The sequence below is a fragment of the Cellulomonas sp. PS-H5 genome, from assembly GCF_019265565.1.
Classification (GTDB): domain Bacteria; phylum Actinomycetota; class Actinomycetes; order Actinomycetales; family Cellulomonadaceae; genus Cellulomonas.
This window is the reverse complement of the sequence record NZ_JAHVCI010000032.1, coordinates 1-49535: the sequence shown is the minus strand read 5'-3', so window position 1 is coordinate 49535 and position 49535 is coordinate 1. Positions and strand designations below refer to the sequence as shown.

50 protein-coding genes and 1 other RNA gene are annotated in these 49535 nt (G+C 75.4%); 25 read left to right on the top strand and 26 right to left on the bottom strand.

All coding sequences use genetic code 11. The features are described 5' to 3' along the window. The first annotated feature begins 150 nt into the window (after positions 1-150). The gene (gene solA, locus J5O08_RS13085) at positions 151-1329 is read left to right on the top strand and encodes an N-methyl-L-tryptophan oxidase (protein WP_218707323.1); all 1179 of its coding nucleotides are present in this window, start codon (positions 151-153) and stop codon (positions 1327-1329) included. A gap of 45 nt (positions 1330-1374) precedes the next feature. On the opposite strand, the gene J5O08_RS13080 is transcribed toward solA, so the two are convergent. From J5O08_RS13080 to J5O08_RS13070, 3 genes are all read right to left on the bottom strand, one after another. Then, positions 1375-1572 (bottom strand): hypothetical protein, encoded by a 198-nt coding sequence (locus tag J5O08_RS13080; RefSeq protein WP_147796370.1) that lies wholly within the window; start codon positions 1570-1572, stop codon positions 1375-1377. Between the two features lie 74 nt (positions 1573-1646). Then, entirely contained in the window at positions 1647-1805 is a 159-nt protein-coding gene (locus tag J5O08_RS13075) for a hypothetical protein (RefSeq protein WP_218707322.1), read from the bottom strand. Positions 1806-1903: 98 nt separating this feature from the next. Continuing rightward, the gene (locus tag J5O08_RS13070; RefSeq protein ID WP_217616096.1) at positions 1904-2470 is read right to left on the bottom strand and encodes a dihydrofolate reductase family protein; all 567 of its coding nucleotides are present in this window, start codon (positions 2468-2470) and stop codon (positions 1904-1906) included. A gap of 107 nt (positions 2471-2577) precedes the next feature. On the opposite strand from J5O08_RS13070, the gene J5O08_RS13065 reads away from it, so the two are divergent. Continuing rightward, positions 2578-4869, top strand: a complete 2292-nt coding sequence (locus J5O08_RS13065; RefSeq protein ID WP_218707320.1) for a bifunctional diguanylate cyclase/phosphodiesterase — start codon at positions 2578-2580, stop codon at positions 4867-4869. A gap of 211 nt (positions 4870-5080) precedes the next feature. Here the strand turns inward: J5O08_RS13065 and J5O08_RS13060 are convergent, their stop codons facing one another. From J5O08_RS13060 to J5O08_RS13035, 6 genes are all read right to left on the bottom strand, one after another. Continuing rightward, positions 5081-6148 (bottom strand): hemolysin family protein, encoded by a 1068-nt coding sequence (locus J5O08_RS13060; protein ID WP_218707318.1) that lies wholly within the window; start codon positions 6146-6148, stop codon positions 5081-5083. Beyond that, a complete protein-coding gene (locus tag J5O08_RS13055; RefSeq protein ID WP_218707317.1) occupies positions 6145-7548 on the bottom strand; it encodes a hemolysin family protein in 1404 nt (467 codons plus the stop codon). The genes J5O08_RS13060 and J5O08_RS13055 overlap by 4 nt, the downstream gene beginning before the upstream one ends. Positions 7549-7712: 164 nt before the next feature. Continuing rightward, positions 7713-8696 (bottom strand): glycosyltransferase family A protein, encoded by a 984-nt coding sequence (locus tag J5O08_RS13050; RefSeq protein ID WP_218707316.1) that lies wholly within the window; start codon positions 8694-8696, stop codon positions 7713-7715. 105 nt (positions 8697-8801) lie between these two features. Further along, on the bottom strand, positions 8802-11390 hold the full coding sequence (locus J5O08_RS13045; protein ID WP_218707315.1) for a SpoIIE family protein phosphatase: 2589 nt from the start codon (positions 11388-11390) through the stop codon (positions 8802-8804). Positions 11391-11518: 128 nt separating this feature from the next. Beyond that, positions 11519-12856, bottom strand: coding sequence for an oligosaccharide MFS transporter (locus J5O08_RS13040; RefSeq protein ID WP_147796363.1), 1338 nt, complete (start codon positions 12854-12856; stop codon positions 11519-11521). Next, a complete protein-coding gene (locus tag J5O08_RS13035; RefSeq protein WP_218707314.1) occupies positions 12853-13932 on the bottom strand; it encodes a family 43 glycosylhydrolase in 1080 nt (359 codons plus the stop codon). Before J5O08_RS13035 ends, J5O08_RS13040 begins: the two co-directional genes overlap by 4 nt. A 141-nt stretch (positions 13933-14073) precedes the next feature. On the opposite strand from J5O08_RS13035, the gene J5O08_RS13030 reads away from it, so the two are divergent. Both J5O08_RS13030 and J5O08_RS13025 read left to right on the top strand, forming a co-directional pair. Next, positions 14074-15291, top strand: coding sequence for an AI-2E family transporter (locus J5O08_RS13030; protein ID WP_218707313.1), 1218 nt, complete (start codon positions 14074-14076; stop codon positions 15289-15291). 52 nt (positions 15292-15343) lie between these two features. Continuing rightward, complete coding sequence (locus J5O08_RS13025; RefSeq protein WP_147796360.1) at positions 15344-15529, top strand: hypothetical protein; 186 nt, start codon at positions 15344-15346, stop codon at positions 15527-15529. 36 nt (positions 15530-15565) lie between these two features. Here J5O08_RS13025 and J5O08_RS13020 read toward each other — a convergent pair whose 3' ends face one another. After that, positions 15566-18694 carry a bifunctional [glutamine synthetase] adenylyltransferase/[glutamine synthetase]-adenylyl-L-tyrosine phosphorylase gene (locus J5O08_RS13020; protein WP_218707312.1) on the bottom strand — a complete coding sequence of 1043 codons (3129 nt, stop codon included), beginning with the start codon at positions 18692-18694 and terminating at the stop codon, positions 15566-15568. 130 nt (positions 18695-18824) lie between these two features. Beyond that, complete coding sequence (locus J5O08_RS13015) at positions 18825-20162, bottom strand: glutamine synthetase family protein (RefSeq protein WP_147796358.1); 1338 nt, start codon at positions 20160-20162, stop codon at positions 18825-18827. 95 nt (positions 20163-20257) lie between these two features. Between J5O08_RS13015 and J5O08_RS13010 the strand changes: the two genes are divergently transcribed. From J5O08_RS13010 to J5O08_RS12995, 4 genes are all read left to right on the top strand, one after another. Next, on the top strand, positions 20258-21994 hold the full coding sequence (locus J5O08_RS13010) for an NAD+ synthase (protein WP_218707311.1): 1737 nt from the start codon (positions 20258-20260) through the stop codon (positions 21992-21994). Beyond that, positions 21994-22836: a 3-methyl-2-oxobutanoate hydroxymethyltransferase gene (panB, locus tag J5O08_RS13005; RefSeq protein ID WP_218707310.1), complete on the top strand. Its 843-nt coding sequence runs from the start codon at positions 21994-21996 to the stop codon at positions 22834-22836. The genes J5O08_RS13010 and panB overlap by 1 nt, the downstream gene beginning before the upstream one ends. 125 nt (positions 22837-22961) lie before the next feature. Beyond that, entirely contained in the window at positions 22962-24023 is a 1062-nt protein-coding gene (locus J5O08_RS13000; RefSeq protein ID WP_218707309.1) for an endonuclease/exonuclease/phosphatase family protein, read from the top strand. Between the two features lie 121 nt (positions 24024-24144). Beyond that, positions 24145-24924 carry a M15 family metallopeptidase gene (locus tag J5O08_RS12995; RefSeq protein WP_218707308.1) on the top strand — a complete coding sequence of 260 codons (780 nt, stop codon included), beginning with the start codon at positions 24145-24147 and terminating at the stop codon, positions 24922-24924. Between the two features lie 40 nt (positions 24925-24964). On the opposite strand, the gene J5O08_RS12990 is transcribed toward J5O08_RS12995, so the two are convergent. Further along, positions 24965-25174, bottom strand: a complete 210-nt coding sequence (locus tag J5O08_RS12990; protein WP_308281601.1) for an SPOR domain-containing protein — start codon at positions 25172-25174, stop codon at positions 24965-24967. Between the two features lie 33 nt (positions 25175-25207). Here J5O08_RS12990 and map point away from each other — a divergent pair, with 33 nt between their 5' ends. The 4 genes from map (at position 25208) to J5O08_RS12970 (ending at position 27670) form a co-directional block, all read left to right on the top strand. Further along, complete coding sequence (gene map / locus J5O08_RS12985) at positions 25208-26080, top strand: type I methionyl aminopeptidase (RefSeq protein ID WP_210417299.1); 873 nt, start codon at positions 25208-25210, stop codon at positions 26078-26080. Next, complete coding sequence (gene ppgK / locus J5O08_RS12980; RefSeq protein WP_218707307.1) at positions 26077-26874, top strand: polyphosphate--glucose phosphotransferase; 798 nt, start codon at positions 26077-26079, stop codon at positions 26872-26874. The genes map and ppgK overlap by 4 nt, the downstream gene beginning before the upstream one ends. A 94-nt stretch (positions 26875-26968) precedes the next feature. Further along, positions 26969-27394 carry a VOC family protein gene (locus J5O08_RS12975; RefSeq protein WP_218707306.1) on the top strand — a complete coding sequence of 142 codons (426 nt, stop codon included), beginning with the start codon at positions 26969-26971 and terminating at the stop codon, positions 27392-27394. A 102-nt stretch (positions 27395-27496) separates the two neighbouring features. Next, the gene (locus J5O08_RS12970; protein WP_217616112.1) at positions 27497-27670 is read left to right on the top strand and encodes a CsbD family protein; all 174 of its coding nucleotides are present in this window, start codon (positions 27497-27499) and stop codon (positions 27668-27670) included. Positions 27671-27744: 74 nt separating this feature from the next. Here J5O08_RS12970 and J5O08_RS12965 read toward each other — a convergent pair whose 3' ends face one another. Then, a complete protein-coding gene (locus tag J5O08_RS12965) occupies positions 27745-28065 on the bottom strand; it encodes a hypothetical protein (RefSeq protein WP_218707305.1) in 321 nt (106 codons plus the stop codon). Between the two features lie 113 nt (positions 28066-28178). Continuing rightward, positions 28179-28715, bottom strand: coding sequence for a GNAT family N-acetyltransferase (locus J5O08_RS12960; protein ID WP_218707304.1), 537 nt, complete (start codon positions 28713-28715; stop codon positions 28179-28181). Between the two features lie 81 nt (positions 28716-28796). On the opposite strand from J5O08_RS12960, the gene J5O08_RS12955 reads away from it, so the two are divergent. Further along, the gene (locus J5O08_RS12955; protein WP_218707302.1) at positions 28797-29075 is read left to right on the top strand and encodes a hypothetical protein; all 279 of its coding nucleotides are present in this window, start codon (positions 28797-28799) and stop codon (positions 29073-29075) included. A 15-nt stretch (positions 29076-29090) separates the two neighbouring features. Here the strand turns inward: J5O08_RS12955 and J5O08_RS12950 are convergent, their stop codons facing one another. Continuing rightward, positions 29091-29318, bottom strand: coding sequence for a hypothetical protein (locus J5O08_RS12950; RefSeq protein ID WP_218707300.1), 228 nt, complete (start codon positions 29316-29318; stop codon positions 29091-29093). Positions 29319-29614: 296 nt separating this feature from the next. On the opposite strand from J5O08_RS12950, the gene J5O08_RS12945 reads away from it, so the two are divergent. After that, positions 29615-30124: a CAP domain-containing protein gene (locus J5O08_RS12945; protein WP_218707299.1), complete on the top strand. Its 510-nt coding sequence runs from the start codon at positions 29615-29617 to the stop codon at positions 30122-30124. Positions 30125-30271: 147 nt separating this feature from the next. Here the strand turns inward: J5O08_RS12945 and J5O08_RS12940 are convergent, their stop codons facing one another. Both J5O08_RS12940 and J5O08_RS12935 read right to left on the bottom strand, forming a co-directional pair. Beyond that, positions 30272-30562, bottom strand: coding sequence for a tyrosine-type recombinase/integrase (locus J5O08_RS12940; protein ID WP_218707298.1), 291 nt, complete (start codon positions 30560-30562; stop codon positions 30272-30274). Positions 30563-30649: 87 nt separating this feature from the next. Further along, a complete protein-coding gene (locus tag J5O08_RS12935) occupies positions 30650-31144 on the bottom strand; it encodes a hypothetical protein (RefSeq protein WP_218707297.1) in 495 nt (164 codons plus the stop codon). A gap of 15 nt (positions 31145-31159) precedes the next feature. Here J5O08_RS12935 and J5O08_RS12930 point away from each other — a divergent pair, with 15 nt between their 5' ends. Further along, positions 31160-31705, top strand: coding sequence for a bifunctional DNA primase/polymerase (locus J5O08_RS12930; RefSeq protein ID WP_218707296.1), 546 nt, complete (start codon positions 31160-31162; stop codon positions 31703-31705). Positions 31706-32306: 601 nt separating this feature from the next. Beyond that, entirely contained in the window at positions 32307-32804 is a 498-nt protein-coding gene (locus J5O08_RS12925; RefSeq protein WP_218707295.1) for a hypothetical protein, read from the top strand. A 5-nt stretch (positions 32805-32809) separates the two neighbouring features. On the opposite strand, the gene J5O08_RS12920 is transcribed toward J5O08_RS12925, so the two are convergent. Then, positions 32810-33292 (bottom strand): hypothetical protein, encoded by a 483-nt coding sequence (locus J5O08_RS12920; protein ID WP_218707294.1) that lies wholly within the window; start codon positions 33290-33292, stop codon positions 32810-32812. A 125-nt stretch (positions 33293-33417) separates the two neighbouring features. Between J5O08_RS12920 and J5O08_RS12915 the strand changes: the two genes are divergently transcribed. Beyond that, positions 33418-33693: a hypothetical protein gene (locus J5O08_RS12915; protein WP_218707293.1), complete on the top strand. Its 276-nt coding sequence runs from the start codon at positions 33418-33420 to the stop codon at positions 33691-33693. A 97-nt stretch (positions 33694-33790) separates the two neighbouring features. Here J5O08_RS12915 and J5O08_RS12910 read toward each other — a convergent pair whose 3' ends face one another. After that, the gene (locus J5O08_RS12910) at positions 33791-34306 is read right to left on the bottom strand and encodes a hypothetical protein (RefSeq protein ID WP_218707292.1); all 516 of its coding nucleotides are present in this window, start codon (positions 34304-34306) and stop codon (positions 33791-33793) included. A gap of 567 nt (positions 34307-34873) precedes the next feature. Here J5O08_RS12910 and J5O08_RS12905 point away from each other — a divergent pair. The 3 genes from J5O08_RS12905 (at position 34874) to J5O08_RS12895 (ending at position 36328) form a co-directional block, all read left to right on the top strand. Beyond that, the gene (locus tag J5O08_RS12905) at positions 34874-35212 is read left to right on the top strand and encodes a hypothetical protein (RefSeq protein ID WP_218707291.1); all 339 of its coding nucleotides are present in this window, start codon (positions 34874-34876) and stop codon (positions 35210-35212) included. A gap of 226 nt (positions 35213-35438) precedes the next feature. Then, on the top strand, positions 35439-36152 hold the full coding sequence (locus tag J5O08_RS12900; protein WP_218707290.1) for a hypothetical protein: 714 nt from the start codon (positions 35439-35441) through the stop codon (positions 36150-36152). A 29-nt stretch (positions 36153-36181) separates the two neighbouring features. Further along, positions 36182-36328, top strand: a complete 147-nt coding sequence (locus J5O08_RS12895; RefSeq protein ID WP_218707289.1) for a hypothetical protein — start codon at positions 36182-36184, stop codon at positions 36326-36328. 567 nt (positions 36329-36895) lie between these two features. Here the strand turns inward: J5O08_RS12895 and rnpB are convergent. Then, an RNA gene (gene rnpB / locus J5O08_RS12890) (RNase P RNA component class A) lies at positions 36896-37282 on the bottom strand. A 126-nt stretch (positions 37283-37408) separates the two neighbouring features. Here rnpB and J5O08_RS12885 point away from each other — a divergent pair. Together J5O08_RS12885 and J5O08_RS12880 are read left to right on the top strand one after the other, a co-directional pair. Next, positions 37409-38194, top strand: coding sequence for a YaaA family protein (locus tag J5O08_RS12885; RefSeq protein ID WP_218707288.1), 786 nt, complete (start codon positions 37409-37411; stop codon positions 38192-38194). 169 nt (positions 38195-38363) lie between these two features. Beyond that, positions 38364-40352 (top strand): threonine/serine exporter ThrE family protein, encoded by a 1989-nt coding sequence (locus J5O08_RS12880; protein WP_218707287.1) that lies wholly within the window; start codon positions 38364-38366, stop codon positions 40350-40352. On the opposite strand, the gene J5O08_RS12875 is transcribed toward J5O08_RS12880, so the two are convergent. The 4 genes from J5O08_RS12875 to J5O08_RS12860 are packed head-to-tail and all read right to left on the bottom strand — an operon-like array spanning position 40353 to position 44217. Further along, a complete protein-coding gene (locus tag J5O08_RS12875) occupies positions 40353-41141 on the bottom strand; it encodes a histidine phosphatase family protein (RefSeq protein ID WP_217616120.1) in 789 nt (262 codons plus the stop codon). It abuts the gene before it with no gap. Next, the gene (locus J5O08_RS12870) at positions 41141-41881 is read right to left on the bottom strand and encodes a zinc ribbon domain-containing protein (RefSeq protein WP_218707286.1); all 741 of its coding nucleotides are present in this window, start codon (positions 41879-41881) and stop codon (positions 41141-41143) included. Before J5O08_RS12870 ends, J5O08_RS12875 begins: the two co-directional genes overlap by 1 nt. Next, entirely contained in the window at positions 41878-43119 is a 1242-nt protein-coding gene (locus J5O08_RS12865; RefSeq protein ID WP_218707285.1) for a Nif3-like dinuclear metal center hexameric protein, read from the bottom strand. Before J5O08_RS12865 ends, J5O08_RS12870 begins: the two co-directional genes overlap by 4 nt. A gap of 48 nt (positions 43120-43167) precedes the next feature. After that, complete coding sequence (locus J5O08_RS12860; RefSeq protein WP_218707284.1) at positions 43168-44217, bottom strand: zinc-dependent alcohol dehydrogenase family protein; 1050 nt, start codon at positions 44215-44217, stop codon at positions 43168-43170. 63 nt (positions 44218-44280) lie between these two features. Between J5O08_RS12860 and J5O08_RS12855 the strand changes: the two genes are divergently transcribed. Beyond that, on the top strand, positions 44281-46149 hold the full coding sequence (locus tag J5O08_RS12855) for an HNH endonuclease signature motif containing protein (RefSeq protein WP_218707283.1): 1869 nt from the start codon (positions 44281-44283) through the stop codon (positions 46147-46149). Positions 46150-46233: 84 nt separating this feature from the next. Continuing rightward, on the top strand, positions 46234-46947 hold the full coding sequence (locus J5O08_RS12850) for an SOS response-associated peptidase (RefSeq protein WP_218707282.1): 714 nt from the start codon (positions 46234-46236) through the stop codon (positions 46945-46947). A 167-nt stretch (positions 46948-47114) separates the two neighbouring features. Here the strand turns inward: J5O08_RS12850 and J5O08_RS12845 are convergent, their stop codons facing one another. After that, on the bottom strand, positions 47115-47963 hold the full coding sequence (locus J5O08_RS12845; RefSeq protein WP_218707281.1) for a siderophore-interacting protein: 849 nt from the start codon (positions 47961-47963) through the stop codon (positions 47115-47117). A 162-nt stretch (positions 47964-48125) separates the two neighbouring features. Between J5O08_RS12845 and J5O08_RS12840 the strand changes: the two genes are divergently transcribed. Next, the gene (locus J5O08_RS12840; RefSeq protein WP_218707280.1) at positions 48126-48803 is read left to right on the top strand and encodes a hypothetical protein; all 678 of its coding nucleotides are present in this window, start codon (positions 48126-48128) and stop codon (positions 48801-48803) included. Between the two features lie 7 nt (positions 48804-48810). Here J5O08_RS12840 and J5O08_RS12835 read toward each other — a convergent pair whose 3' ends face one another. After that, complete coding sequence (locus J5O08_RS12835) at positions 48811-49356, bottom strand: NUDIX hydrolase (protein WP_218707279.1); 546 nt, start codon at positions 49354-49356, stop codon at positions 48811-48813. Positions 49357-49535: the final 179 nt, after the last annotated feature.

Genomic DNA, 49535 nt, shown 5'->3' with positions numbered 1-49535 from the left:
GACGCGGCGGCGGTCGCCGCCGAGGCCGCCGCGGCCCGGGCCGCGCACCGCTGACGGCACGCGCGCCGCGCAGGGTCGGCGCCCGCAACGTCCGCGCGCGGCGTGGACGCCCCTCGCCCGCCGGGTGCCGCGCGGGCTAGCGTGCGGCGCGTGGCACGCACCTACTCGCACGTCGTCATCGGGGCCGGCGCGGTCGGCTCGGCCGCCGCGTACTGGCTCGCCCGCGCGGGCGCGGAGCGGGTGCTGGTCGTCGAGCAGTTCGACCTGGTGAACTCGCTCGGCTCCTCCGGCGACCACTCCCGGATCATCCGGCGGTCCTACCACCGGCCCGAGTACGTGCACCTGACCGACGCGATGTACGCCGCGTGGGACCGGGTCGAGCGCGAGTCCGGCCTGCAGGTGTTCACGCGCACCGGCGGGCTCGACCTCGCCCCGCCGACCGCCGACGGCGCCGACCGCCTCGCCGTGTTCCGGGACGCGATGACCGCGGGCGGGGCGTCCTTCGAGGACCTGTCGACCGCCGACCTGCGCGCCCGCTACCCCCAGTGGCAGGTGCCCGACGGCACCACGGCGCTGCACCAGGCGGACGCGGGGCTGATCGACATCCGCCGCTCGGTCTCCGCGCACACGTCGCTGGCGCTGGCGGCGGGCGTCGAGTTCTGGCCGCACACCCGGGTCACGGGGGTCGACGTCCGGGACGGCGGCGTCACGGTCCGGACCTCGGCGGGCGACGTCGAGGCGGGCGGGCTGGTCGTCGCCGCGGCGTCCTGGCTCGGCGACCTCATGCCGGACCTGGGGCTCGACTTCCGGCTGACGCTGTCCGAGGAGCAGGTCGACTACGTCGCGTCCTCCCGGCTGACCGACTTCACGCCCGACCGGTTCCCGATCTGGGTGTGGCACGGCGACGAGGTCATGTACGGCTTCCCCGTCTACGGCGAGGCCGCGGTCAAGATCGCCCGGGACATGCGCGGGCACTTCGTCACCAGCGAGGGCCGCACGCACCGGGCCGACCCGGCGACCACCGAGCGGTCCCGGGACTTCCTCGCCCGGCACCTGCCCGCCGCGGCGGGCCCCGCGCTGCGCAGCGCCGTGTGCGTGTACGACATGCCGCCGGACCGGGAGTTCGTGCTGGACACCGTGCCGGGCCACCCGCACGTCGCGGTGTTCAACGGCGCGGGGCACGGCGGCAAGTTCGCGAGCCTGGTGGGGTCCGTGCTGGCGGACCTGGTGACCGCGGGGTCCACACCGCACGACATCGGGCTGTTCTCCCTGACCCGGCCGGCGATCACCGACCCGGGGTACGCGGCCGACTTCGGCCTGCACGCCTGAGCGCGGGCGCACCCGAGGTCCGTCCGGCCCCGGGCGCGCCGGGGCTCAGGCCGGGCCCGCCCCCGGACCCGCCGTCCCGCCGAGCCCCAGCACGGCCAGACCGCTGCCGTCGCCCTGCTCGAACACCGGCCGGTCGCGCCCGCACCGCGCGCAGACCTCGTACAGCGCCTGCGCGCCGCCCTTCTCCGGGTTCCGCCGCACGCGCCAGGCGTGCCGTCCGACCGTGCACCGCAGCGACCGCATCGTCGCCCTCCTCCCCTGGACCGGCCCGACCACGGTCCCGCGGGCGCGACGGTGCCGTCAACCACCCGGAGAGGTCACATCCCGACCATGTAGGTCCCGTCGTGGGGCTCGTACCCCGGCCGGTCCCGGCCGCAGCGCGCGCAGACCTGGTACTGCGCCCCCGCGCCGCCCTTCTCGGGGTTCCGCCGGTTCTCCCAGACGTGCCGACCGACCATGCAGCGCAGCGGACGCATGACCCGCCTCCTCGCTCGTGCGGTCCGTCCACGGTCCTCCCCGCGCCGCGCGGGAGTCAACGACCCCGGTCACGTCACCGAGCCGTGGGCCCGACCGCTCAGCCCCGGCGCACCGCGTAGCGCAGCCACAGCGTCCCGTTGCCGAACCCGCGCTGCTCCAGCAGCTCCAGGTCGAGCGGCACGCCCTCCGGCCAGAACCGCAGCCCGCCACCCACCGACACCGGCGCGAGATACGGCTGCACCTCGTCGACGATCCCCGCCCGCAGGGCGTGCGCCGCGAGCGTCGGGCCGTCGACGGTGACGTCGTGGTCGAGCCCCGCGACCCAGGAGCGCACGGCCTCGGGGTCGAACGACCGCTCGACCGTGGTCCGCGCCGTCGTCGGCTCCGCGAGCGTCGAGGAGTAGACGACCTTGTCGGCCGCCTGCCACACCGCGGCGTAGGTCCGGACGAACTCGGGCGGGTCCGGCGACTCCAGCGCCGTCTCCCAGAACGACATGGTCTCGTACATGCGGCGGCCGTACAGGTACGTCCCGACGGACCGCGTCTGCTCCGAGATGAAGTCGTGCAGCGCCGGGTCCAGCGCGCCGCCCCAGTCGCTGCTGCCGGACGCGTCCGCCGCGTAGCCGTCGAGCGAGGTGAACATCGAGTAGATCAGCCGCCCCATCGCCCTACCGTAGGGGCGGCCGCCGCGTGGGCGCGAGGGTCTGCGGGGGCGGGTGAAGTCGTGCGCCCCGGCTCGGGTGCCGCCCCCGGACGCCGATGGTGTGGGTGATGCCCTCCTCGATCACCCCGCCGCGACGACGCGTCCTGCCGCCCGGCCCGCTGCTCCTCGGCCCGGCCGCGCTCGTCGCCGCGCTCGCCGTGGTCGAGCACCTGACCGGGGTCGCGGGGCTGACCGCCGCCGGCGGCGCGCTGGCGGCGCTGTCGGCCGGCGTCGTGCTGCGGCAGCAGGTCCAGCTGCGCTCGCTCGAGGAGCGCGGGCTGTGGCGGTGGTGCGGCCGGTCGGTCACGGCCGTCGCCGCGGGCCTGGCGGTGGAGGCGCTCGTCGACCTGACCGTGCGCGGCCCGGCCGCGGCCGACCTGCGCGGGATCGCGCTGACCGTCGGCGGCGTCGTCGCCGTGATGTGCGCCCACCAGGGCATGCTCACCTGGAACCGGTTCCGGACGTCGGCCGTGCACCCGGTGGACTGGATCAACTTCGTCGGCTCGACGCTCGGCGCCCTCGCGCTGCTCGTGTGGGCCGTCGCGGTCGGCGTCCTGCCCGCGGACGCGCCGGGCTGGGCCGCCGAGGGCCACCTGGTGCGGGCCGCCGCCCTGGGGGTGCTGGCGGCGATGACGCTCGTCGTCACGGTGCTCGGCGGGCTGCGCGACGACCCGCGGGCGTGGCTGCTGCTGGTCGGCCTCGGGGCGATGGCCGTGGTCGAGCTGGTGCTGCTGCCGTGGCTCCCGGCCGACGGCGCGCCCGCCCTGCCGGTCGTCGTCAGCTGGACCGCGCTCACCCTGGTGACCGCCCGCGCGGGTGCGATCAAGCCGCCGCCGCTGCGCGGGCACTTCGCGTCGACGCTGGTGGTGACGACGTGCGCGATGGTCGCGATCGCCGCGAGCACCGCGGTCCTGGTGCTGGACAGCCTGCGCCCCGCGGGCACCCCGGTCGTCGCGCTGCTCGCCGCCGCCGGGGTCGCGGGCGGCTGCGCGCAGCTGCTCCGGACCGCGAGCGAGCTGGCCGCGCTGGCCGCCACCCGCAAGGAGGCCCGGACCGACCCGCTCACCGGCGTCGCCAACCGCCGGGCGATGCTGGAGGTCGCCGACCGGTTCGCCGCGGCGCGGACCGGGGCGGCGCTGCTGGTCATCGACCTCGACCGGTTCAAGGACGTCAACGACCGGTACGGCCACCCCGCGGGCGACGCCGTGATCCGGACGGTGAGCCGGCGGCTGCAGGCACGGCTCGACGGGGGCGCGCTGCTGGCCCGGTTCGGCGGCGACGAGTTCGGCGTCGTGCTCGACCACGACGACGTCGAGCGCGCCACGGTGGTCGCGCACGCGCTGCACGAGGCCGTGCGCGAGCCGATCGACGTGACCGGCCGGGTGGTCCGCCTCGACGCGAGCATCGGCGTCGCGAGCACCGCGTTCGGCGACCACCACGACGGCGAGCTGGTCCGGTGGGCGGACACCGCCATGTACGCCGCCAAGCGCGCGGGCGGCGGCGTCCGGGTGTACGACGAGGCCGCCGACGCGCGGGACCGCGACGAGATCGCGCTGGCCGACGAGCTGCGCGCCCTGCTGTCCGCCCCCGACGGCGACGCGCGGCACGGCGCCCTGGAGCTGCACTACCAGCCGCAGCTCGACTGCGCGGACGACCGGGTCGTCGGCATGGAGGCGCTGGTCCGGTGGGCGCACCCCGAGCGCGGCCTGCTCCCGCCGGGGGCGTTCATCGACCTGGCGGAGCAGACCGGCTCGATGTTCGCGCTGACCGAGCGGGTGCTCGCGCAGGCGACCCGGACGGCGGCGCGCTGGCAGGCCGAGGGCCGCGACCTGCCGGTGGCCGTCAACCTGTCGACGTCCTGCCTGGGCCATCCGGGGCTGCTGCCCTCGCTGGACGGCGCGCTCGCCGCCGCCGGCCTGCGCCCGGAGGGGCTGGTCGTCGAGATCACCGAGACGACGCTCATGCACGACCCGCGGCACGCCGTCGCGGTGACCCGGGAGATCGCGGACCGCGGCATCGGCCTGGCGATCGACGACTACGGGTCGGGCTACTCCTCGCTGACCTACCTCAACGAGCTGCCGGCCGGCGAGCTCAAGCTCGACCGGTCGTTCACGATGCGGCTCACGTCGGACGACCGCACCCGGGCGATCGTCTCGGGAACGCTGGAGCTCGCGCACCACCTCGGCCTCCGGCTGATCGCGGAGGGCGTCGAGGACGCCGAGACCGCCGAGGCGCTGCGCGGCATGGGGTGCGACCGCACGCAGGGCTACCTGCACGGCCGGCCGATGCCGCTGGCCGACGCGGACGCCTGGCTGCGCGCCCGGGACGAGGCGGGGCGCGCGGCGGCGGTCGGCGCGTAGCGGCGGGGGTCGGCGCGTAGCGCCGCGTGCGCGGGCCGGGGCGGTCGCGCCCGTGGGGTCGCGAGGGCCCCGCTCGCCGTCGCGTCGCGCACCCGGCGCCCCGCGAACCCAGCGAGCCTCGCCGACCCCGCAAACCCCACCGATTCTCGCGAGGCCACCCGATGGATCGGGTGGCCTCGCGAGAATCAGGTGGGGATCGGGACCGCGCGGGTCAGCTCGCGCCCGCCCCGGCCCCGGCGCCCGCCCCGGCGCCCGCGCCCGCCGCGGCCGCCGCCTCCGGCGCCGCCAGCGGGAACAGCCGCGCCAGCACGTCCGCCAGCGTCACCACGCCGAGCGTGCGCCCGCCGTCGAGCACCAGCGCCAGGTGCTGCCGCTGCTCCCGCATCTGCGTGAGCGCGCCCGACACCGGCGCGTCGGCCTCCAGCCGCAGCACCGGCCGCGCCAGCGCGCCGACGGGCGCCTCGTCCGGGTGGGCGAGCGTGTCGCGCACGTGCACGACCCCGTCCAGCCGGTCGCCGGCGCCGACGAGCACCCGCAGGTGCCCCGAGCCCTTCGTCGCGGCCCGCACGTCCGCCATGGTGGCGTCCGGCGCGACCGCCGTGGGCGAGCCGCCGGCGCGCACCAGGTCCCGCACGGTCAGGGACTGCAGCTCCAGGGCCCCGGTCAGCTGCCGCGAGTAGGCCGCGTCCAGCGCACCCACGTTGGTCGAGTGCTCGACCAGGTGCCGCAGGTCGTCCGGGTTCTGCCCGGTGGCGACCTGGTCGGCCGGCTCGACGCCGACCCGCCGCAGGCACCAGTTCGCCGCCTCGTTCAGCACGCGCAGCAGCGGCCGGGTGAGCCACATGAACGCGCGCATCGGGGTGGCGAGCAGGATCGCGGACGTCTCGGGGTGCGCGATCGCCCACGACTTGGGCGCCATCTCGCCGACCACCAGGTGCAGGAAGGTGACGATGATGAGCGCCAGGACGAACCCGGCGACGTCCGCGAGCCAGAGCGCGACGCCCCAGCCCTCGAACAGCGGGGTCAGCCAGTGGTGCACCGCGGGCTTGGTCACGGCGCCGAGCGCCAGGGTGCACGCGGTGATGCCGAGCTGGGACCCGGCGAGCAGCACGGTGAGCTCGGTCGAGCTGCGCAGCGCGGCCCGGGCGGACCGGCTGCGCGGCGCGGCCTCCTCGAGGCGGTACCGCTTGGCGGCGAGCGCCGCGAACTCCACGGCGACGAAGAACGCCGACAGGGCGATCAGACCGACGGTCACGATCACCACGACGAGCGGGCTCATCGGTTCTCCTCCTGGTCGCGCTCGACGGCGTCGGCGCGCTCGTCCTCGGTGGGCGGCGGGTCGGCGGGCACGGTGACCCGCACCAGGGCCGGGACGTGCCGCTCGATCTCCAGCACGTCGACCCGCATCCACACGGGGTCCGGCTCGCCCGCGTGCGCGAGCTCGCCCGGGTCGTCCGGCAGCAGCACGACCACGCTGGTCCCGGCCGCGGGCAGGGAGCCGTGCGCGGCGATGACGAGGCCGCCGATCGTCTCCCAGTCGCCCGAGGGCAGGTCGCGCCCGACGGCCCGCTCCACCTCGTCGACGTGGACGTCGCCGGCCATGGTCCAGGCGCCGTCGTCCTCCGCGAGGGTCGGCGCGTGCACGCCGGTGTCGTGCTCGTCGGTGATCTCGCCGACCAGCTCCTCCGCCAGGTCCTCGAAGGTCAGCACGCCGGCGAAGCCGCCGTACTCGTCCAGCACGCACGCGAGCTGGTTGCGCCCGGCCGCGAGCTGCCGCAGCGCGTCGGGCAGGGCCATCGACGTGGGCATGAGCTCGGACGCCCGCATGAGCCGCTCGACGGGCTCGCCGGGGTCGGTGGCGACCAGCACGTCCTGCAGGTGCACGACGCCCAGCACCTCGTCGTCCGCGGACAGCACCGGGTACCGGGAGTGCCCGCTGGCCATCTGCTCGCGGACGTCCGCGACGGTGGCGCCGGCGCGCACGACGTCGACCCGCGACCGCGGGATCATCGCGTGCTCGACGTCCTGCTCCGGGAAGTCCAGGATCCGGTCCAGCAGGACGGACAGCTCGCGCGGCAGGTCCCCGGACTCGGCGGACTCGGCGACGATGTGCTCGAGGTCGCGCGCGGTCGCGGAGTGCTCCACGTCGTGCACGGGCTCGATGCGCAGCAGCCGCAGCAGGGCGTTCGACGCGGAGTCGAACACCCGGATCAGCCAGCCGAACACGGTGAGGTACGCGGTCGTCGACGACGCCAGCTTCACCGCCACGGGCTCGGGGCGGGCGATCGCGAGGTTCTTCGGGAACAGCTCGCCGAACAGCATCTGCACGAGCGTCGACAGCAGCAGCGCGAACACGGTGCCGACGGCCACGCCGACCGCCGTGGGCACGCCGACGCCGCCCAGGGCCTCGCCGAGTGCGTCGCCGATCAGCGGCTCCGCCACGTACCCGACGAGCAGGCCGGTCACGGTGATGCCGAGCTGGGCGCCCGACAGCATGAACGAGGTGCGCCGGGTCACGGACAGCGCGCGGCGCGCGCCGGCGTCACCGTCGGCGGCGCGCGCGTTCAGCCGCGACCGGTCGACGGCCATGTACGCGAACTCCTGCGCGACGAAGTACCCGGTCGCAGCGGTGATCGCCAGCACGACGAGCACGCCCAGGAGCAGGGACAGCACCCACATCAGATCTCACCCCCCGTCGCCGTCTCGCACGGGCGCAGGGGGTCGGTACTACTGTCGCCGTCCATCTCTCTCCAGGTCGGGGGCACGATCGACAGCCTCAACGCGCCGGGTGCCGCCCGGGTTCCCGCGTTCCGGGACCAATGTCCCGCGGCCTGGCCGGCGAGTCAGACCCAGTACCCCGACGACGCCGAGTAGGCCCCCTGGTACTGCCCGCGCCGCAGCCGGATGGCGTTCCGCTTCAGGTCGTACGCCAGCAGCCGCCACTGCGGCACCGTCCAGCGCCGGGCGACGGAGGCGAGCGCCCGCGCGCGGTCGACGAGCGGCAGCGGGGCCACCAGCGGCTCGGCCATCATCCGGTAGGCCAGGTACCACTGCGGGAACGCCACCGGCCGGCGGAAGCCCGGGTCGTAGCTGCGCACCTGGACGATCGGGTCCGCGCCGACGGCCTTGCTGTTCTGGTTGTCGTGCCGCCGGCACCGGAACAGCGGCTCCGGCACCACGACCCACTCCGCCCGCAGCGCCGACCGGATGCCCAGCACGATGTCCCCGCCGAAGAACCGCGGGTGCCCGCCCATCGCCCGCAGCGCGTCGGTGCGGAGCACCCCGCCCCAGGCGATCGCCTGCCAGGACTGGCGGCGCAGCAGCTGGTCGACCCGCTCCGCGGGCGCCAGGCCGAGGTATTGCAGGTCCTCGTCGTCCATGGAGCCGACGACGTCGCCCGCGGCGTCCACGAGCGTCACCCGCGGGAACGCGATCTCGGCCTCGGGGTGCGCGAGCAGCGCCTCACGGCAGCGGACCAGGTGCTGCGGCTCCACCACGTCGTCGGCCGCGTTCCAGAGGAACAGCGGCGCGCGGGCCAGGTCGAGCACCCGGTTGAAGTTCCACGGCACGCCCCGGTTCTGCTCGGAGCGCACGTACCGGAACCGCGGGTCGGCCTCGGCGAACGCGCGGGCGATCTTGCCGGTCTCGTCGGTCGAGCCGTTGTCGGAGACGATCACCTCGATGTCGCGCAGGTCCTGGTCCCGCAGGGCGGTCAGGGCCTCCTCGAGGTAGAGGTCGCCGTTGTAGACCGGCACGCCGACGCTCACGAGCGGCGTGGGGCGGTCGTCGGCCGGCCGCGCGGGCACGGCGTCCTCGGGCAGCTGCACGGGCGGGCCTCCTCTGACGCACCCGGGCCGACGGCGCTGCCTGCCCGAAATGTGGCGATTGTCCGGGATGCTACGCCGGGTTCACCCGTTCGCGCGCGCGGTTCCTCACCCGTTCGTGCCGGCGCCGTCCTGCAGCCCCAGGTGCACGACCAGCAGCGCGATGTCGTCGTCGGGGGCGTCCCCCGCCGCGCCGCGCGCGAGCACCGCGTCCGCGAGGAACCCGGCGTCCAGCGTCGCCGCGCCGGTGGCCCGGGCCTGCGCCTCGGGCGCCAGCTCCGCGACGAGCTCGGCCAGGGCGTCGATCCCCTCCTGCAGGTGCGCCCCGCGCCGCTCCACCAGGCCGTCGGTGTAGAGCAGCACCGTCGAGCCGCGCGGGAGCTCCACCACCGAGTCCGTGCGGGCGTTGCCCGGCGACACCCCGAGCACCAGCTCGGGCCGGGGCGCCCGCAGCTCGCGCACCGTGCCGTCCGGGGCCACCAGCAGGGGCGGCAGGTGTCCCGCGTTGGTCCACCGGAACCGGGTCGTGCCCGCGGCGCGCTCCTCGGGGGTCTGCTCCAGGCGCCCCACCACAGCGGTCGCCATCGCGTCCACGCGGAGCGTGTCGAGCGCCTGGTCGAGCGCCCGCAGCACCTCGGCCGGGCTGCCGCCGGTGGTCGCGGCGATGCCGCGCAGCAGGGTGCGGACCTGGCTCATCACGGCCGCCGCGTGCCGGTCGTGGCCCATGACGTCGCCGATCACCACGACCGTCGACCCCTGCGGCTGCAGGAAGGCGTCGTACCAGTCGCCGCCGACCTGGGCGGCCCGGGCGGCGGGCACGTACCGGACGGCGACCTCCAGGTCGTCGGGCTGGGCGGGCGCGGACAGCAGCGCGCGCTGCAGGGTCTCGGCCATCCGGCGCTGGCCCTCGTACAGCCGGGCGTTGTCGAGCGCGAGCCCGGCCCGGTCCGCGACCTGCACCAGCAGCGCGAGGTCCTCGTCGGTGAGGTCGGGGTGCCCGTCGTCGAGGAACAGCGAGATCGCGCCGACCGTGCGGCCCCGCGCGCGCATCGGCAGGGCGTACCCGGTGCGCGGCGCCAGGGCGGCGAACACCTCCCGCGCCTCGCCGGTGAGCAGCGGCAGCACGGCCGCGGTCGCGTCCGTGATCACGACGGGCTCGCCCGAGCGCAGCGCGCGGTGCAGGAACGAGGTCGGCGACAGCGAGGCGAGCCGGAGCTGGGTGTAGCGCGCCACCGCCCGCCGGCGCGCGGGATCCGCGTGGTAGCCCGCGATGTCCCGGAGGTGCCGGCCCTCGTCCCACAGCGTCACCAGCGCCCAGGAGCCGAAGTGCCGCACCACGTGCCGCGCGAGCCGCCCGACCGCGTACTCCGTGTCCAGGGTCGAGCTCAGGTCCTCGCTGACCGTCGCGAGCAGCGCGAGCCGGCTCGTCGCCGCGTCGGCCTCGGCGAGCGCGGCGGTCCACCGCTCCTCGAGCCGGCGGCGCTCGGTGATGTCGTGGAAGTACACCGACAGCCCGTCGGGGCCCGGGTGCGCCCGCACCTCGTACCAGCCGTCGAGCGGCGGCGGGTAGTACGCCTCGAACGACCGCGCGGCCCCGGACTCGACCGCGCCGCGGTAGTGCTCCTCGAACGCCGAGCCGACCGACAGCGGGAACAGGTCCCAGATGACGCCGCCGAGCAGCTCGCCGCGGGTGCGGCCCAGCACGCGCTCCGCCTCCGCGTTGACGTAGGAGAACCGCCACGCGTCGTCCAGCAGGAAGAACGCGGTCTGCATCGTCTCGAGCACCCGCGCGATCCGGGCGTCGGCCTCGCGCTCGGTGGTCGTGTCGTACGCCGCGCCGAGCACGCGGACCGCGGTGCCGTCCGGGCCGGGCAGCGCCATCCCCTTCGCCTTGACCCACCGGACGGCGCCCGAGGGGTGCACGACCCGGTACTCGGCCGTGTACTGCGCGACGCGGTCGATCGCGTCCTGCAGCGCCGCCGCGACCCGCGCCCGGTCGTCGGGGTGCAGGCAGGCGTCGAACGCCTCGATGGTGCCGCCGAACGTGCCCGGCTCCAGGCCGAAAATGGCGTGCAGCTCGTCGTCCCAGGCGAGCGCCCCGGTGACGAGGTCCCAGTCGAAGCTGCCGACCTCGCCGGCGGTCACCGCGAGCTGCCAGCGCACCCGGTCGGCCTCGTACTCGACGGCGAGCGCCGACAGCTCGAGCTCCGCGACGGCCGAGGCGGCCAGGTCGGTGAGCACCAGGACGTCGTCCGTCGACCACGCCCGCACCTGGGCGTCGTACACGCACAGCGCGCCGACGACGTGGCCGTCCTTGCCGACCAGCGGGACGCCCAGGTACGCGCGCACCCGGCCGTCGGCGACGACGTCCAGGTCGCGCAGCCGGTCGTCGGCGCGCGCGTCCGCGACCACCAGCGGCGCGCCGAGAGAGGCGGTCACCGCGCACACCTGGTCCTGCAGCGGGCTGCGCAGGCCGGTCGCGCCGACGACGGGTCCGGCCTCCGGCGGGGCGGGCGTGCCGTCGTCGGCCGTCGGCACGTCGGCGAGCAGCGAGACCTGCGACGACGGGGCGGCGAGCAGACGGGACGCGAGCTGGGCGAGGCGCTCCAGGGCGGGGTTGCCGACCGACGCCAGCAGCCGCTGCACGGCGGCCCGCGACGACGGCTCCGCCGGGCTCCCCTCGGGATGGTCGGGCACAGGTCCCTCCATCTGTCGCGGCCTGGCTGCAGCATAGGCGAGCCGGGTGGTGCCGCAGGCGCGATCGGCGCCCGGCACGGCGACGGGGGCGGCGCGCCGTCGCCGACGCACCGCCCCCGTCGGGCGGCTCAGGACGACGCGAGCACGTGCGTCGGCGCGCCGCCGTCCGCCCGGTCGGTCGGCTCCCCCGGCGCGACGCGGTCCCGGTCGTCGGCCATGAGGAACCGCGCCACCAGCGTCACGGCGAGGATCACGCCCGCCATGATCAGGTACGAGTGCGCGAAGCCGATCGCCGCGTACGAGGCACCGAACACCGACGCGAAGATCGCGATGCCGATCTGCTTGGCGAAGTTGAAGCCCAGCATGTAGGCCGTCGCGGAGATCCGGACGTCGAACATCCGGGTGATGTACTTCATCACCGACACGAGCAGGAACGGCATCTCGATCGCGGCCAGCAGGCGCCAGGCGATCAGCAGCCACTCGTGCGTGAAGAACGCGGAGCCCAGGACGCGCACGAGCAGGATCGCCGCGAACACCATGAGGCCCTTGCGGGCACCGATCTTGTTGACGATGAACGGCGCGGCGACCATGAACGCCGCCTCGGCGAAGATCTGCACCGCCACGACCCGGGAGAACAGCACCTCGGGGTCGCCGCTGGCGACGAACGTGGCGAAGTAGTTCGGGAACTGCTGGTCGAACACGTCGTACAGCGCGGCGGTGCCGAACATCAGCACGACGAAGCCGAGGAAGTTCCGGTCGCGGAGCAGCGCGAGCACGGTCTCCTTCGAGACCTTGGTGCCGCCCGACCCGGCGTCCGCCTCGGCGCCGGCGGCCGCGGCCGCCCCGTCGCCCCGCGGCACCCGCGCGACGAACAGCAGCGTGCCCAGCACGATCGCCGACACCGAGCCGGCCCACCAGATGCTGTCCGGGTTCGCGGCCCAGATGAACCCGCCGACCAGCGCCGCGGTGCCGCCCGCGAGCGAGCCGAACAGCCGGGCGTGGCCGTACTCGTAGCCGTTGGCGCGGCTGGCCCGCTCGCTGAACGCCTCCACGACACCGACGCCCGAGTTCAGGCACAGGCTGAGGAACACGCCCCCGACGACCGCGGCCAGGTACTCGTTCACGCCGATCAGCGGCTGGAACACGAACACGAAGAACGGGCCCATGAACGCCGCGCACAGCACGACGAACGCGAACAGGTACTTCTTGAATCCGAGCCGGTCCTGCAGGAACCCGTAGACGGGCTGGAGGGCGAGCGCCGTGATCGCGGAGACGGTGCTGACGACGCCGATCGCGCCGGTGCCCATGCCCTCGCGGGCGAGCCACAGCGGCAGGAACGTGAACGCGAGCTGCCAGATGGCGAAGTAGAAGAAGAACAGCCCGCCGTAGTTCCAGAACACGCCGCGCTTCAGCGACTCCAGGGCGCTCGGGCGCTGCTCGGCGGCGGGGGTGGTGCTGGTGGTCACTGCGGGTCTCCGGCGGGGCTGAGGACCTCGGTCGAGGTCGGGGTGGGGCGGGTGTCGGGCACCGGGGTGCCCCACAGCGGGTTGCCGTGGTCGTCGAACCGCAGGACCTGGGCGCGGGCGTGCCGGTTGGGGTCCTGCAGCGGGTCGCCGACGATCTCGGTGTAGGTGCGGGCGTGGTAGACCAGCACCGGCGTGCCGTCGGGCAGCTCGGTGAACGAGTTGTGCCCCGGCCCGTACTGGCCCGCGGCGGGGTCCGAGACGAACACCGGGGTCTCGCTCTTGGTCCACGACGCCGGGTCCAGCAGGTCGCTGCCCAGATCGGCGGTCAGGACGCCCATGGCGTAGTCGATGCCGGTCGCGGCGCCGGAGTACGTGAGGAACACCCGGCCGCCGCGGACCAGGACCGAGGGGCCCTCGTTGACCCAGAACCCCTTGACCTCCCAGTCGAACTCCGGGCGGGACAGCTCCACGGCCGGGCCGGCCAGGGTCCAGGGGTTCGCCATCGGGGCGATGTACAGGTTGGAGTGCCCGCGCACGTCGAACGCCTGCTGCGCCCAGACGAGGTACTGCGTCCCGTCGATCACCGCGGACGTGGCGTCCAGGGCGAACGACTCCCACCCCGTGTCGACCTGGCCCCGCTCGACCCACTCGCCCTCGAACGGGTCCGCGGCGGTGTTCTCCAGCACGTACACCCGGTGGTTGAACGTCTCGGCCGTGCCGGGCACGTCGACCGTGCCGTGGTCGTCCGGCGCCGCGGCGTAGTACACGTACCAGGCGCCGTCGACCCGGTGGATCTCCGGCGCCCAGATCAGGTGCGACTGCGGACCGGACGCGTGCCGGGTCCAGATCGTCACCTCCTCGGCCGCCTGGAGGTCCTCCAGCCGCTCCGCGCGCCGCAGCACGATCCGGTCGTACAACGGGTGCGACCCCGTGAAGTAGTACTGGCCCTCGTGCCGCAGCACGCACGGGTCCGCCCGCTGCAGCACGATCGGGTTCACGCCCACGCCGGCGCCGACGTCCGTCACTGTCGTCTCCTCGTCGAGAGCGCCGGGCTCGTTCCCGGCGGACTTCTCCATCGTTGTATGTTAACGCTCACACAGGCTACGCCCCGCTGTCCAACCGACGGCCGGGACGCTGGTCCCGGCGCGTCCCGGACCCGGGCACCGCCCGCCGGTAGCCTGTCCGGCGCACCGTCCGCCGACCACCCGGAGCCCCGCATGCCCGCGCCCGACCCCGCCCCGCGCCCGGCACCCGCCGCCGGCGGCGCCCGGTTCACCCCGGGTGCCCGCGACTCGCGGATCCCGCCGCGGTGGCTCCCCCGTGCGCTCGCGATGGCCGTGGCGGCCGCGTTCGCCGGCATCCTCATCTGGCGCGCCGCCTCGATGCTCGGCAACGTCATCACGATCATCGTGATCTCGTGGTTCGTCGCCCTGGCGATGGAGCCGATGATCCTCTGGCTCGGCCGGCACGGCGTGAAGCGCCCGCTCGCCACCGGCATCACGATGATCGGCGCGCTGGTGCTCGGCATCGCGGTGCTCGGCCTGCTGGGCGGGCTGTTCGTCAACCAGCTCGTCGACCTCGTGCAGTCGATCCCGGGCTACTACGCGGACCTGCGCGAGATGGCGGCCGACCGGTTCGACGTCGAGCTGCCCCGCACCGACGAGCTGCTCAGCAACGCCGGCGACTACGTCGGCAGCATCGCGCCGGGCGTCATCGGCGTCGGCACCTCGATCGCCGGCGGGCTGTTCACCGCCACCGCCGTGCTGCTGGTCGTCTACTACATGGCGAGCGCCGGCCCGAAGTTCCGCGCGGCCGTCTGCCGCTACCTCGCCCCGCACCGGCAGCGCGAGGTGCTGCGGCTCTGGGAGGTGTCGCAGGACAAGGTCGCCGGGTTCATCAACTCCCGGCTCGTGCTCGCCGCCATCTCCACGGTCGCGACCTGGGCCTTCCTCGCGCTCATCCAGATCCCGTACGCGCTGCCGCTCGCCGTGTTCACCGGCCTGGTCTCGCAGTTCATCCCGACCGTCGGCACCTACATCGGCGGCGCGCTGCCGGTGCTCGTCGCGCTGACCGTGTCGCCCCTGCGGGCCCTGGCGGTCCTGGCGTTCATCATCGGGTACCAGCAGATCGAGAACCTGGTGCTCACCCCCAAGGTGTCCCAGCGGTCGCTCGCGCTGAACCCGGCCGTCGCGTTCCTGTCGGTCATCGCCGCCGGGGCCGTGTTCGGGGCGCTCGGGGCGTTCCTCGCGCTGCCGGTCGTCGCGACCATCCAGGCCGTGCTGTCGACGTACCTGCGCCGGCACGAGCTCGTCGACCCGTCGCTGCTCCAGGAGGAGAACGTCGGCCGGCGCAAGGAGGGGGACCGCGCGGACGCCGACGTCCCCGGCGAGGGCGAGCTGCGTCCCCCGGTCGCGTCCCCCGGCGACCCGGCCTAGCGTCGGGCGCACCGGAGCCGCGAGGGCGCCGGACCCGACCCGAGGAGGACGCGTGACCGACTCGACCGACGACTGGATCCCGGACACCCCCGGCGAGGACCCCGACGCACCGGACGCCGAGCCCGAGCGGGACCTCGGCGGCGTGGACCGCGGCGACGACGTGGCGCAGGACCTCGAGGAGAACCTCGAGGACGGCGCGCTGACGGCGAGCCCGGACCCCCTGGACCCCCCGGACTGAGCCGCTCCCGTTCCCCGGAACCTCTCGAGTGGGCCCTCAGGCGTAGAAGACGTCCTCGACCGCCTGGCGGGAGCGGCGGGACGCCCGCAGCCACGCGTCCTCCAGGTCCTGGCCCGAGCCCGAGGGGTAGCCGAGGACCGCGGCCAGGCCGGTCAGCACCTGGCGGTCGTGCGGCAGGACGTCCGCCGCGCCGCCGGTCCGGCCGGTCCACAGCACCAGCGCGTCCCGGAGCCGCGACGCCAGGTCCCACGCCTCGGCCAGCACCGCCGCGTCGTCCTCGGACACCAGCCCCGCCTCCCGGGCCGCGGCCAGCGCGTCGAGCGTCGACGTCGTGCGCAGGCCGGGCACCTCGTGCGCGTGCCGGAGCTGCAGCAGCTGGGCGGTCCACTCGACGTCGGCGATCCCGCCGCGCCCGAGCTTGAGGTGCCGCGTCGGGTCCACGCCGCGCGGCAGCCGCTCGGACTCCACCCGGGCCTTGATCCGCCGGACCTCGCGCACGCCCGCGGCGTCCAGCCCGCCCGCGGGGTACCGCAGCGGGTCCGCCAGCGCGACGAACCGCTCCCCCAGCGCCGCGTCGCCCGCCACCGGCCGCGCCCGGAGCAGCGCCTGGCTCTCCCAGACCAGCGACCAGCGGGCGTAGTACTCGGCATACGCGTCGAACGAGCGCACCAGCGGGCCGTTCCGGCCCTCCGGGCGCAGGTCGGCGTCCACCTCCAGCGCCGGCTCCGGGCCGACCGCGCCGAGGAGAGCGCGCAGCCGGGTGGCGACACCGGTGGCGAACTCCTGCGCCAGCACGCCGTCGACCCCGCCGTCCGCACCGCGCACCGGGTCGTGCACGAACAGCACGTCGGCGTCCGACGTGTAGCCCATCTCGCGTCCGCCGAGCCGCCCCATCGCCACGACCAGCAGGGCCGTCGGGTCGGCGGCCAGCCCGCGGGCCGCGCGCTCCTCCCACGCCGCCACCCGCAGCGCGCCGGCGAGCAGCACGTCGGCGGTCGCGGTGAGGCTGCGGGACGCCCGGGTGCCCGTCACGACGCCGAGCACGTCGGCGACGGCGGTGCGCGCGAGCTCCCGGCGGCGCAGGGCGCGCAGGGCGGTCGCCGCGGGCACGGGCTCGGTGGCCCGGGTGAGGATCGCGTCCGCCTCGGCGGCGAGCCGGTCCTGGCTGCGCGGCTCCAGCTCGGCGTCGTCGTCCAGCCAGGCCACCGACTCGGGCGACCGGGCCAGCGCGTCGGCGACGTACCGGGACGTCGACAGCGCGCGGGCCAGCCGCTCGGCGGCGGTGCCGGAGTCCCGGAGCATCTTGAGGTACCAGTGCGTGCCGCCGAGCGTCTCGGACAGCCGGCGGAACGCGAGCAGCCCGCCGTCGGGGTCGGGCCCGTCCGCGAACCAGCCGATCATCACCGGCAGCAGCTGCCGCTGGATCGCCGACCGCCGGGTCACGCCCTCGGTCAGCGCCGCGATGTGCCGCACCGCCCCGGCGGGGTCCCGGTAGCCGACCGCTGCAAGCCGCTCCCGGGCCGCCTCGGGCGCGAGGCTGACCTCCTCGGTGGACAGCTGCGCGGTCGCCGGCAGCAGCGGCCGGTAGAACAGCGCCTCGTGCAGGTCGCGGACCTCGCGCCGCACCTGCCGCCAGCGCTCGAGCAGCCCCTCGGCGCCCTCGGCGCGCATGCCGAGCGACCGGGCGAGCCGGCGCAGGTCGGCCTCGGCCGTCGGCATCAGGTGGGTGCGGCGCAGCCGGTGCAGCTGGATCCGGTGCTCGATCGCCCGCAGGAACCGGTAGCAGACCGCGAGCTGCCCGGCGTGCTCGCGCCCGACGTACCCGGCGGCCGACAGCGCGGCCAGGGCGGTCAGCGTGTTGCCGCTGCGGATCTCCGGGTCGGCGCGGCCGTGCACGAGCTGCAGCAGCTGGACGGTGAACTCCACGTCCCGCAGCCCGCCGACGCCGAGCTTGATCTGCCGGTCGGCCTCCGCGGCGGGCACGTTCCGCTCGACCCGGCGGCGCATGGCCTGGGAGTCGGAGACGAAGTTCTCCCGGCGGACCGCCTGCCACACCATCGGGTTGGTCGCCTCGACGTACGCGCGGCCGAGCTCCGGGTCGCCGGCGAGCGGCCGGGCCTTGAGCAGCGCCTGGAACTCCCAGGTCTTCGCCCAGCGCTCGTAGTACGACCGGTGCGAGTCGAGCGTGCGGACCAGCGGGCCGTCCTTGCCCTCGGGGCGCAGCGCGGCGTCGACCGGCCACAGCGCCGGCTCGCCGGACGGCGCGGCGCACGCGCGGGCCAGCGCGGTCGCGAGCCGGGTCCCGGCGGCCAGCGCCTCCGCCTCGTCGGCCCCGTCGACCGGCTCGGCGACGTAGACGACGTCCACGTCGCTCACGTAGTTGAGCTCGCGGCCGCCGGTCTTGCCCATGCCGATGACGGCGAGCCGCACTGAGGCGCCGTGGTCGTCGAGCTCGGCGCGGGCCAGGGCCAGCGAGGCCTCCAGCGCCGCGGCGGCCAGATCGGCGAGCGCGGCGGCGACGCCCGGCAGCCGGGTGAGCGGCTCGCCGGACGTGAGGTCGGTGGCGGCGATCCGCAGCAGCCGGCGCCGGTACGCGCGGCGCATGGCGTCGACGCCGTCGGGCCCGGCCACGCCCGCCACGGGGACCGCGGCCCCGGGGTCCGCGCCGACCGCCGCCAGCAGCTCCGCGCGCACCTCCCCGACCGGCACGCCGGTGCCCGGGGCGTCGTCCAGCACGACGTCCAGGTGCTCGGGGTGCGCGCTCAGGTCGTCGCCCAGCGCGACGGACGCCCCGACGACGGCGAGCAGCCGGTCCCGCGCCGGGCTGTCCTCGGCCAGCGCCGCGGCCAGCCGGTCGCGGCGCTCGGCGTCGGGCTCCACGGCGCCGGCGATCTTCGCGAGCGACAGCAACGCCTGGTCGGGGTCGGCGGACTCGGCGAGCGCGGGGACGAGCGCCTCGGACGCGAGCGGCGCGGCGCCCGGGAGGCCGTCGGGGCCGGGTGCGGCGCGCGGCGCCTCCTCGTCCGGGACGGCGTCCGCGCCGCCCACCAGCCGCAGCAGCGCGGCGTCGGCCAGCAGCCGCTCCGCGCGCGCGACGTCCGCGAACCCCGCGCGGGTCAGCCGACCCGCGAGCGTGCTGCCCCGACCGACCGACGTGCTGCTCACGCCCTCACGCTACCGACCGCCGCGCGACCTGCGCCTCCGCATCCGGAAACGCCGAGATGGCAACTCTCGGCTGCGTCACCGCGGGGGCGCACAGCCGAGAGCTGCCATCTCGGCGAGATCAGCACCCGGGTCAGAGCATCGGGAGGAAGCGGCGCAGCTCGTAGGGCGTGACCTGGGAGCGGTACTCCTCCCACTCCCGCTTCTTGTTCTTCAGGACGAAGTCGAACACGTGCTCGCCCAGCGTCTCGGCGACGAGCTCGGACCGCTCCATGACCGCGATGGCGTTCTCCAGCGTGGCCGGCAGCGGCTCGATGCCCAGCGCGCGGCGCTCGGCGTCGGTCAGCTCCCACACGTCGTCGTCGGCGCCCTCGGGCAGCTCGTAGCCCTCCTCGACGCCCTTGAGCCCCGCGGCCAGCAGCACCGCGAACGCCAGGTACGGGTTGGTGGCCGAGTCGACCGCGCGGTACTCGATGCGCGCGGAGTTGGACTTGCCTGGCTTGTACATCGGCACCCGGACCAGCGCGGACCGGTTGTTGTGGCCCCAGCAGATGTACGACGGCGCCTCGGCGCCGCCCCACAGCCGCTTGTACGAGTTGGTGAACTGGTTGGTCACGGCGGTGATTTCGGCGGCGTGCTTGAGCAGGCCCGCGATGAACGACCGCGCCGTCTTCGACAGCTCCAGGTGGCCGCCCGGCTCGTGGAAGGCGTTCCGGTCGCCCTCGAACAGCGACAGGTGGGTGTGCATGCCCGAGCCCGGCTGGTCGGCCAGCGGCTTCGGCATGAAGGACGCGAAGACGCCCTGCTCCAGCGCGACCTCCTTGACCACGGTGCGGAACGTCATGATGTTGTCCGCGGTGGTCAGGGCGTCGGCGTACCGCAGGTCGATCTCGTTCTGGCCCGGGCCGGCCTCGTGGTGGGAGAACTCCACCGAGATGCCCATGGACTCCAGCATCGTGATCGCGGCGCGCCGGAAGTCGTGCGCCGTGCCGCGCGGCACGTGGTCGAAGTAGCCGCCCTGGTCGACGGGGACCAGCGGCTGCGTCGGGTCGGCCGGGGCGTCGAACAGGTAGAACTCGACCTCGGGGTGCGTGTAGAAGGTGAAGCCCTTCTCGCTGGCCCGGGCCAGCGCGCGCTTGAGCACGTTGCGGCTGTCCGCCAGCGACGGCTCGCCCTCGGGGGTGAGGATGTCGCAGAACATCCGCGCGGTGCCGTGCCGCTCCCCGCGCCAGGGCAGCACCTGGAACGTCGTCGGGTCGGGCTTGGCGATCATGTCCGCCTCGTACACCCGGGTCAGGCCCTCGATCGAGGAGCCGTCGAACCCGATGCCCTCCGAGAAGGCCGCCTCGAGCTCCGCCGGCGCGACGGCGACGGACTTCAGCGTCCCCAGCACGTCGGTGAACCAGAGCCGGATGAAACGGATGTCGCGCTCCTCCACGGTGCGGAGGACGAACTCCTGCTGCCTGTCCATGGGGGACATCCTGCCTGATCCGTGTGTCCGCGAGGTGACGCACGCGCCGGGCCTCGTCGCGCCGGGCCCCTCCCGGCCGGAATAGGCTCACCGGTATGCCTGACCAGACCGGACTCCGCGTCGCCCTCGCCCAGATCGACACCTGCGTGGGCGACCTCGCCGGCAACGCCGACGCCGTCCTCACGTGGGCCCGGAAGGCCGCCGAGGCCGGCGCCGACGTCGTCGCGTTCCCCGAGATGACGATCACCGGCTACCCCATCGAGGACCTGGCGCTGCGCGCCTCGTTCCGCCGCGGTGCCGAGCGCGCGCTCGCCGACCTGGCGCGGGCGCTGGACGACGCCGGCCTGGGTGACCTGACCGTCGTCGTCGGCACCGTCGGCGAGCGGACGCAGCGCGAGCACGACGACGCCCCGGCCCGCCCCACGAACCAGGCGGTCGTGCTGCAGCGCGGCTCGGTGCACCAGCGGTACGACAAGCACCACCTGCCGAACTACGGCGTGTTCGACGAGTTCCGCATCTTCACGCCCGGCGGCGAGCCGACGGTGGTCGAGGTGGCCGGGCGCCGCATCGGGCTGCTCATCTGCGAGGACATCTGGCAGGACGGCCCGGTCGCCGAGCTGTCCGACGACGACATCGACCTCCTGCTCGTCATCAACGGCTCGCCGTTCGAGGAGGGCAAGGGCCACATCCGCACCGACCTGGCCGCGCGCCGGGCCGCCGAGGTCGCCGCACCGCTCGCCTACGTGAACATGGTCGGCGGCCAGGACGACCTGGTGTTCGACGGCGGCTCGTTCGTCATCGGCCCGGACGGCACGCTGCTGGCCTCGGCGCCGCAGTTCGTCGAGCACCTGCTGGTCTGGGACCTGCCGGCCCGCGGGGCGGCCCTCGAGCGCGGGACGACCGCCCAGCCGCTCGACCCGGACGAGGAGATCTACCGGGCGCTCGTCACCGGCCTGGCCGGCTACGTCCGGAAGAACGGCTTCCGGTCCGTCGTGCTCGGCATGTCCGGCGGCATCGACTCCGCGCTGGTGGCCGCGATCGCGGCGGACGCGATCGGCGGCGACAAGGTCGTCGGCGTGTCGATGCCGTCGCGCTGGTCGTCGGACCACTCCAAGGACGACGCGGCCGACCTGGCGAAGCGCGTCGGCGCCGACTACCGGGTGCAGGCGATCAAGCCGATGGTCGACGCGTTCGAGGGCGAGATGGCGCTCGACGGCGTCGCCGCCGAGAACCTGCAGGCCCGGGTGCGCGGCGTGATCCTCATGGCGCTGTCCAACGCCGAGGGCCACCTGGTGCTCGCGACCGGCAACAAGACCGAGCTCGCGGTCGGCTACTCGACCATCTACGGCGACGCCGTCGGCGGGTACGCCCCGCTCAAGGACGTCGACAAGTCCCGGGTGTGGGCGCTCGCGCGCTGGCGGAACAACCACGCCCTCGACGCCGGCGACCTCCCGCCGATCCCGGAGAACTCGATCACCAAGCCGCCGTCGGCCGAGCTCCGGCCGGGCCAGGTCGACCAGGACTCGCTGCCGCCGTACGACCTGCTGGACCAGGTGCTGGACGCCTACGTCGAGCACGCCGAGGGCCGCGCCGAGCTGCTGGCCCGCGGCTTCGACCCGGAGATCGTCGACCGGGTGCTGCAGCTCGTCGACCGCGCCGAGTGGAAGCGGCGGCAGTACCCGCTCGGCCCCAAGGTCACGGCGCTGGCGTTCGGCCGGGACCGTAGGCTGCCGATCACCACGCGCTGGCGCGAGCCCGTGGACACCGCCGCCTCGGCGGGGACCACCGCGCGCGCGACCGGCACGACCACCGACACCGTGGAGCAGCACTGATGTCCGAGCAGCCGACCCCGGCAGCCCCCCCCGCACCCGCGCCGCGGCGCGTCCGCGTGCACCACCTCGCCGAGGCGAAGGCCCGCGGCGAGCGGCTCACGATGCTCACCGCCTACGACTTCGCGACGGCGCGCATCTTCGACGACGCGGGCATCGACCTGCTGCTCGTGGGCGACTCGATCGGCAACACCATGCTCGGCCACGCGTCGCCGATCCCGGTGACGGTCGACGAGATGATCCCGCCGACCCGCGCCGTCGTGCGGGCCGCCCGGCGCGCGCTCGTCGTCGCGGACCTGCCGTTCGGCTCCTACGAGACCGGCCCGGCGCAGGCCCTCGCGACCGCCGTGCGGTACCTCAAGGAGGCCGGCGCGCACGCCGTGAAGTTCGAGGGCGGCGTGCGGGTGGCCCCGCAGATCCGCGCGCTCACGGACGCCGGCATCCCGGTCGTCGGGCACCTGGGCTTCACCCCGCAGTCGGAGAACACGCTCGGCGGCCACCGGGTGCAGGGCCGCGGCGACGAGGCGGCCGAGCGGCTCGCCGAGGACGCCCTGGCCGTGCAGGAGGCCGGCGCGGTCGCGGTCGTCCTCGAGATGGTGCCGGCGCCGGTCGCCGCGCGCGTCACCGAGATCCTGCGCATCCCGACCATCGGCATCGGCGCGGGCGCCGAGTGCGACGGCCAGGTGCTCGTCTGGACCGACATGGCCGGCATGGGCGAGTGGTCGCCGCGGTTCGCCAAGTCGTTCGCCCCGGTCGGGCAGCTGCTGGGCGAGGCCGCCCGGGCGTACGCCGCCGAGGTGCGCGGCGGGCAGTGGCCCGACGCCGAGCACTCGTTCCTCAGCTGACCGGGTCGGGCGCGACGGCGGGCGGCCCCGACGGCGGTCGCCCGGGCGGCGATCGTCCGGGCGGCGATCGTCCGGGCGGCGGTGACCCGCGCGGCCGCCTCGGGCGGGGCTCGGCGGTCCGCGCGGTGCTCGCGGCCGGGGTCCTGCTGCTCGCGGCCGCGGCCGTCGTCGTGCTGCTCGCCCCCGACCGGCTCGGCCTGGCGGACCGGAGCCCGGTCGCCCAGCTCGTCGCGCTGCGCGGGCTCGTCGCGTGCCTGCTGGTCGGCGGGGCCGTGCTGCTGGTCGGGGCCGTCGCGGGCTGGCGGCAGGTCGCCGGGCGCGCGGGGGTGCGCCGGCCAGGCTGGCGCCTGCCCCTGGCGCTGGCCGCCGTCCTGGTGCTGGGCGCCGCCGCGCAGGGGGCCGTGGTCGTCGGTCGCGGCGTCGACGGCTCGGGCCCGGGGCCGGCCGCCGACGGCGAGCTCGTCGTGCTGTCGTTCAACACCTTCGGCGTCGTCGACGTCGACGACCTGACCGCCCTGGTCGAGCAGCAGGACGCCGACCTGGTCGTCCTGGCCGAGACGTCCGCCTCGACCGCCCGCGCCGTGGCCCGCGCGCTGACCGACTCCGGCCGCCCGACCACCGCCCTCGCCGCCGACTCGGAGAGCACCCGCGTCGACGGCGTCGCGCTCCTGGTCCGGGACAGCCTGGGCGGCTACACGCAGTCGTCCGCGGGCCTGCCCGCCACCGAGCTGGGCACCTTCGCCGCGGTGCGCGCCGGCGAGGAGCCCGCCGCGGGCGCCGGCGCCGAGGCGGTCAGGCGCCCCGCGACGGCACCCGCGCCGGACGTCGTGGTCGCGGCCCACACCCGCGCGCCGTCGGCGGAGTCGTCGATGCCGGACTGGCGCGCGCACGCGGCCGGGATCGCCGAGGTCTGCCGGAGCACGCCCGGCGCGATCGTCGCCGGCGACCTCAACGCCACCCTCGACCACCCCGGCCTGGACGACCTGGGCCCGTGCGTCGACGCGGCCGCCGAGGTCGGCGCGGCCGGCCTGGGGACGTGGCCCGCGGACGTGCCCCGCGTGCTCGCGGCGCCGATCGACCACGTGCTCGTCGACGGCCGGGCGTGGCGGGTGACGGCGTTCGGCGTGCTGGATCGGGTCGGCGCGAGCGACCACCGGCCCGTCGTCGCGCACCTCGCCCGCCGCTGACCCACGCTGCGGGCGCGCCGTCGGTGCCCCTGCGTGCTCCGATCGCTCCCCCCACCGCGAGCGTCGTCCCGCGTCGCGCGTGCTGCACCCGGTCCGCCCCCGGGCCCCCTACGCTCGTCGCATGCGCCGCGACTCCGCCGTCCAGCAGCCGGCCGCGGCGCGCTCCACGACCCCGTCGGGGTCCTCCGCCCCGCGCTCGTCGGCACCCCGGTCGTCGTCCCCGCGCGGCCCGCGCCCGCCGGCCCGGCAGCCCCGGCTGCGCCTGACCCGGCGCGGCGTGGTGGTCCTCGGGGTCGCGGCGGCCGTCGTCGTCGCCCTGGTCGTGACGCTCGTCGTCGCCGTCGTCCGGCTCCTGGGCGGTCCGGCGCCCGCCGCCGAGCCCGACCCGGTGCCGGTCGCCGTCGTCGACGCCTCGTGCGTGCTCGACGCGACGACCTCGCAGAACTGCTGGCCCGCGTTCGACGACGGCGCCGACCCGCAGCTCGAGATCTCGCCGTGGGTCACCGGTCGGCTCCGCGCCGGAGACGTCCGGTTCGTCCTCGAGCACGTGGCGGCGCGGTTCGACGCCGAGGTCGAGCCGGTCGACCCCGCGAGCTCGTGGGGCTGGGGCTACCGGACCGTGCGCGGCGAGGAGGACGAGGCCGGCGACGGGCTGTCGAACCACGCCTCGGGCACGTCGATCGACCTCAACGCGACCGAGCACCCGCTCGGCGCCCGGGACACGTTCGACGACGACCAGGTCGCGGCGATCCGCGCGATCCTCGCGGAGGTGCACCCGGCGGTCGCGTGGGGCGGCGACTTCGACGGCCGGCGCGACGAGATGCACTTCGAGATCGTCGGCTCCCCCGAGGTCGTCGCCGAGGTGGCCGCCCGCCTGCGCGGCGAGGCGCCGGCGGGCTGACCGCCCCGGGTCCGGCCGGGGTCACCCGGGACCGCGCGGCTCAGCGGTCCCGGCGGTCCTCCTCGTCCCACGCCTCGGTGCGGGAGCGGGCCTTCTCCAGCGCGTGCTGCGCCGCCTCGCGCGTCGGGTACGGCCCCATCAGGTGCGACCAGGTCGACTGCTTGCCCTGCTCGACCTGCCCGGTCTCGGTGTTGTAGTAGAACTCGTCGGCCACGGGTCCGTCCTCCTCGTCCTGGGCCGTCCGGCTCACCCGGCACGACCGCTTCTTCGTAGACTGCCAGGCATGACGTCCGTGCACGCGCCGAGGCCGGCGCTGGTCCCGGGCACCGTGAGCCCCCGGCGACCGGTCCCCGCCTCGATCCCCCGCCCCGAGTACGTCGACCGGCCCGCGCCGACCCCGTACACCGGCAGCGACGTCGTCGCCCCCGAGGTCGTCGAGCGCATCCGGGTGTCCGCGCGGATCGCCGCGCAGGCGCTGCAGGAGGTCGGCCGGCACGTCGCACCCGGGGTCACGACCGACGAGCTGGACCGCATCGGCCACGAGTTCCTGCTCGACCACCACGCGTACCCGTCGACGCTCGGCTACCGGGGCTTCCCGAAGTCGGTCTGCACCTCGGTGAACGAGGTCATCTGCCACGGCATCCCCGACTCGACCGTCCTGGAGGACGGCGACATCGTGAACCTCGACATCACGGCCTACGTCGACGGCGTGCACGGCGACAACAACGCGACGTTCCTGTGCGGCGACGTGGACGAGGAGTCCCGGCTGCTCGTCGAGCGGACCGAGGAGGCGCTGGCGCGCGCGATCAAGGCCGTCCGGCCGGGCCGCGAGGTCAACGTCATCGGCCGGGTCATCGAGAAGTACGCCGCGCGGTTCGGCTACGGCGTCGTGCGCGACTACACCGGTCACGGCGTCGGCGAGGCGTTCCACACCGGGCTCGTCATCCCGCACTACGACGCGGCCCCGATGTACGACCGGGTCATCGAGCCCGGGATGGTGTTCACGATCGAGCCGATGCTCAACCTGGGCACCGCCGACTGGACGACGTGGGACGACGGGTGGACCGTGGTCACCGCGGACCTGCGCCGCAGCGCGCAGTTCGAGCACACCCTGCTGGTCACCGACACCGGAGCGGAGATCCTCACACTCCCATGAGCAACCACCACGGCAAGAACGAGCGCACGGCGTTCGGCATCGACATCGGCGGGTCCGGCATCAAGGGCGCCCCGGTCGACCTGGCCACGGGCGAGTTCGCCGCCGACCGCGTCCGCATCCCCACCCCCCAGCCGGCCACCCCCGCCGCGGTCGCGGAGACGGTCGTCGAGCTGGTCAAGCGGTTCGACCTGCCCGAGGACGCCGCCATCGGCGTGACGTTCCCGGCGGTCGTCCAGCACGGTGTGGCCCGGTCCGCGGCGAACGTCGACGGCTCCTGGATCGGCACCAACATCGAGCACGTCCTCGGCGACGCGCTCGGCCGGCCGGTCCTCGCGGTCAACGACGCCGACGCCGCCGGCTACGCCGAGACCCTGTACGGCGCCGCGCGGTCGACCTCCGGCGTCACGTTCATCTGCACGCTCGGCACCGGCATCGGGACCGCCATCGTCGCCGACGGCGTCCTGGTGCCGAACCTCGAGCTGGGGCACCTGGAGATCGACGGCTTCGACGCCGAGAGCCGCGCTGCCGACTCCGCGCGCGAGCGCGAGGACCTCGACTTCCCGCAGTGGGCCGAGCGCCTCCAGCGGTACTTCGGCGTCATCGAGGACCTGTTCTGGCCGGACCTCATCGTCGTCGGCGGTGGCGTGTCGAAGCACCACGAGAAGTTCCTCCCGCTGCTGCACCTGCGCGCGCCGATCGTGCCGGCGCAGCTGCGGAACGCGGCCGGCATCGTCGGCGCCGCCGCGCTGGCCGCGCGGGCCGGCACCCCCGTCGCGGGCGTCAAGGGCGACTGACGACCGGGCCCGGCCCGCGGTCCGCCGCGTGCCGGGCCCGATCCGCCGCCCCGGGGGTCTGGTGCGGCGGCCCGCGGCGACCTACCGTCGCGCCATGGGACTCGCCGTGGCGCAGCTGTGCGTCGACTCGCACGACCCCTCGTCGCTCGCCCGCTGGTGGGCCGACGTGCTGGGCTGGCGCGTCGTCGAGGAGGACGACGACGAGGTCGACCTGGAGCCGCCGCCCGGGGTCTCCGCGTCGCCGTGGCTGTTCCTGCGGGTGCCCGACGCGAAGCGCGTGAAGAACCGGCTGCACGTCGACGTGCGGCCGCCGGACGGCTCCGACCAGGCCAGCGAGCTCGAGCGGCTGCTCGCGCTCGGCGCGGTGCGGGTCGACATCGGGCAGGGCCCGGACGCCACCTGGCACGTGCTCGCCGACCCGGAGGGGAACGAGTTCTGCCTGCTGCGCTCGACCCCGTCCGAGCTCGCGGCGCTGCTCGCCGCGGAGGCGGCCGGGTCCGCGGAGGCCCCCGCACCCTGACCTGGGCGTTCGCCGTCCACCGATCGGGTCCTTCCGGATGCGCGGGCGGACGGCCGGGCTTAGCGTCGGATCACGACGGACCGGTCCGAAGAAGGAGGACACATGGGACTCGACGACAAGATCGCGAACGCCGCTGAGAAGGCCGCGGGCAAGGTCAAGGAGGCCACCGGGCGCGCCTCGGACGACGAGCGCCTCGAGGCCGAGGGCCGCGCCGACCAGTCGAAGGCGGACATCAAGGGCGCCGGCGAGAAGGTCAAGGACGCGTTCAAGCACTGAGCCGGCGCATCGGCTCGCGCGCCCCGTCCCGGGCACCCGGGGCGGGGCGCGCTGCTGCGCGGGGACGGGCGCCGCTACGCGGGGGGCGGCGTGGGCCGAACGGTCGCGCGGAACCGCGCGCCGCCGCCGCGGGTGGCGACGGGCTCCCACTCCCCCGACCGTGCGAGCCCGACGACGTCGAGGTGCACCTGCGCGATGTCGGCGAGCGGCAGCGGGAAGTCCGGCGACGTGGTGCGGCTCTCCGCGAGGGGCACGCCGCCGTCGTCCAGCAGCGTGAGCGTCCAGGTCAGCGCGTCGGTGCCCGCAGGCACCGGCGAGTGCACGTCGACGTGCCGCGCGAGCGCGGCCTCCGGCCCGCTGAGCGCGGCGATCCGGGGCAGGCGTCGACGTGTCATCCGGGCCCCCTGCGTCGTGCGCGGGGCCGTCGTCCTCAGCCCCGCGCCCAGCCTGGGGCCTCGGGCGGCGTTTGACCAGGACCTTCGTCCCTGGCGACCCTGCGGTCCGGGTGTCAGAGGCGCCGCTCCAGCAGCACGACGTCGCGCCACTCCCCGGCGAGCGGTCCGTGCGTCATCCGGGCGATCCGCTCCCGCCGGCCCACCACCCGGAACCCCGCGGCGGCGTGCAGCGCCAGGCTGCCGGCGTTCTCGGGGAACACCGTCGACTGCACGGTCCACACCCCGCCGGCCTCGGCCGACGCGAGCAGGGCGTCCATGAGCGCACGGCCCACGCCACGGCCGCGGGCGGCGGCCCCGACGTACAGCGACGCCTCGACCACGCCCGCGTACACCGCGCGGCGGGAGACCGGGGAGGCGGCGACCCAGCCGAGGACCGGGTCGGCGGGGCCGGCCGGTGCGTCGGGGGCGGCGTCCAGCGCGACGAAGCGGTGCTCCGGCAGGTGGGAGGCGTCGAACTCCGCCCACGCCGGCGCCGCGCTCTCGAACGTCGCGTGGCCGGTCGCGATCCCCTCCGCGAACACCGCGAGCACCCCCTCGGCGTGCTCGGCGGTCATCGGGCGGACGGTGACTTCGGGCTGCACGCCGGCCATTCTCACCCCGCGCGCGGGCGGTGGGTGACATCACCCACGACCACCCGCGCGTCGGCGAGGGCGACGGCGCACACTGCGGTGGTGAACCTCGCGCAGACCGTCCCGGGCGGCCTGTCCCGGCTGCGCGCCGCCGTCCCGCTGCTGAACGCGCGGCCGGTCCCGCCCGGCGTGCACCACGACGTCGACCGCCCGATCCCCGTCACCGTGACCCTCCGGTGGGAGTCCGGCGTCGAGCCGCTGGACACCATCGCGGTCGAGTGGACCGCGACGCTGGTGCGGGTGCGGATCGTCGACCTGCGCGTGATGACGGGCGCGGTGTGGGTCCCCGCGTCGGACGTGCGCCGGAGGGCGTGCGCGTAGCCGCGTGGACGGCCGTCAGGCCAGGCGCTCGACCCTGACCGCCGCGTGGTGCTCGCGCGGAGAACCCGGGCGGGCGCCCCACGACACGACGCCCTGGGCGACGGCGCCCACCTCGGCCGGGACCGCGCCGACGTAGTGCGCTCTAGGGTCGTGGGTGAGCCGCTCCGCGAGCTCGGTGAGGCTGCGGCTGTCGGCGGCCTCGTCGGCCGCGAGCCGGGTCATCCTGAAGCGTGCGTCCGTCATGACGGGCCCCCTCGCCGGTCTGGTCCTCCCAGGATACGAGCGGGGTCGCGCACGCGTGGCAGCCGGGAGCGCGAACGGCGCATACCGAGCGAATCGGGACATAGGCCGTGTCGTGTCAGGCACCGTGCACGGACTTTCACGACCACCTCGGACTGCGCCACCACCTGCACCGACGTCGTCGGCGCGGAGGTCGACACCGCGCCCCGGCGCGACGCCCCCGGCCGTCCGTGCTTACGGTCGAGGCGATCGGAGCACCCCTGATCGACGCACCTCACGAGGAGTCCAGGAGGAGTCCCATGACCCAGCGCCTGTGGATCACCAGCACCGTCACGGCCGGCCTGCTGCTCGGCAGCACCGCCCCCGCGCTGGCCGCCGACGCACCCGCCACCGCCGGCACCACGACGACGCCCGTCGCGGCGGTCGTGCCGCTCGCGGCCGCGGACGTCGAGGCCGCCGAGCAGGCGATCCTCGACCGCACGAACGCCCTGCGCGCGAGCGAGGGCAAGCCGGCGCTCGTGCGGAACGCCCAGATCGACGCCGTCGCGGCCGCCTGGGCCGAGCACATGGCCACGACCGGCCAGTTCCAGCACAACCCGGACTTCTTCCGGCAGATCCCGGCGGGCTGGCGCACGGCCGGGGAGAACATCGCGATGAACTCCTACGACCCGGTCGCGCTGTACACGCAGTGGCAGAACTCGCCGCCGCACCGCGCCAACATGGTGAACCCGGCGTTCAACCAGATCGGCATCGGCGTCGTCGAGCACGGCGGGCTGTACTACGGGGTCCAGGTGTTCGGGGGGTACTGATCCCGCTCCCGCACCGACCCGAGTACGCGACGGAGCCCCGGCCTCACAGGCCGGGGCTCTCTCGTGCGGATGAGCTGGCCGGTACGCCGGGTAGCGGCACGAGCGACGCTCACCCGCAGGAACATCGCGCCGGGGGCTGCCCGGGGGCTACGCGGCGTCCGGCAGCACGACCAGACCGTCCGTGGTGTCGCGCATCCGCCCGTCGTCGTCCGGCCAGAGGTGCTCGTACGTCCGCAGCGTCCCGGTCGGGTCCTTGTGCCCGAGGCGGGACGTCACCGCCCGCGGTGACGACCCGCCCGCGATCAGCTTCGACGCGTGGAAGTGCCGCAGGTCGTGCCAGCCGGAGCTTTCCGGCAGACCCACCTTCGCCGCGGGGGCCCTCCACCCCCTGGACACCATGCCGCGGGTGATGCACCGGCCCTGCCCCGTCTTCAGCACCAGGCTGTCGTCGAGTGGCCCGAGCCACGCACCAGCACCACCCACCACCGCCGAAGGAGCCGGGTGCCCCGTAAAGAGCCGAAGCCCTCACAGAAGTGCCGTCGTCCACTTCCTGACCTCTCCGTCAGGGCTGTCCCGCCAGCTCACCGTGATCTCGTTCGGCGAGGCACCCATGGCCCGCAGCACCATCACGCGAACCGAGGCGTGTTCGTCGACGACCGCCCAGTCGCGCGGCTCGACGCGCGCAGGTTCGACATCGAACGACAGCGCGACGTCGTACAGCTTCCGCGGGGCGCTGTTCGACAAGCTCACCGCGTTCTTCCCCACCCGGAACACGTTCCAGGGCGTCGGCGTCGGCGCCATCGCGGCGCGCTGCCGCGCGAGCTTCTGCGTCGCCTGCTCGACCTTCTCCTGCTCGAAGCGCTCCTTCTCGAGCTCGTACGCCCTCCTGGCGTACTCCGCCTGGGCGTTCGCCGCCTCCGTCTGTTCCCTCGCCTGGGCGACCTGCGCCCGCGCGTACCAGACCGCGCCGAACGACGCGATGAGCGCCAACACTGATACCACGAATGCAGCGATGATCATGGCCGGAGGCTACCTGTGACCGACCTCCTGACCGTGGCCCGCGTCCTCCTCGCGCACGGCTACTCGGTCATCCCGATCCGTACGGACGGGTCCAAGGCACCTGCCCTGCCCACCTGGAAGCGGCACACCACCGAGCGCACCACCGAGGTGGATCTCGTCGGCTGGTTCGGCGGCGACGACCCGCACGACCTCGGCGTCGTACAAAGCGCCGTCTCTGGGGGCGCCGAGCTCACCGAGATCGAGGGGCGCGCCGCCGGGCGCCTCGGCGACTTCAAGGCCCCCGCCGACGACACCGGCCTCGGGGATCTGTGGACGCTCGTCACCCAGGGGTGGGTGGAGATGTCCCCGTCCCGCGGGTTCCACTTCCACTACCGGGTCACCGGCATGAACGTCCCGGGCAACCTGAAGCTGCCCCGCGGCGCCGACACGCTCGTGCTCGCGGAGACCCGCGGTGAGGGCGGCCAGGTCGCCGTGGCCCAGTCCCGCCACCACGCCACCGGCCGGCCCTGGACGCGGCTCATCGGCGGGCCGGCCACCGCCCCCGTCCTGCCCGAACTGTGACGCATCCCGCCCGTGGCGTGACGCGTTCGTGACGCGTCCGGCCCCTGCAAACCCGCAGGTTGTGACGCTTGGTGACGCATGTGACGCATTTGTCGGACATGTCAGTGCGGAGCGCGCACACGGCAGCGGGAACAAGCACTACGCGTCACACGCGTCACTTGGGGTCCGTCGTGACCACCCGCCGGTGCTGGCTCGAAAACCCGCGCCGAGCGCACCGGCAGGACCCCGGACCGTTCGGCACCAAGGCCGTTCCGCGCTGGTGCCAGCGCTGCCGGCGGCTCGTCCTGGCCGGGTACGACGGCGACCTCTGCGCGACGCTCCGCATCGCCGACCCCTACCGACCGACCCCGCAGCTCGAAGCCGCCTGCGTGGTCCTGGCCGTGCGCACCTTCGCGCTTCGCGGCTTCCCCGGCCGGTACCCGCTCGCCCCCCGGCACCTCCCCCCGTCGATCCCATCGGCGTCAAGCCGTCCGCCAACCAGGTCGTCGTCCTCGCCGCGCACGACTGCGACCGCCCGCCCGCCCCTGACCCTCGCACGCCTGCCTGAACCCGCACCCAGCGTCGCCCCCGGCGACGTCCCGCCCTTCTGAGAGGACCCGTCATGGTCAACCGCCCCAAGCAGATCGGCACCGCCGCCGAGACCGCCGTCGTCCGCGCCGCCCGCCCCCGCGGCTTCCCCCACGCCGGCCGGCTCACCCTCACCGGCGCCCTCGACGGCGGCGACGTCGGCCTCTGCCCCGGCGTCATCGTCGAGGTGAAGGGCGGCGCCGCCAAGGACGCCTCCGACGGTACGATCGACGGCCGGCTCGTCGAGACCGAGCGGGAGCGGGCCAACGCCGGCGCCGCCGTCGCGTTCCTCGTCACCCAGAGGCCCGGCGTCGGGCCAGCCGACGCGCACCGGTGGTGGGCGTGGTTCCGGCTCGGGTGGGTGCCCGAGCTCGCCACCGTCCCGCCGCACGACGGCCTCATCATCCGCATGCAGCTCGGCGACGCCCTGCAGCTCCTGCGCGCCGCCGGCTACGGCAACCCGCTCGACGCGGACCAGGCGAACGCGCCGACGAGCGTTCCGAACGGCGTTCGCGTGCAGGAGGTGGCGTGACTACGTCAACAGAAGTCCCCAGACGGGTCTGGGCTGGTCTCGCAGTTGGTGACGCGATCGAACTCTCTGATCGCTCGCTCGAACCACCGCTCGTCCACGAAGCCGATCTCGGGCTCGCCGGTGAGCCCGACCAGGGTTGGTGGCATCGCGTTGGCGACGTCGAACATCGCGCTGACCGCCTCGTCCGTGCCGACGATGTGCACCGCGTTGGTCGCGCGCTGCAGGTTGTAGCGCAGCGTCTGCACCTCGTCTCGAGAGATTGCGCACGGCTCGATCGGAGGATCGCTGATCTCGCAGGTGAAGCGTTGCGCCATCCCCGTGGCGAACTCGTTGGCCGCGTCGCGGTACGCGGTGTAGACGGGACGACGCAGGTCGCGTGCTTCTCGCTCCCGGTCAGCATGCAGGTTCATCGTGGTCACCGAGATGCTGCCGCCGACGGCGATGGCGCCGCCGAGGAGGGCGCCGCCGAGACCTATGGCGAGGTCCATCCACCACGGTCGTTCTCTCCGCCGACGGCGTGAACCTCCAGGGGGGCTTCTACGCACGGGCCTTCGCATGGCCGGACGGTACCCCGCCAGCCCGGCGCCCTGAGCCTGTTCAGCGGTGGTGTCCTTTGGCCACCCTCGACGAGATCGCCGAGCGCTACGCCCGCACCCACGCCTTCGCCGCGGCTACCGGCCTCGGCCTGACCCGCGCGCAGGAGGACGTCGCGACCCTGCTCGACGTGCTCGCCGACGTGCAGCGCGCGACGTCCGGCGCGGTCGCCCGGGCCGCCGAGCTGCTGCGGCAACGTGACGCGCTCATGGCGGAGCTGGCGCGGGCGCGGGGGTGCAGCGAGGACGTCGTGCTGGTCACGCACGGCATCGACCGGCCGGGGGTGCGGTCGTGAGCCCCGACGCCACGGCCGCCGTCGGCGCCGGCGCGACGCTGCTGGTGCTGCTGGCGTTGGGAGTGATCGGGCTGTGCCGGCGGTGAAGCGCGAGGCGTCAAATGAGGTACGTGGCCGTGAACGGCCCGGCGCCGTCCTCGGTCCACTCCACCTGCACGGACGCGACCGCCGGGCTTGCGAGAGAGCGCGCGATGAGGAACGGGAGGTCGGCGCCGGGTTCGATCGGGGCCGGCACTTCCGCGACAGGAACCACGTCCGCGTACGAGCGACCTGTGCCTTCGAGGCGGGTCACCGTCGCAACCTGCGACGAGTGCGTGTTTCGCAGCGCGTAACGCTCGCGGTGCACGCGAACGACCTCCCAGCGCACCTGACGCCCCGTGTCGGGTGCGACGTCGTTCGCGCCCTCGTTGAAGCTGGCGAGCATCCGCTCGGGGACCTCAAGCGCGGCGTTCTGACGCTCGTTCTCGTGTTCCCGGACGACGTCCAGGCCACTGCGATTGCGAAGCGACTGCACGAAGGCAGCGACAGCGACGGCGGTTCCGCCGAGTCCGCCGATCGCTGCGATCCAGTTCGGCACGGCCTCGCCCCACAGGGGCGTCATCTCGCTGCTCACGGGGCCGAGCCTCCCCCACACCTCTTCCGCACACCAGACCCAACCGAAGGAATCTCGTGCTGACCGACCGCACCTGCCCGCTCCCCACCCCGACGGCGCCCACCATCACCGACGACCGCACCGTCTGCCCCCGCTGCGCCGGCACCCTGCGCGGCCTGCTCACCGACCTGCCCAGGTCTCCTCGCCGATATCGACATCGCCCGCACCCGGCAGGCCCGCGTCGGCGCGCCCGACGCCGGCGGCCGGTCCAGCACCGTCCCTCGGCTGTTCGCGCTCGCCCCCGCCGACGCCCGGTTCGTTCTCCTCGACACTGTCCTCGCCTGGCTCGACTAGGTCACCGCCGTCCGTGGCGACACCCCGCCACGCACCTGGTCCGGCGTCGGCGCGTACCTACGCGGCGCCGTCGACTGGCTCGCCCAGCACCCGGACGGCGCGTGGGTCATCGACGAGCTCACCGCCGCCGTCCGCATCGCCCGCGCCGCCATCGACAGGCCCGCCGACCGGGCCTACGCCGGGCCGTGCAACGCCCAGGTCGACACCCTCTCCGACCCCGACGCCGTCGGGCTGGTGCGCGGCTGCGGCGCCGACCTGTACGCCGTCCCGGACGCCGCCGTCGTCACCTGCCGGGCGTGCGGCGCCCGGTACGACGCCCCGGCTCGGCGCGCGTGGCACCTCGAGCAGGCCCGCGACTTGCTGCTCCCCGCCCGGGACATCGCGCGCGCCGTCGACGGCCTCGGCGTCGACATCAGCCTCGACACCGTGAAGTCCTGGGTCCACCGCAAGCGCCTCGTCGGCCACGGGCACGTCGACATCCGCGACGGCCGCACCGCCGCCACGCACCAGGTCGGCGACGTTCTCGACCCCGTCCAGGCCTCCGCCGACCGCCGTCGCGCCGTGCCCGCGTGACCGCAGCGTCGCCCAGTGGTGCGCGCCGCGTCGCCTACTGGTTGCGCAGCGGCATGGGCACCCTAGTGTTTGCGTAGGTTGGCGTGAGCCCCCGGCGGGGCCATCAGCCTGCCCGGCCCGAGCGCGATCCCCCGCCGGCTCCGCCAGGACCGACCACTAGCCACGCGCCCGTGCCGAGAGCCGCGGGCCGGAGGGGCTCAACCGCGGCACCCAGTACGCTCCAGCCGTGAGGACGTTCGGGCAGGTGCGGGCCATCATCACGCGATGGGGGCGTGGTTTCTTTGGCTGGGCCGATGACGCCCGGTGGTTCCTGCTCGCGGCCGCCGTCGTCGTCATCGTCGCGTGGTACTTCTGGAGCCATGAGAGCGCAACCCGCTCCCTGGCCGCTCTCGCAGGCAAGGCCGACGTGTCAGCGCTCGTCCCCGTTGTGTCCGTCGTTGTGGGTGCTGCTCTGACGTACGCCTTCACCGGCCGTCGGGAGGTTAAGAAGGACCTCCGGGATCGGGTACTCGGGACGGCGTACGAGGCGATCCGAGAGGCTCGGTCGCTTTCGCGAGCGATCCAGCTGTGGGGCTTCCACGCTCCTAGGGGTGGGGGCAAGATCCGCCCCGCCGGACAGCCTGAAGCTCCGTGGCAGACCCTCCCTCCCGAAGAGGCGGCGATGCATGATGCAGAGGCCGTCGCCGCGTTTGAGGCGATCACCAGTTCCATGGATGCTCTCCGCGATCATGTTCTCGAGCTGTCGCTCGTCGCGCCTCGGGAGTTGACGACGGCATTCGAAGCACTCGCGGATCGAACGTTCACGTACCTAATGGAACTCGATCCCGAGGGCGGCGTCCTGCTGGCCGCGGACTTCAACGACTTCGTCGCGGACATCGAGCGCGGCATCAACGACCTCGTGCGGCGCGTGCGACGAGAGGTCAGGGGCGACCACCGCTGAACTTCCCCACCGAAGGCAGGTGACCTCACGTGGCCGCCGGCCCCTGGACCAACGCCGAGGACGCGCGCCTGCGCGAGCTGCACGCCGCCGGGCGCACCCTCGGGGGCGCGGCCCAGGAGATGGGCCGCGCCAAGGCCACCGTGTCGCGACACGCCACGCTTCTCGGCCTCGGCTGAGACCGCGCGCAGACCAAGGACGCGACCCGGGCGAAGAAGCTCGACGCCGAAGCCCGCCGCGCGCAACTGAAGCTGGACCTGCTCGACGACGCCGCCCGGCTGCGTGAGCAGCTGCGGACGCGGACGGTCGCGTACAGCTTCGGCGGGAAGAACAACACCTACCGCCAGCACAAAGGCGACCAGCCGCCGCACGTCGAGCAGCTGAAGCTCGTGCAGGCCACCGCGGCCGCGATCAACGCGTACGGGCGCCTCGAGCAGCTCGACACCGCCGCGGACACCGACGACGCGAAGTCCCGGCCGCAACGCCCCGGAGACCGGCAACGAGCCGCGACGGCAACCGCCGCTACCTCTGACGGCAGCCGACAGCGGCCCCGTCCTCCTCCGGAGGGCGGGGGCGCTTCGCTGTTCTCGGGCGCGGCCGATCCGAGCGGTACCGGTGGTCGCCCGGGGGCTGCGAACTACGACAAGCAGGCATAAGCGCAGGTCAGCGCACCGCACCCACGCGGTCCGCGGGCCTCGAATCATCCCACCGATGCCGCGTTCTTGCAGGTTAGCGGCCGTACAATGCGGATGAGCTGGCCGGTACGCCGGGTTCTGTCCCCGCGCGCGGTTACCCCCGCGCGGGTGGCGACCATCCATCTACGACGCACGTTGCCGTACGCCTCCAGCGGCCTACCCGGGAGCTCGGACGAGCAGCCCTCGAACGCTCCCTGTCTGGCCTTGCTCCGGGTGGGGTTTACCGAGCCGTGCCGGTCGCCCGGCACGCTGGTGGTCTCTTACACCACCGTTTCACCCTTACCACCGTCCGGCCCGAGAGCCGTGCGGTGGCGGTCTGCTTTCTGTGGCACTGTCCCGCGGGTCACCCCGGGTGGGCGTTACCCACCACCCTGCCCTGTGGAGCCCGGACGTTCCTCGGCGAGCCCGAGGGCTCGACGCGGCCGCCTGGCCAGCTCATCCGCGCCGGTCAGCCTACTACGGCCCGGCGCGCCGCCCGCCGCCCGGGACCTCGGCGATCACGTGGCGCACCGCACTCGGGCCCCCGCCCCTGCTCGGCGCCCCGCGCCGCCTACAGTTCAGCGCGTGCTCATCCTGCTCCCCCCGTCCGAGGGCAAGACCGCGCCGGTGCGTGGCGCCGCCCTCGACCTGGCCGCCCTGTCCGCCCCGGCCCTGACGCCGACCCGCGAGCGGGTGCTCGACGCCCTGGTCGCGGCGAGCGCCCGGCCGGACGCCGTGGAGGTGCTGGGCGTGGGCGCGGGCATCGCCGACGAGGTCGCCCGGAACGTCGACCTGCGGCACGCGCCCGCTGCCGAGGCCCGCGCCGTCTACACGGGCGTGCTCTACGGGGCGGCGGGGCTCGACCGGCTGACGACGGCGCAGCGCCGCCGCGCGGCGGAGAGCGTGCGCGTCGTGTCCGGCCTGTGGGGCGTGGTCGCGCCCGAGGACCGCATCCCGGCGTACCGGCTGTCGATGGGCGTGGACCTGCCGGGAGTCGGGCCGCTGGCGGCCGCGTGGCGGGAGCCGCTGCGCGCCGAGCTCGACCCGCGGGCCGAGGCGGGCGAGCTGGTCGTCGACTGCCGGTCCGCGACGTACCTCGCCGCGTGGAAGCCGCCGCGCGCCGCCCACGGCGCGTGGGTGCAGGTGCGGGTGCTCCGCGAGGTCGACGGGAAGCGCTCCGTGGTCTCGCACCACGCCAAGCACACGCGGGGCGTGCTGACCCGGCACCTCGTCACCCGGCGGGGCGCGGCGCCCGCGACGCCGGAGCACCTCGCCCGGGCGGCGCGCGAGCTGGTGGGCACCGAGCTGCTCGCGGTCGAGCTGGACGCCCCGGCGGGCCGCGCGGCGACGCTGTCGCTGGTCGTCGCCTGACCCCGGCGGGACCGTGGTGCGGCCCGCGGGTCCCTGCACCGGGCCTTCACCCGGCGCCCACCCGCCGCCCACCGCCACGGCACGCCCCGGGCGAGCGCCCGGGCTAGCGTGGTGCGGGTCCGGGCGGCCGCCCGACGACAGCGACCGGCAGGACGGGGACGGCAGCAGCATGCGACGCACGGGCACCGCGCGGATCGCGGCGCTGCTGCTGGTGCTCGTCCTGGCGCTGGCCGGCGTCGTGGCGGTCGCCGGCGGGCCCGCGGGCGCGACGACGTCCGGCGGCGGCTCGTCCGCGGAGCGCGGCGGCACGACCGTCCCCGGGACGACCACCGGCGACGGCCAGGACGCGGGTGCCGGCACCGGCGCCGACGCGGGCGGCGCCGCGGTCCCCGCCCCGTCGCCCACGGTGTCGCCCGCGCAGCCCGCCCCGACCTCGTCCCCGGTGCCGACCCCGACGCCGACACAGCAGGTCCCCGTCCCGGTGCCGACGACCGAGCCGGAGCCGGTGCCCACCCCGACGCCGACGCCGGAGCCCGAGCAGACCGGCACCCCGTCGCCCGCTCCCACCCCGACGCCGACCGACGCGGGGGTGGGCGGCTCGCAGCAGTTCAGCCGACCGCCGGCCGTCACCACGTCCTCGACGCCGTGGGCCCAGCTGCTCACGGCCCTGGTGGTCGTGGTCGCCGGCGCGGTCGCGGTCGTCGCGATCTCGGCCCGGCGCGCCCGGCTGGCCGCCCAGGGCGCCGACGGCGGTGCGGCCGGTGCGACGCCCGTGCCGTCCGGCGCGGCAGCCGCGGACGGGGACGGGACGCCGTTCAGCGACGACGGCCCCGACGACGACACGGCCGAGCTGCGCCCGCCCCCGACGTCCGCCGAGGTGCTGCGCCTCATGGTCGTCGCGGGCGAGGCGATGGTCGACGCCGGCCACACGGTGTCCTCGGTCGCCGACACCCTCGACGAGCTCGCCGCGGTGCACGGCGTCCCCGGCACCGAGACCGTCGTCCTGCCGACCGCGCTCCTCGTGTCCGTCCCCGACGGCGACGGCGTCGCGACCGCGGCGGTGTCGACGGGGCGGCGGCCGCTGATGCTGCACCAGGTCGACGAGCTCACCGACGTGCTCCGCGAAGCGTCCGCGCCCGACGCCGACGTCGCCGGCGTGACCGCGCGCATCACGCTGCTGCGGACCACGGCGCCGCCGTTCGGCATGCTCGCGCGGCTGGGCGGGTACCTGCTGCTGTCGGTGGGCCTCGCGGCGCTGCTCGGCGGGTCCTGGGTGGACCTTCTGGTCGCGGCCGGCCTGGGCCTCGCCGTGGGCGCGGTGCAGCTGGTCGTCGGCCGGATGCCGAGCGGCGTCGAGGTGCTGGTCACCGTGGCGTCGGCATTCGTGGTGGCGGCCGCCGTGCTGCTCGCCGCGCGCGTGGTCCCGGACCTCGGCGTGCTGCCGTCGCTGATCGCGCCGCTCGTGCTGTTCCTGCCGGGCGGGCTGCTCACCACGGGCGTCATCGAGCTCGCGACCGGGCAGATGCTGTCCGGCGCCGGGCGGATCGCGGCGGGCGCGATGCAGCTCGTGATGCTGGCGGGCGGCATCGTCGCGGCCGCCGCCCTGGTGGGCGTCCCCGCCGTCGACCTGGCGTCCGGCGGCCACCCGCTCGGGCCGCTGGCGCCGTGGATCGGGGTCGCGGTGTTCGGCGCCGGGACGGTGATCTACCGGTGCGGCCGGCCGCGGACGATCGGCTGGGTGATCCTCGTGCTCGCCGTCGCGTACGGGGCGCAGGTGCTCGGCGACGCGCTGCTGGGCGGGGCGCTGTCGGCGTTCGTCGGCGCGCTGGCGATGACGCCGGTGGCGCTGGCGGTGGCCCGGTTCCCGTCGGGGCCGTCTCCGCTCGTGTCGTTCCTGCCCGCGTTCTGGCTGCTGGTCCCCGGAGCGCTCGGCCTGGTCGGGGTGACCAGCCTGCTCGACGGCGACAGCAACGGGGTGTCCACGCTGGTCACGACCGGCGGGACGATGGTGGCGATCGCGCTGGGCGTGCTCGTGGGGCTGTCCGCAGCGCGGGGCCTGCCGGGACGGCAGGCGCGGTGGTCGCTGGGCGGCGTTCCGGGTCTGATGCCGGCGGCCCGGCCCTGGCCGCGTCGCGGCCGCACGGACCCGCCGGTCTGATCAGCCGCGCGCCGGCCAGCCCTCGCTCGGCGCCCCGGCGACCGCCACCTCGTCGCGCTTGTCCGCGAACAGCCGCACGATGCTCACCGACGCCGGCGCGACCCGCAGCTGGCTCCACGACCCGGGCTGCGCGCCCATGGTCCGACCGAGAGCGGCCCGGATCGACACGGCGTGCGACACGACGACCACGGTGCGGTCGGTCCCCGCCGCGAGCAGACCGTCGAGCGCCGCGCCGATCCGCTCCCCCACGTCGGCGATCGACTCGCCACCCTCGGGCCGCAGGTCGGCGCGGGTGTGCCACGGCTCGAGCTGGCCCGGCCAGCGCTGCTCGATCTCCTCGGCCGTGAGCCCCTGCCAGGCGCCGAAGTCGGCCTCCTGGAACGCGGCGTCCACGCGCGGCGTGAGCCCGAGGCGCGCGCCGATGATCGCCGCGGTCTCCTGGGTCCGGACCATCGGCGACGCGATCAGCTCGGTCGGGTACGGGACGTCGCCCCACAGGTCGTCGCCGACCCGGCGGACCAGCTCGCCCGCGGCGGCGGCCTGCGCGCGGCCGCGCTCGGTGAGCGACGGGCCGGGCTCCGACGAGCCCGAGTAGCCGCGCGACACGGTCATCTCGGTCTCGCCGTGCCGCACCAGGATGACGGTCACCGGCTGGGCGTCGTCGAACCGGACAGCCGCCCCCGACGGCCGGCCGCGGCGCGCGGGCTGCTCGCCGCGCGCGGGCGGCGCCGGGGTGCCGGCCTCGGGCTCCAGCGGCTGCGCACTGCCCTGCGGGCCGTCGGCGGGCATCAGTACGCGTCCTCGCCGCGGACCAGGATCCGGCCGGAGTCCTCGCAGTAGACGATCTCGTCCTCCGGCGTCGCCTTGATCTTGGCGAGCTCGGTGGCGGGGACCGGGAGGCCGCTGCCCTCGGACCGCCCGTGCCGCAGCGCCGCGACGGCCACGCCGCCGAGCCGGCCGCGCAGCCGGTCGTAGAGCTGGATCAGCGGCTCGGCCAGCGGGGCGGCCAGCGCGTCGCGCTGGGTCTTCACCTCGCCGGCCTGCTTCTCGATGATCGCGAGCTCGGCGTCGCGCTCGGCCACGACGGCCGCGCGGTCGTTGAGCAGCGCGGCGTGCGCGGTGGTGAGCTCGCCGAGGGTGCCCTCGTGCGCCTCCAGCCGCTCCATCGCCTCCAGCTCGACCTCCTCGAGGTCGCCCTGCCGGCGGGCCAGCGAGACGAGCTCGCTCTGCAGCGCCTGCAGGTCCTTCGCGGAGCCCTGGCCGGAGTCGAGCCGGGTCTGGTCACGCGCGGCGCGGTCCCGGACCTGCTGCACGTCGGACTCGGCCTTGCTGACCTCGCGCTGGATGTCGCCGACCGCGGTGCGGGAGGCGGCGATCGCGGTGTCCAGGTCCTTCAGCTGCGCGTCGAGCTCCGCGATCCGCTTGTGCTGCGGGAGCGCGGTGCGCTTGTGGGCCAGCTGGTCGAGCTTGGTGTCGAGCCCCTGGAGGTCGAGCAGCCGCTTCTGGTCCTGCGGGGAGGCCTTGGTCACGGGTGGTGTCCTTCCGACGGTGCGGTGGTGCTGGAGGGCGCCGGGACGCGGCCGGTCCACGGGTCGGTGCGCAGGGTGCTCACGCGGGTCTCCACCGTAGTGCCGCGCGCGGCCAGGTCGGCGCGCAGGTCGCGCTCCGCGCCCCGCAGCCAGGGCCACTCGGAGGCGAAGTGCGCGGCGTCGACCAGGTACGGCGGGCTGGCCGCGGCCCCGCGCGCCTCGAACTCGGCGCGCTCGCGCAGCTCGGAGGCCGGGTGGTGCCGCAGGTCGGCGGTCAGGTAGGCGTCGGCGCCGGACGACCGGACGTCGTCGAACAGCGAGTCGCCCGACCCCCCGACGACGGCCACCGTCCGCACGATCGCGTCCGCCGGGCCCGCGTACCGGATGCCCTGCGCCGTCGCGGGCAGCGCGGCGGCGACGCGCTCGGCGAACGCGTGCAGGCTCAGCGGCTCGGCGAGGTGCCCGACGCGGCCGGTACCGGTCGGGCCGTCCCAGGTCGCCAGCTCCAGGACGTCGAAGGCCGGCTCCTCGTAGGGGTGGACGGCGCGCATCGCGGCGACCACCGCGGCACGGAGCCGGCGCGGCGCGACCATCTCGACGCGGGCCTCGACCACGCGGGCGGCCTCGCCGGCACGGCCGATCGCCGGGGTGGCCGCGTCGGACGGCGTGAACGTTCCCTCGCCGGTGCTGGTCCAGGCGCAGCGGCTGTACTCGCCGATCGCGCCGGCGCCGGCCGCGGCCAGGGCGTCGACCAGGCGCTCCGCGTCGCCCGCCGGGACGAACACGACGTGCTTGTCGAGCGGCTCCGCGGGCGCGGGGACCAGGGGGCGCAGGCCCTCGAGCCCGACCAGCCGGGCGAGCTCGTCCGCGACCCCGCCCGCCGCCGCGTCCGCGTTGGTGTGCGCGGTGTACAGGGCGACCCCGCCCCGGATCAGCCGGTGCAGCAGCGCACCCTTGGCACTGGTCGCGGCGACCGAGTGGATCCCGCGGAGCAGCAGCGGGTGGTGCACGACCACCAGGTCCGCGCCCCAGTCCAGCGCCTCGTCGACGACGGCGGCCAACGGGTCGACGGCGAACAGCACCCGACGGACCGGCTGGGCCGGGTCTCCGGTCACGAGGCCGACGCGGTCCCACGACTCGGCGGTGCGCGGCGGGTAGCGGCGCTCCAGCACGCCGACGACGTCGGCGAGGGTGGCGTGCGCGGACGAGGGGGTGGGCGGCGGGGCGGGCTGGCTCACGCGGTCGAACCTACCGGTGCCGGTCACGCCCTCGCCGCCCCGCGCGCGTCAGGGCAGCAGCATCGACTTGATCGCGCGGCGCTCGTCCATCGCGGCGTACGCCTCGGCGACCTCGTCCAGCGGCAGCACCAGGTCGAACACCTTGCCGGGCAGGATCGCGCCGGACCACACCTCGGCGGCGAGCTCCTCGATGTACGCGCGCACCGGGGCGATCCCGCCGCGGACGCCGACGTTGCTGCCGAACATCTGCTGCACCGGCAGCTCCGGCCCGCCCGCGGGGACGCCGACGAAGCCGACCTGCCCGCCCGGCCGCGCGGTGTCGAGCGCCTGCTGCATCGACTCCTTGGTGCCGACGCACTCCAGCACCTGGTCCGGGCCCACGCCGCCGAGCAGGTCGCGCACCGCCGCCGCGCCCTCGTCGCCGCGCTCGGCCACGACGTCGGTCGCGCCGAACTCGCGCGCCAGGGCCTGGCGGGACGCGTGCCGCGACATCGCGATCACGCGCTCGGCGCCGAGCCGCTTCGCCGCGAGCACGGCGCACAGGCCGACCGCGCCGTCGCCGACGACGGCCACCGTCGAGCCGGGTCCGACGCCCGCCGACAGCGCGGCGTGGTGCCCGGTACCCATGACGTCGGTCAGCGTGAGGACGTGCGGCAGCAGGTCGGCGTCGGGGGTGTCCGGCATCGCGACGAGCGTGCCGTCGGCCAGCGGCACGCGGACGTACTCGCCCTGCCCGGCGTCGGTGAACACGCCCTCGGCGTCGTCGCCGCCCCAGCCGCTGCTGTGGACGCAGGACGTCGGCACGCCGTTGCGGCAGTGCACGCACGTGCCGTCGGAGACGGTGAACGGCGCGACCACGAACTGGCCCGGCCGCAGCGTCCGGACGTCCGACCCGACCTCCTCGACCACGCCGACGAACTCGTGCCCGATCCGGCGGGGCTGCTTGGTCGGGCGCACACCGCGGTACGGCCACAGGTCGGAGCCGCAGACGCAGGCCGCGACCACGCGCACGAGGGCGTCGGTCGGGCGCTGGATCGTGGGGTCCGGGACCTGCTCGAGGCGGACGTCGTGGGGGCCGTGGATGAGGGTCGCTCGCACGGGGGCAGCCTACGACGGAGGTGTTCGGCGGGGCATGTCAGTGGTGGCCGGTAGCGTTGTTCCATGGCATCTGACCTGCAGGAACACCCCGACGACGACCCGGTCGCCGCCGTGGTGCTGCCGGTCTACGGGCCCGACGGGACCTGCCTCACCGACTTCGGCCCGGACCCCGTCGTGGCGGCCGGCAGGGCGCCTCGGACCAGCGAGCAGCGGCAGGTCGAGGCGATCGCCGCGTGCCCGCCCGGGCCCGAGCTGGACGCGTGGTTGCGGGGTCTGGACCTGCGGGTGCTGTCCTCGATGGTGCTGGTGGAGGTGATCGCCGCGCAGGACCGGGTCGAGAGTCATCAGCACGCCCGCAAGCTGGCCATGCTCGCCGAGCTCGCCTCTCGGGAGGAGATGAGCCCCGAGTGGTCCCCGCTAGCGGGTGCGCCCCCGACGCAGGCGTGCGTCGCGGGCGACGAGCTGGCGATGCGCCTCGGGTGGTCGCGGGTGACGGCGACCAAGACCGTGCACCGGGCCCTGGTGCTCGACGGGATGCTCGGCGCGACCCGCGAGGCGCTGGAGGTCGGGCACCTCGACGCCGCCAAGGCCCAGATCCTGACGACCGGGTTGGCGGACCTGCCGTTCCAGGTCGCGCACGCCGTCGAGGACGCAGTGCTGCCCGACGCCGACCAGTGCGCGGTCGCCGAACTTCGCCAGCGCGTCGAGCGGGGGATCCGACTAATCGACCCCGAGGGCGCCGCCGCCCGCCGGGAGCGCGCCCGGTGCACCCGGAGGGTGTCTCACCCGCGCCCGCAGCCGGACGGGATGGCCTCGATGTGGCTGGTCCTGGACGCGGCGGACGCGCCGCGCGTCGACGGGGTCCTCACGCACGCCGCCAAGACCGCCAAAGCCCTCGGTGACGACCGGACCCTGGACCAGCTGCGCGCCGACGGCCTGCGGGACCTGGTCGTGGGCGATGTGCCGGACTCGGACGGGCCGGCGTTCGAGGTCCACCTGTCCCCAGGCCTGCCGGTGCCGCCGGAGCCGCGACGCTCGTGGAACAGCGCGATCCTCACCGACCGGGACGGTGTGGTGCTCACCCGCCCGGTCGAGCCGATCCCGATAGCCACCCTCACCCCACTCGACGACACCGCCACCACCACCGACGCAGTGCCGGGCGTCGGCCACCCCGCTTCGCCGGCCGGAGCGCCGGACACACCACCAGGGGCCGCCACCGACGCCGAGGGCGAGGTCGAGACCGACACCGTCGCGACCGCGTCGAGCACGCCGTCCGGGGCCGCCGCGTCCGGCGCACCGTCCGGGACCATCGCACCCACGCTCGCGCCGACCACCGTCGTGACGACTCCCGCGCCCGCGCGCCGCGCCTGCACCCGCTGCTCAGGCCGCCCGGGCGCCGAGGTCCGCATCACCATCCCCGCCTCCACCCTGCTCAGCCTGGACGACCAGCCCGCCCACCTCGACGGCCACAGCCCCATCGACGCGGTCCAGGCCCGCGCCCTGGCGATCGGCGGGGTCTGGCAGCGCGTCATCACCGATCCCCTCACCGACCGGGTCCTGGACGTCGGCCGCGAGCGATATCGACCGCCCGCCGCCCTCGCAGAACTCATCCGCGTCCGGGACAAGACATGCGCCGCACCCGGGTGCAGGGTCCCGGCGTGCGGTTGCGAGCTCGACCACACCCAGGAGTTCCACCCCCAGCCGGGTGGCGACCCCGACGCGCCCCTGGGTGGCACCGACGCGGACAACCTCGGGCCCCTGTGCCACCGGCACCACCGACTCAAGACCGACGGCGACTTCCGGCTGCGGCAGATCAGCCCCGGGCTCTACGAGTGGCTCACCCCCACCGGGCACCGCTACCTCACCCGACCCGGCACCGGACAGACCCACGACGCCACGGCTGATCCGTACGACGCACCACCGCCGTTCTAGCCGCCCATCCCCCGACCCGAGCCCGAACGACACCCGGTGCTGCCCGCGTCGTCGATGTCGGTGGTGCGCGGCACACTGGGCCCCATGTGTGGCCGCTACGCGCAGACCCGTGCCGCCGACCAGCTCGAGCGCGACCTCGCGATCGACCGGATCCTCGGCGAGCACCCGGGCCCGTCCTGGAACGTCGCCCCGACCCAGGACGTGCCGGTGGTGCTCGAGCGCGTCGAGGACGACGGCCCGCAGCGCCAGCTCCGGCAGGCGCGGTGGGGCCTGGTGCCGTCGTGGGCCAAGGACGTGTCGATCGGGTCGCGCATGATCAACGCGCGCTCGGAGACCGTGCTCGACAAGCCGGCGTTCCGGAAGGCGGCGGCGAGGCGGCGCGCCCTGGTCCCGATGGACGGGTACTACGAGTGGCAGGCCAACGAGCGCGGCCCCAAGACGCCGTACTTCCTGCACGGGGCCGAGCCGCTGGCGGCGGCCGGGCTGTACGAGCTGTGGCGCGACCACGCCAAGGCCGACGACGACCCGACACGCTGGCTGTGGACCGTCACGATCATCACGCGCCCCGCGACCGACAGCCTCGGGCACATCCACGACCGCTGCCCCGTGCTGCTGCCCGGTCACCTGTGGGACGGCTGGCTGGACCCGTCGATCACCGCGGCTGACGAGGTGGGCGCGATGCTGGTGAACGTGCCGGAGCCGCACCTGACGCCGCGCGAGGTCGGCCGGGCCGTGGGCAACGTGGCGAACGACGGTCCGGCGCTGGTCGCGCCGGTCGACCCGACCGCCGAAGGCTGAGCCGGACGCCCGCCGGGGCACTCGCCTCGCCGCCTCGGGCTGCCCACCCTCGCCATGCGCCTGGTCGCCCGCCCTCACCGCGCCGGGCCGCCCCCTCGCCGCGCGCCGGGTCGCCCCCCTCGCCGCGCGCCGGGCAGCGCCCGCCCCACGCCACGGGTCTGCGCGCGTCAGGCCGCCACGCGCGCCTTCGCCGCCCGCCAGTAGCCGCAGAACGTGACGTCCTGCTTCGGCACGCCCGCCGCGACCCAGTGCCGCCGGGCCGCGGCGACCAGCGACTGCTCCCCCACCACCCAGGCGGTCACGGGCTCGTCCGGCACCGGCAGCGCCTCGACCGCCGCGAGCACCGCCGGCCCTGCCACGGCGTGGGGGTCGTCGCGCACCACCCAGCGCACCTGCACGCCGGCCGGGCCGGCGAGGTCCTGGACGTCGTCGGCGTGCGGCACCTCGACGACCGCGAGGCCCCGGGCACCGGTGCCGAGCGACCCGAGGATGCCGGCGACCGCGGGCAGACCGGTCTCGTCGGCGACGAGCAGCACCCGGTCGTGCGCGGTGGCCGCGGGGAACGTGATGCCCTCGTCGAGGATCGCGACGGCGTCCCCGGGCGCGCAGGTCTGCGCCCAGGTCGCGGCGGGCCCGGAGGTGCCGTCCTCGGGCGTGCCGTGCAGAACGAAGTCGACGTCGAGCTCCGGGCCCTCGGGGCCGTCGGGCCGGTGCGCGCGGACGGTGTAGTTCCGCAGCACGGGGCGCTCGGTCCGGGCGATCGCGAGGTACTTCAGGTACGCGAGGGTGTCGAGCTTGTTCGGCAGCCGCGACAGCACCGCGTCGTCGGCGACAGGGATGAACAGCCGGAACCACTGGTCGTAGCCCATCGGCCGGAACCGCGCCGCGTCGCCGCCGCCCAGCGTGACCCGGACGAACCCGGTCGACACCCGCTCGGTGCGCAGGACGTGCAGCGTCAGCAGCTCGGTGACCTCGGGCTTGCGCCGGCCGGCGTTGATGTTGCTGCTGCGGGCCACGGGCGCGCTCCTGTCGTCGAGGTTGGTAAGGCTGTCCTTACTGGAGCGGCGACCGTAGCAGCCGCGGCCCCGGCGCCGGAATCCCCCGTCCGTGCCCGGCGGCGCCCGGCCCGGGACGTCGGTCCGTGGTGGCGGGCGCCGCGCGGTGGCGTGATGGTGCGCATGACCCCCGCGGGCACGGACCACCGGCCGGACCCGGACGAGCCCTCGCCCGGCGTGCTGCTCTGCTGGATCCCCCTCGGCGCGGGTGGGCCGCGGGTCGTGCGGGCGAGCGGCCGCGCCTACGAGGCCGGCGCCGCGCTCCGCGACCGCCGCCCGCGCCGGGCGCTCGTGCACGCCGCGCTGCTCGTCCGGCCGGCGACGGGTCCGGAGGTCGCGGTCGAGGTGGCCCCCGCGTGGGGGCAGCCGGCGGGCGACCGCGGCGTCGTCGCCACGGGCCCCGTCGGCGCGCGGGTCCTCGGCGGGTCCCGGCTGTTCCGCTACGAGGTGCGGTGCTGGGCGGGCGGCTCGGTGCCGGACCTCGCGTGGGCGGTCGCGCGGCGGCGGGCGACCACCGACCCGCGGGTGGCCGCGGCGCTGCTGGCGGCGGCGCCGGGCGTGCCGGTGCGGACCTGGAGCGGTCGCGCGCCGGGCGACCGGGACATGTGGACGTCGAACTCGGTCGTCGCCTGGCTGCTGGCCGCCGCGGGGCTCGACCCCCTGCCCCTCGGGCCGCCGCCGGGCTGCCGCGCACCGGGCTGGGACGCGGGCGTGCGGGCGGCGCCCGGCCGACGCGACGCCCTCCCTACGCCTTCCGGGCCCGCCGCCCCCGATCGGCGCGGGCAGGGCCGGATCGCGTAGGCCGCGGTCAGGACACCCGGCCGAGCGCCACGGCGGCGTGCAGCAGCGCGCCCAGGGACTCGTTGTCCGTGATCCCGCCCGCGCGCACCAGGGCCGGCAGGTCGGACCACGGGACCCGTCGCACCCCGACGATGCCCTCCTCGTCCTGGGCGTGCGCCTCGTCGGCCGGCCGCAGGCCCCGCGCGAGCAGCACGTGCCCCGGGGCGTGCGCCACGCCGTTGAGCGAGAACACCGGCCCGAGGTGCGTCCACTCGTCGGCGGCGAGCCCGGTCTCCTCGCGCAGCTCGCGCGCCGCGGCGACCAGCGGGTCCTCGCCGTCGGACCCGCCCGCGGGCACCTCGAGCGACACCGCGCCGGTGGTGTACCGCTCGACCTCGACCAGCACCACCTCGTCGTCGTCGGTCACCGGGACGACGAAGACCGCCGGCTGCCGGACCTCGACGACGCCGTACACCCCGTCGCCGCCGTCGGGCCGGGTGACCGAGTCCTCGCGGACCCGGATCCACGGGTTCTCGTAGACGGTGCGGGAGTCGTGGGCGTGCCAGGCGGACATGCCCGCCATCGTGCCAGGACCCGGGACGTGGTCCGGCCCGGCGGCCTCGGGGGCCGGTCGCCGGGGCGGGTCGCCGGGACGGGTCGCCGGGCCGGGGCGCGGGCCGGGGGGTGGGCCCGCGCCCGACGCCCGGAGGGCGGGCGCCGGGCTCAGCGCCGCCGGCCGCCTAGCCCGCGGGA

What these genes read in the sequence shown, in the direction of transcription:
- J5O08_RS13080 (WP_147796370.1), bottom strand. Translation starts at nt 1,572, where the DNA reads ATGCGGTCGCTGCGGTGCACGGTCGGACGGCACGCCTGGCGCGTGCGG.
- J5O08_RS13075 (WP_218707322.1), bottom strand. Translation starts at nt 1,805, where the DNA reads ATGCGTCCGCTGCGCTGCATGGTCGGTCGGCACGTCTGGGAGAACCGG.
- J5O08_RS13070 (WP_217616096.1), bottom strand. Translation starts at nt 2,470, where the DNA reads ATGGGGCGGCTGATCTACTCGATGTTCACCTCGCTCGACGGCTACGCG.
- J5O08_RS13065 (WP_218707320.1), top strand. Translation starts at nt 2,578, where the DNA reads ATGCCCTCCTCGATCACCCCGCCGCGACGACGCGTCCTGCCGCCCGGC.
- J5O08_RS13060 (WP_218707318.1), bottom strand. Translation starts at nt 6,148, where the DNA reads ATGAGCCCGCTCGTCGTGGTGATCGTGACCGTCGGTCTGATCGCCCTG.
- J5O08_RS13055 (WP_218707317.1), bottom strand. Translation starts at nt 7,548, where the DNA reads ATGTGGGTGCTGTCCCTGCTCCTGGGCGTGCTCGTCGTGCTGGCGATC.
- J5O08_RS13035 (WP_218707314.1), bottom strand. Translation starts at nt 13,932, where the DNA reads ATGGAGAAGTCCGCCGGGAACGAGCCCGGCGCTCTCGACGAGGAGACG.
- J5O08_RS13030 (WP_218707313.1), top strand. Translation starts at nt 14,074, where the DNA reads ATGCCCGCGCCCGACCCCGCCCCGCGCCCGGCACCCGCCGCCGGCGGC.
- J5O08_RS13015 (WP_147796358.1), bottom strand. Translation starts at nt 20,162, where the DNA reads ATGGACAGGCAGCAGGAGTTCGTCCTCCGCACCGTGGAGGAGCGCGAC.
- J5O08_RS13010 (WP_218707311.1), top strand. Translation starts at nt 20,258, where the DNA reads ATGCCTGACCAGACCGGACTCCGCGTCGCCCTCGCCCAGATCGACACC.
- panB (WP_218707310.1), top strand. Translation starts at nt 21,994, where the DNA reads ATGTCCGAGCAGCCGACCCCGGCAGCCCCCCCCGCACCCGCGCCGCGG.
- J5O08_RS12995 (WP_218707308.1), top strand. Translation starts at nt 24,145, where the DNA reads ATGCGCCGCGACTCCGCCGTCCAGCAGCCGGCCGCGGCGCGCTCCACG.
- map (WP_210417299.1), top strand. Translation starts at nt 25,208, where the DNA reads ATGACGTCCGTGCACGCGCCGAGGCCGGCGCTGGTCCCGGGCACCGTG.
- ppgK (WP_218707307.1), top strand. Translation starts at nt 26,077, where the DNA reads ATGAGCAACCACCACGGCAAGAACGAGCGCACGGCGTTCGGCATCGAC.
- J5O08_RS12975 (WP_218707306.1), top strand. Translation starts at nt 26,969, where the DNA reads ATGGGACTCGCCGTGGCGCAGCTGTGCGTCGACTCGCACGACCCCTCG.
- J5O08_RS12970 (WP_217616112.1), top strand. Translation starts at nt 27,497, where the DNA reads ATGGGACTCGACGACAAGATCGCGAACGCCGCTGAGAAGGCCGCGGGC.
- J5O08_RS12965 (WP_218707305.1), bottom strand. Translation starts at nt 28,065, where the DNA reads ATGACACGTCGACGCCTGCCCCGGATCGCCGCGCTCAGCGGGCCGGAG.
- J5O08_RS12960 (WP_218707304.1), bottom strand. Translation starts at nt 28,715, where the DNA reads ATGGCCGGCGTGCAGCCCGAAGTCACCGTCCGCCCGATGACCGCCGAG.
- J5O08_RS12950 (WP_218707300.1), bottom strand. Translation starts at nt 29,318, where the DNA reads ATGACGGACGCACGCTTCAGGATGACCCGGCTCGCGGCCGACGAGGCC.
- J5O08_RS12945 (WP_218707299.1), top strand. Translation starts at nt 29,615, where the DNA reads ATGACCCAGCGCCTGTGGATCACCAGCACCGTCACGGCCGGCCTGCTG.
- J5O08_RS12935 (WP_218707297.1), bottom strand. Translation starts at nt 31,144, where the DNA reads ATGATCATCGCTGCATTCGTGGTATCAGTGTTGGCGCTCATCGCGTCG.
- J5O08_RS12925 (WP_218707295.1), top strand. Translation starts at nt 32,307, where the DNA reads ATGGTCAACCGCCCCAAGCAGATCGGCACCGCCGCCGAGACCGCCGTC.
- J5O08_RS12920 (WP_218707294.1), bottom strand. Translation starts at nt 33,292, where the DNA reads ATGGACCTCGCCATAGGTCTCGGCGGCGCCCTCCTCGGCGGCGCCATC.
- J5O08_RS12880 (WP_218707287.1), top strand. Translation starts at nt 38,364, where the DNA reads ATGCGACGCACGGGCACCGCGCGGATCGCGGCGCTGCTGCTGGTGCTC.
- J5O08_RS12875 (WP_217616120.1), bottom strand. Translation starts at nt 41,141, where the DNA reads ATGCCCGCCGACGGCCCGCAGGGCAGTGCGCAGCCGCTGGAGCCCGAG.
- J5O08_RS12855 (WP_218707283.1), top strand. Translation starts at nt 44,281, where the DNA reads ATGGCATCTGACCTGCAGGAACACCCCGACGACGACCCGGTCGCCGCC.
- J5O08_RS12850 (WP_218707282.1), top strand. Translation starts at nt 46,234, where the DNA reads ATGTGTGGCCGCTACGCGCAGACCCGTGCCGCCGACCAGCTCGAGCGC.
- J5O08_RS12840 (WP_218707280.1), top strand. Translation starts at nt 48,126, where the DNA reads ATGACCCCCGCGGGCACGGACCACCGGCCGGACCCGGACGAGCCCTCG.
- J5O08_RS12835 (WP_218707279.1), bottom strand. Translation starts at nt 49,356, where the DNA reads ATGTCCGCCTGGCACGCCCACGACTCCCGCACCGTCTACGAGAACCCG.